Source organism: uncultured Sphaerotilus sp. (genome assembly GCF_963924895.1).
Taxonomy (GTDB): Bacteria; Pseudomonadota; Gammaproteobacteria; order Burkholderiales; family Burkholderiaceae_C; genus Sphaerotilus.
In genome coordinates this window covers 1-55,553 of record NZ_CAWURG010000016.1, presented here as the reverse complement: position 1 = coordinate 55,553, position 55,553 = coordinate 1, and the positions used below count along the sequence as shown (strand labels likewise).

53 protein-coding genes and 2 pseudogenes (1 of these 55 running past the window's edge) are annotated in these 55,553 nt (G+C 68.3%); 28 read left to right on the top strand and 27 right to left on the bottom strand.

The genetic code is table 11. The annotated features are described in order from the left end of the window. The 3 genes in view from AABN02_RS07225 to gltA are tightly spaced (at most 58 nt apart) and all read left to right on the top strand, a layout consistent with a single transcriptional unit that may run on beyond the window. Positions 1-551: the 3' portion of a succinate dehydrogenase iron-sulfur subunit gene (locus tag AABN02_RS07225; protein ID WP_338414247.1), read on the top strand. It extends 154 nt beyond the left edge of the window; only the last 551 of its 705 coding nucleotides appear in the window; the start codon falls outside the window, past its left edge; its stop codon occupies positions 549-551. A gap of 53 nt (positions 552-604) precedes the next feature. Continuing rightward, a complete protein-coding gene (locus AABN02_RS07220; RefSeq protein WP_338414246.1) occupies positions 605-874 on the top strand; it encodes a succinate dehydrogenase assembly factor 2 in 270 nt (89 codons plus the stop codon). Positions 875-932: 58 nt separating this feature from the next. Next, positions 933-2,243, top strand: a complete 1,311-nt coding sequence (gene gltA, locus AABN02_RS07215; protein WP_338414303.1) for a citrate synthase — start codon at positions 933-935, stop codon at positions 2,241-2,243. 95 nt (positions 2,244-2,338) lie between these two features. Here the strand turns inward: gltA and AABN02_RS07210 are convergent, their stop codons facing one another. The 7 genes from AABN02_RS07210 to AABN02_RS07180 form a co-directional block, all read right to left on the bottom strand. Further along, positions 2,339-3,688, bottom strand: coding sequence for a methyl-accepting chemotaxis protein (locus AABN02_RS07210; protein WP_338414245.1), 1,350 nt, complete (start codon positions 3,686-3,688; stop codon positions 2,339-2,341). Positions 3,689-3,714: 26 nt separating this feature from the next. Then, positions 3,715-4,428 carry an RNA polymerase sigma factor FliA gene (locus AABN02_RS07205; RefSeq protein WP_338414244.1) on the bottom strand — a complete coding sequence of 238 codons (714 nt, stop codon included), beginning with the start codon at positions 4,426-4,428 and terminating at the stop codon, positions 3,715-3,717. Between the two features lie 19 nt (positions 4,429-4,447). After that, positions 4,448-5,296, bottom strand: coding sequence for a flagellar biosynthesis protein (locus tag AABN02_RS07200; RefSeq protein ID WP_338414243.1), 849 nt, complete (start codon positions 5,294-5,296; stop codon positions 4,448-4,450). Between the two features lie 26 nt (positions 5,297-5,322). Next, positions 5,323-7,011, bottom strand: coding sequence for a flagellar biosynthesis protein FlhF (gene flhF / locus AABN02_RS07195; RefSeq protein ID WP_338414242.1), 1,689 nt, complete (start codon positions 7,009-7,011; stop codon positions 5,323-5,325). Next, the gene (gene flhA, locus AABN02_RS07190) at positions 7,008-9,113 is read right to left on the bottom strand and encodes a flagellar biosynthesis protein FlhA (protein ID WP_338414241.1); all 2,106 of its coding nucleotides are present in this window, start codon (positions 9,111-9,113) and stop codon (positions 7,008-7,010) included. Before flhA ends, flhF begins: the two co-directional genes overlap by 4 nt. Further along, the gene (flhB, locus tag AABN02_RS07185; RefSeq protein ID WP_338414240.1) at positions 9,110-10,297 is read right to left on the bottom strand and encodes a flagellar biosynthesis protein FlhB; all 1,188 of its coding nucleotides are present in this window, start codon (positions 10,295-10,297) and stop codon (positions 9,110-9,112) included. The genes flhA and flhB overlap by 4 nt, the downstream gene beginning before the upstream one ends. A gap of 216 nt (positions 10,298-10,513) precedes the next feature. Next, on the bottom strand, positions 10,514-12,109 hold the full coding sequence (locus AABN02_RS07180) for an ABC transporter substrate-binding protein (protein ID WP_338414239.1): 1,596 nt from the start codon (positions 12,107-12,109) through the stop codon (positions 10,514-10,516). Positions 12,110-12,240: 131 nt separating this feature from the next. Here AABN02_RS07180 and AABN02_RS07175 point away from each other — a divergent pair, with 131 nt between their 5' ends. Continuing rightward, entirely contained in the window at positions 12,241-14,490 is a 2,250-nt protein-coding gene (locus AABN02_RS07175; protein WP_338414238.1) for a heavy metal translocating P-type ATPase, read from the top strand. 18 nt (positions 14,491-14,508) lie between these two features. Here the strand turns inward: AABN02_RS07175 and AABN02_RS07170 are convergent, their stop codons facing one another. Next, a complete protein-coding gene (locus AABN02_RS07170; RefSeq protein ID WP_338414237.1) occupies positions 14,509-15,171 on the bottom strand; it encodes a c-type cytochrome in 663 nt (220 codons plus the stop codon). Between the two features lie 222 nt (positions 15,172-15,393). On the opposite strand from AABN02_RS07170, the gene AABN02_RS07165 reads away from it, so the two are divergent. The 3 genes from AABN02_RS07165 (at position 15,394) to ubiA (ending at position 19,780) form a co-directional block, all read left to right on the top strand. Next, entirely contained in the window at positions 15,394-16,332 is a 939-nt protein-coding gene (locus tag AABN02_RS07165) for a LysR substrate-binding domain-containing protein (RefSeq protein ID WP_338414236.1), read from the top strand. A gap of 204 nt (positions 16,333-16,536) precedes the next feature. Beyond that, positions 16,537-18,909, top strand: a complete 2,373-nt coding sequence (locus AABN02_RS07160) for an EAL domain-containing protein (RefSeq protein WP_338414235.1) — start codon at positions 16,537-16,539, stop codon at positions 18,907-18,909. A gap of 16 nt (positions 18,910-18,925) precedes the next feature. Further along, positions 18,926-19,780: a 4-hydroxybenzoate octaprenyltransferase gene (ubiA, locus tag AABN02_RS07155; RefSeq protein ID WP_338414234.1), complete on the top strand. Its 855-nt coding sequence runs from the start codon at positions 18,926-18,928 to the stop codon at positions 19,778-19,780. Here the strand turns inward: ubiA and pdxA are convergent. Beyond that, positions 19,765-20,841, bottom strand: coding sequence for a 4-hydroxythreonine-4-phosphate dehydrogenase PdxA (gene pdxA / locus AABN02_RS07150; RefSeq protein ID WP_338414233.1), 1,077 nt, complete (start codon positions 20,839-20,841; stop codon positions 19,765-19,767). The two genes, ubiA and pdxA, sit on opposite strands and share 16 nt — an antisense overlap. Before the next feature lie 57 nt (positions 20,842-20,898). On the opposite strand from pdxA, the gene hisI reads away from it, so the two are divergent. The 6 genes from hisI to tatC all read left to right on the top strand — a co-directional run bounded on the left by hisI (position 20,899) and on the right by tatC (position 23,755). Continuing rightward, entirely contained in the window at positions 20,899-21,309 is a 411-nt protein-coding gene (gene hisI, locus AABN02_RS07145; RefSeq protein WP_338414232.1) for a phosphoribosyl-AMP cyclohydrolase, read from the top strand. Between the two features lie 8 nt (positions 21,310-21,317). Next, a complete protein-coding gene (locus tag AABN02_RS07140) occupies positions 21,318-21,662 on the top strand; it encodes a phosphoribosyl-ATP diphosphatase (RefSeq protein ID WP_338414231.1) in 345 nt (114 codons plus the stop codon). Between the two features lie 114 nt (positions 21,663-21,776). Continuing rightward, the gene (locus tag AABN02_RS07135) at positions 21,777-22,124 is read left to right on the top strand and encodes a histidine triad nucleotide-binding protein (RefSeq protein WP_338414230.1); all 348 of its coding nucleotides are present in this window, start codon (positions 21,777-21,779) and stop codon (positions 22,122-22,124) included. A 90-nt stretch (positions 22,125-22,214) separates the two neighbouring features. Next, positions 22,215-22,463 (top strand): Sec-independent protein translocase subunit TatA, encoded by a 249-nt coding sequence (gene tatA, locus AABN02_RS07130; RefSeq protein ID WP_338414229.1) that lies wholly within the window; start codon positions 22,215-22,217, stop codon positions 22,461-22,463. An 8-nt stretch (positions 22,464-22,471) separates the two neighbouring features. Beyond that, positions 22,472-22,963: a Sec-independent protein translocase protein TatB gene (tatB, locus tag AABN02_RS07125; protein ID WP_338414228.1), complete on the top strand. Its 492-nt coding sequence runs from the start codon at positions 22,472-22,474 to the stop codon at positions 22,961-22,963. 12 nt (positions 22,964-22,975) lie between these two features. Further along, the gene (tatC, locus tag AABN02_RS07120) at positions 22,976-23,755 is read left to right on the top strand and encodes a twin-arginine translocase subunit TatC (RefSeq protein ID WP_338414227.1); all 780 of its coding nucleotides are present in this window, start codon (positions 22,976-22,978) and stop codon (positions 23,753-23,755) included. Between the two features lie 38 nt (positions 23,756-23,793). Here tatC and AABN02_RS07115 read toward each other — a convergent pair whose 3' ends face one another. Beyond that, positions 23,794-24,963 (bottom strand): trypsin-like peptidase domain-containing protein, encoded by a 1,170-nt coding sequence (locus AABN02_RS07115; RefSeq protein ID WP_338414226.1) that lies wholly within the window; start codon positions 24,961-24,963, stop codon positions 23,794-23,796. Positions 24,964-24,974: 11 nt separating this feature from the next. On the opposite strand from AABN02_RS07115, the gene AABN02_RS07110 reads away from it, so the two are divergent. Next, on the top strand, positions 24,975-25,739 hold the full coding sequence (locus tag AABN02_RS07110; protein WP_338414225.1) for a Nif3-like dinuclear metal center hexameric protein: 765 nt from the start codon (positions 24,975-24,977) through the stop codon (positions 25,737-25,739). A 30-nt stretch (positions 25,740-25,769) separates the two neighbouring features. Here the strand turns inward: AABN02_RS07110 and AABN02_RS07105 are convergent, their stop codons facing one another. Beyond that, positions 25,770-26,609 carry a class III extradiol ring-cleavage dioxygenase gene (locus tag AABN02_RS07105; RefSeq protein WP_338414224.1) on the bottom strand — a complete coding sequence of 280 codons (840 nt, stop codon included), beginning with the start codon at positions 26,607-26,609 and terminating at the stop codon, positions 25,770-25,772. Between the two features lie 96 nt (positions 26,610-26,705). Here AABN02_RS07105 and AABN02_RS07100 point away from each other — a divergent pair, with 96 nt between their 5' ends. Further along, on the top strand, positions 26,706-29,291 hold the full coding sequence (locus AABN02_RS07100; protein ID WP_338414223.1) for an FtsX-like permease family protein: 2,586 nt from the start codon (positions 26,706-26,708) through the stop codon (positions 29,289-29,291). A gap of 33 nt (positions 29,292-29,324) precedes the next feature. Here AABN02_RS07100 and AABN02_RS07095 read toward each other — a convergent pair whose 3' ends face one another. Together AABN02_RS07095 and AABN02_RS07090 are read right to left on the bottom strand one after the other, a co-directional pair. Then, complete coding sequence (locus tag AABN02_RS07095; protein ID WP_338414222.1) at positions 29,325-31,367, bottom strand: chemotaxis protein CheW; 2,043 nt, start codon at positions 31,365-31,367, stop codon at positions 29,325-29,327. A 28-nt stretch (positions 31,368-31,395) separates the two neighbouring features. Further along, entirely contained in the window at positions 31,396-31,758 is a 363-nt protein-coding gene (locus AABN02_RS07090) for a response regulator (RefSeq protein ID WP_338414221.1), read from the bottom strand. 138 nt (positions 31,759-31,896) lie between these two features. Between AABN02_RS07090 and AABN02_RS07085 the strand changes: the two genes are divergently transcribed. The 4 genes from AABN02_RS07085 (at position 31,897) to AABN02_RS07070 (ending at position 34,714) form a co-directional block, all read left to right on the top strand. Continuing rightward, complete coding sequence (locus AABN02_RS07085; protein WP_338414220.1) at positions 31,897-33,057, top strand: histidine kinase; 1,161 nt, start codon at positions 31,897-31,899, stop codon at positions 33,055-33,057. Further along, positions 33,054-33,683 (top strand): response regulator transcription factor, encoded by a 630-nt coding sequence (locus AABN02_RS07080; protein ID WP_179634686.1) that lies wholly within the window; start codon positions 33,054-33,056, stop codon positions 33,681-33,683. Before AABN02_RS07085 ends, AABN02_RS07080 begins: the two co-directional genes overlap by 4 nt. A 39-nt stretch (positions 33,684-33,722) precedes the next feature. Continuing rightward, positions 33,723-33,974 carry a hypothetical protein gene (locus AABN02_RS07075; RefSeq protein WP_338414219.1) on the top strand — a complete coding sequence of 84 codons (252 nt, stop codon included), beginning with the start codon at positions 33,723-33,725 and terminating at the stop codon, positions 33,972-33,974. Positions 33,975-34,048: 74 nt separating this feature from the next. Then, positions 34,049-34,714 carry a zeta toxin family protein gene (locus AABN02_RS07070; protein ID WP_338414218.1) on the top strand — a complete coding sequence of 222 codons (666 nt, stop codon included), beginning with the start codon at positions 34,049-34,051 and terminating at the stop codon, positions 34,712-34,714. Between the two features lie 18 nt (positions 34,715-34,732). Here the strand turns inward: AABN02_RS07070 and hisF are convergent, their stop codons facing one another. The 9 genes from hisF to AABN02_RS07025 form a co-directional block, all read right to left on the bottom strand. Further along, positions 34,733-35,512 (bottom strand): imidazole glycerol phosphate synthase subunit HisF, encoded by a 780-nt coding sequence (gene hisF / locus AABN02_RS07065; protein ID WP_338414217.1) that lies wholly within the window; start codon positions 35,510-35,512, stop codon positions 34,733-34,735. 16 nt (positions 35,513-35,528) lie between these two features. Continuing rightward, positions 35,529-36,278 carry a 1-(5-phosphoribosyl)-5-[(5-phosphoribosylamino)methylideneamino]imidazole-4-carboxamide isomerase gene (gene hisA, locus AABN02_RS07060; RefSeq protein WP_338414216.1) on the bottom strand — a complete coding sequence of 250 codons (750 nt, stop codon included), beginning with the start codon at positions 36,276-36,278 and terminating at the stop codon, positions 35,529-35,531. Positions 36,279-36,291: 13 nt separating this feature from the next. Beyond that, a complete protein-coding gene (gene hisH / locus AABN02_RS07055; protein ID WP_338414215.1) occupies positions 36,292-36,951 on the bottom strand; it encodes an imidazole glycerol phosphate synthase subunit HisH in 660 nt (219 codons plus the stop codon). Continuing rightward, positions 36,951-37,571 (bottom strand): imidazoleglycerol-phosphate dehydratase HisB, encoded by a 621-nt coding sequence (gene hisB, locus AABN02_RS07050; protein ID WP_338414214.1) that lies wholly within the window; start codon positions 37,569-37,571, stop codon positions 36,951-36,953. The genes hisH and hisB overlap by 1 nt, the downstream gene beginning before the upstream one ends. A 20-nt stretch (positions 37,572-37,591) precedes the next feature. Then, positions 37,592-38,680 (bottom strand): histidinol-phosphate transaminase, encoded by a 1,089-nt coding sequence (gene hisC / locus AABN02_RS07045; protein WP_338414213.1) that lies wholly within the window; start codon positions 38,678-38,680, stop codon positions 37,592-37,594. A 19-nt stretch (positions 38,681-38,699) separates the two neighbouring features. After that, entirely contained in the window at positions 38,700-40,022 is a 1,323-nt protein-coding gene (gene hisD, locus AABN02_RS07040) for a histidinol dehydrogenase (protein WP_338414212.1), read from the bottom strand. Positions 40,023-40,050: 28 nt separating this feature from the next. Then, positions 40,051-40,713: an ATP phosphoribosyltransferase gene (gene hisG / locus AABN02_RS07035; protein WP_338414211.1), complete on the bottom strand. Its 663-nt coding sequence runs from the start codon at positions 40,711-40,713 to the stop codon at positions 40,051-40,053. Continuing rightward, the gene (murA, locus tag AABN02_RS07030) at positions 40,710-41,981 is read right to left on the bottom strand and encodes a UDP-N-acetylglucosamine 1-carboxyvinyltransferase (protein WP_338414210.1); all 1,272 of its coding nucleotides are present in this window, start codon (positions 41,979-41,981) and stop codon (positions 40,710-40,712) included. The genes hisG and murA overlap by 4 nt, the downstream gene beginning before the upstream one ends. Positions 41,982-42,092: 111 nt before the next feature. After that, positions 42,093-42,371 carry a BolA family protein gene (locus AABN02_RS07025; RefSeq protein WP_338414209.1) on the bottom strand — a complete coding sequence of 93 codons (279 nt, stop codon included), beginning with the start codon at positions 42,369-42,371 and terminating at the stop codon, positions 42,093-42,095. Between the two features lie 70 nt (positions 42,372-42,441). Here AABN02_RS07025 and AABN02_RS07020 point away from each other — a divergent pair, with 70 nt between their 5' ends. Together AABN02_RS07020 and AABN02_RS07015 are read left to right on the top strand one after the other, a co-directional pair. Next, on the top strand, positions 42,442-42,714 hold the full coding sequence (locus AABN02_RS07020) for an AbrB/MazE/SpoVT family DNA-binding domain-containing protein (RefSeq protein ID WP_338414208.1): 273 nt from the start codon (positions 42,442-42,444) through the stop codon (positions 42,712-42,714). Further along, positions 42,701-43,096 carry a type II toxin-antitoxin system VapC family toxin gene (locus tag AABN02_RS07015; protein ID WP_338414207.1) on the top strand — a complete coding sequence of 132 codons (396 nt, stop codon included), beginning with the start codon at positions 42,701-42,703 and terminating at the stop codon, positions 43,094-43,096. Before AABN02_RS07020 ends, AABN02_RS07015 begins: the two co-directional genes overlap by 14 nt. Positions 43,097-43,112: 16 nt before the next feature. On the opposite strand, the pseudogene AABN02_RS07010 reads toward AABN02_RS07015, so the two are convergent. The 5 genes and pseudogenes from AABN02_RS07010 to AABN02_RS06990 all read right to left on the bottom strand — a co-directional run. Next, a pseudogene (locus tag AABN02_RS07010) lies at positions 43,113-43,289 on the bottom strand (ABC transporter substrate-binding protein); the annotation flags it as partial. A 64-nt stretch (positions 43,290-43,353) separates the two neighbouring features. Next, the gene (locus tag AABN02_RS07005; RefSeq protein ID WP_338414206.1) at positions 43,354-44,262 is read right to left on the bottom strand and encodes an alpha/beta hydrolase; all 909 of its coding nucleotides are present in this window, start codon (positions 44,260-44,262) and stop codon (positions 43,354-43,356) included. Between the two features lie 98 nt (positions 44,263-44,360). Then, the gene (locus AABN02_RS07000; protein ID WP_338414205.1) at positions 44,361-45,161 is read right to left on the bottom strand and encodes a hypothetical protein; all 801 of its coding nucleotides are present in this window, start codon (positions 45,159-45,161) and stop codon (positions 44,361-44,363) included. A gap of 18 nt (positions 45,162-45,179) precedes the next feature. Continuing rightward, positions 45,180-46,556: an FAD-binding oxidoreductase gene (locus AABN02_RS06995; protein WP_338414204.1), complete on the bottom strand. Its 1,377-nt coding sequence runs from the start codon at positions 46,554-46,556 to the stop codon at positions 45,180-45,182. Between the two features lie 112 nt (positions 46,557-46,668). Beyond that, positions 46,669-46,938, bottom strand: a complete 270-nt coding sequence (locus tag AABN02_RS06990; RefSeq protein WP_338414203.1) for a DUF4242 domain-containing protein — start codon at positions 46,936-46,938, stop codon at positions 46,669-46,671. 171 nt (positions 46,939-47,109) lie between these two features. Here AABN02_RS06990 and AABN02_RS06985 point away from each other — a divergent pair, with 171 nt between their 5' ends. The 7 genes and pseudogenes from AABN02_RS06985 to AABN02_RS06955 form a co-directional block, all read left to right on the top strand. Then, the gene (locus AABN02_RS06985; RefSeq protein WP_338414202.1) at positions 47,110-50,067 is read left to right on the top strand and encodes an AAA family ATPase; all 2,958 of its coding nucleotides are present in this window, start codon (positions 47,110-47,112) and stop codon (positions 50,065-50,067) included. A 111-nt stretch (positions 50,068-50,178) separates the two neighbouring features. After that, positions 50,179-50,631, top strand: a complete 453-nt coding sequence (locus AABN02_RS06980; protein WP_338414201.1) for a type IV pilin protein — start codon at positions 50,179-50,181, stop codon at positions 50,629-50,631. Further along, positions 50,625-51,230 (top strand): prepilin-type N-terminal cleavage/methylation domain-containing protein, encoded by a 606-nt coding sequence (locus AABN02_RS06975; protein ID WP_338414200.1) that lies wholly within the window; start codon positions 50,625-50,627, stop codon positions 51,228-51,230. The genes AABN02_RS06980 and AABN02_RS06975 overlap by 7 nt, the downstream gene beginning before the upstream one ends. Before the next feature lie 5 nt (positions 51,231-51,235). After that, entirely contained in the window at positions 51,236-51,625 is a 390-nt protein-coding gene (gene pilV / locus AABN02_RS06970) for a type IV pilus modification protein PilV (RefSeq protein WP_338414199.1), read from the top strand. Then, positions 51,622-52,806: a PilW family protein gene (locus AABN02_RS06965; protein ID WP_338414198.1), complete on the top strand. Its 1,185-nt coding sequence runs from the start codon at positions 51,622-51,624 to the stop codon at positions 52,804-52,806. Before pilV ends, AABN02_RS06965 begins: the two co-directional genes overlap by 4 nt. Continuing rightward, entirely contained in the window at positions 52,803-53,402 is a 600-nt protein-coding gene (locus AABN02_RS06960; protein WP_338414197.1) for a hypothetical protein, read from the top strand. Before AABN02_RS06965 ends, AABN02_RS06960 begins: the two co-directional genes overlap by 4 nt. Before the next feature lie 3 nt (positions 53,403-53,405). Further along, positions 53,406-55,553: pseudogene (locus AABN02_RS06955) on the top strand (pilus assembly protein); the annotation flags it as partial.

The window sequence follows — 55,553 nt, the reverse complement described above, 5'->3', positions numbered from 1 at the left end:
GCCGTTCGTGCCGCGAAGGCGTGTGCGGCTCGGACGCGATGAACATCAACGGCAAGAACGGTCTGGCCTGCCTGACCAACATGCGTGACCTGCCGGGCGTCGTCGTCCTGAAGCCGCTGCCAGGGCTGCCCGTCATCCGCGACCTGATCGTGGACATGACGCAGTTCTTCAAGCAGTACAACTCGATCAAGCCCTACCTCGTCAACGACGATCCGCCGCCGGACAAGGAGCGTCTGCAGACGCCCGAAGAGCGCGACGAGCTGAACGGCCTGTACGAGTGCATCCTGTGCGCGAGCTGCTCGACGAGCTGCCCGAGCTTCTGGTGGAACCCGGACAAGTTCGTCGGTCCGGCCGGTCTGCTGCAGGCCTACCGCTTCATCGCCGACAGCCGCGACCAGGACACCAGCGCCCGTCTGGACAACCTGGAAGATCCGTACCGCCTGTTCCGCTGCCACACGATCATGAACTGTGTGGATGTCTGTCCGAAGGGCCTGAATCCGACCAAGGCCATCGGAAAGATCAAGGAATTGATGATCCGCCGGGCCGTCTGAGCCTCGGGTGCGCCATCCCGGTGCACCCTGGTCAGACCACTGAAAGATGCGCAATGGACACTTTGCTTGATGAGCGAGCCCTCAGCAAGCTGCACTGGCGCTGCCGGCGCGGCCTGCTGGAAAACGATCTGTTCATCGAACGGTTCTTCGGGCGCTATGAATCCAGCCTGACCGTCCGACAGGCCCGGGGCCTGGAAGTTTTGATGGATCTTGCCGATAACGACCTGCTGGACCTGCTGCTGCGCCGGCGCGAACCTGAAGGTGATCTGGCTCAGCCAGACGTCATGGTCGTGCTGGACATGCTGCGGCAACAACGGCCGTGAGATTCGGGCGGGATCGAACCGTTTCAGACACTATTGACCTACCGAGGAAACAGCCATGATGACCCCCTCCGACGTGAAGGCCACCCTATCGTTCTCCGATGGCAGTGCCTCGATGGACCTGCCGCTCTACAAGGGAACGATCGGCCCGGACGTCATCGACATCCGCAAGCTCTACGCGCAGACCGGCAAGTTCACCTACGACCCGGGCTTCCTGTCGACGGCGTCGTGCAACTCGACCATCACCTACATCGACGGTGACAAGGGCGAACTGCTGTACCGCGGCTACCCGATCGAGCAGCTCGCCGTCAACTGCGACTTCCTCGACACCTGCCACCTGCTGCTGTACGGGGATCTGCCGAACGCAGACCAGCGCACCGACTTCCATGGCCGCGTGACCAACCACACGATGGTCAACGAGCAGATGCAGTTCTTCCTGCGTGGCTTCCGTCGTGACGCGCACCCGATGGCCATCCTGACCGGCCTGGTCGGCGCGCTGTCGGCCTTCTACCACGACAGCACGGACATCAACAATCCGGAGCACCGTGACATCGCCGCGATCCGCCTGATCGCCAAGATGCCGACGCTGGTGGCGATGGCCTACAAGTACACCGTGGGCCAGCCCTACATGTACCCGCAGAACGACCTCTCGTACGCCGGCAACTTCATGCGCATGATGTTCGCCACGCCGTGCGAGGAGTACAAGGTGAACCCGGTGATCGAGCGCGCGCTCGACCGCATCTTCATCCTGCACGCCGACCACGAGCAGAACGCGTCGACCTCGACCGTGCGCCTGTGCGGCTCGTCGGGCACCAACCCGTTCGCCGCCATCGCCGCGGGCGTGGCCTGCCTGTGGGGCCCGTCGCACGGCGGTGCCAACGAGGCTTGCCTGAACATGCTGGGCGACATCCAGAAGATGGGTGGCGTGGCCAAGGTCGGCGAGTTCATGAACCAGGTGAAGGACAAGAACTCCGGTGTCAAGCTGATGGGCTTCGGTCACCGCGTCTACAAGAACTACGACCCGCGTGCCAAGCTGATGCGCGAGACCTGCCACGAAGTGCTGGGCGAACTCGGCCTGCAGAACGACCCGCTGTTCAAGCTGGCGATGGAACTCGAGAAGATCGCGCTGGAAGACGACTACTTCGTCGCCCGCAAGCTCTACCCGAACGTCGACTTCTACTCCGGCATCGTGCAGCGCGCCATCGGCATCCCGGTGCCGCTGTTCACCGCGATCTTCGCGCTGGCCCGCACGGTCGGCTGGATCGCGCAGCTCAACGAGATGATCGGCGATCCCGAGTACAAGATCGGCCGTCCGCGCCAGCTGTACGTCGGTGCTGCCCGCCGCGACGTGCCGCCGCTGTCGGCACGCTGATCCAGGTCCGGCACCTCCCGGTGCCGCTCCCGCAAGACCCAAGGCCCCTCGTCGGGGCCTTGTTCATTTTCAGCGCCCACCTTGTGCCCGGTGGATCAGAAGCGGTATCCGATGCGCAGCGCTCCCCAGTGGCGCCCCTGGATCAGGATCGGTGCCGCGACTTCCTTGAGCAGCACGAAGTTGCCACCGCCCATGTCACGGCGGTAGGTCTGCACCAGAAACGGCCGGCGGTTGCGGGCCGAGGCCAGTCCGGTGCGGTCGTTGAAGATGCGCCGGAAGCGGCTGTTGGCGGTGTTCCAGACCACGTCGCCCGGGCGTTGCGTCTGGCAATAGATGCGGTTGTGGGTGGCCACATAGCCGTTGCGGTCCACGGCGATGCAGTAGGCGACCTTCTCGCCCGCGGCCAGCACCTGCTCCTGCACCTCGGGAAACAGCCGGTCGGCCAGCGGCACGAACCGGGTCAGGAACTGCGGCGGATCGGACTTCACGATCGGCTGGTACTGCTCGTCGAACAGGGCCGTCAAGTCAATCTGCCCTGCGGCCAGCGCCTTGTCGAGCAACTCGGTGATGCGCTGCGCCGCGGCCTGCGCCGAGCGGATCAGCGGGGTGTCTTCGGTCTCGACGCCGCAGCCGGCCAGTTCGTCGATGAGGCGTTCCGAGACGGTGAGGAAGCGGTCGCTGCAGTGCATCGCGGTATCGAGTCCGCCGATCGCGCCCTGGATTTCCTTGCCCAGCATGTCGGTCTTGTCGATCACTTCCTGCGCGATCGAACGGCTGGCTTCTGCCGCCCCGTCGATGCGGTGCACCGCCGTCTCCACGTCGGCGAAGGCCCGGTGGATCTGGCCTTGCCGATCGGCGCGGGGATCGATGCGGATGTCGCGCGAGAACGCCTCGATGCGGCGGTCCAGATCGTCCAGCGTGCCCATGATGGTGCGCGAGGACGACTCGACGCGGCCGGCCAGATCTTTCACCGCATCGGCCACCACGCCGAAACCACGACCGGCCTCCCCTGCCCGCTTCGCCTCGACCGAGGCGTTGAAGGCCACCAGCCGCGTCTGCAAGGCAATCTGGCCGATGTCTCCGGCCGCGCTGGCGACCTGGTGCAGCACCTCGACGATGCCCGTCACCTCGCGCGCCACCTGCTCGACCTGCTGGCGGGCACGGACCACCGCATCCCGGCTCGCCTGCGTGGCCTCACCGATGGCCTGCTGGGTCTGCTGCACGCGGGACAGGTCGCCGTTCAGGTGGATCATCGCCTCCATCTGGGCGGTGACGATCTTCTGCGTGTCCTCGATCACGCCGCGGGTTTCCGCTGCATCCCGGCCAATGTGCGAAACCTGCCGGGACAGGCGTTGAACCACTTCGGATGGACTGACCAGCGCAGGACCGGCATCGACGGACGGTGTCAGCGCGACAGGCCCTCGCGATCGCAGCAGGTTCAGCATGCAACGTTCCTCAGGAAGAACATGAACTACCAGGTGCGCAGCTTGGCGCGCAGACGGGCGATGGACTGGCTGTGCAGTTGGCAGACCCGGGACTCGGTGACCCCCAGGACGGCCGCGATCTCCTTGAGATTCATGTCCTCTTCGTAATACATGCTCATCACGAACTGCTCGCGTTCCGGCAGGTGCTTGATCGCCTCCACCAGCGCCTCGCGCATGCGCCGGTCGTTCAGACGGGCGAGCGGATCGGCTTCGCTGTCGACGACGTGGCGGTCGAGGTAATCGTTCTCGCCTTCGTCGCCGCTCATGTCCTCGAGGTAGACCAGCTGCGTGCCACGCACCCGGTTCAGCAGGTCCTGGTAATCGGTGAGCGCCAGCCCCATCTCGATGGCGATCTCGCTCTCGTGCGGGGCGCGGCCCAGGCGCTGTTCCAGCCGGTGGACGGCGGCCTCGATGTCACGCTGGTGCTTGCGGTTGCTGCGGCTCATCCAGTCGCCGCCGCGCAGTTCGTCCAGCATCGCGCCGCGGATGCGCTGGGTGGCGAAGGTCTCGAACTGGACTCCCTGCTTCACGTCGAAACGTGTCAGGGCGTCGGTCAATCCGATCATGCCGACCTGGATCAGGTCATCGAGTTCGACGTTGGCCGGCAAGCGGGCAATCATCTGGTGCGCCAGACGCCGAACCAGCGAGCTGTATTGCTCCAGCATCTTGTTGGCTTCGAGTTGGCCCTTGGAGGTGTACATCAGGTGGCTCCGGATCAGTTCAGACCATCGGCTGCAAAAGGGGTGACGAGGTCACCAGCGCCGGGCCACGGCGCCCCATCTCGGGCAGGACAAACGCCGCCGCTGCGCCCATGGAGGCTTCCATGAAGGCCATGAGCGAGGCAGACGCCATCGCAGGCAGCGCCACGGTGCGCGGATCGATGTCGACAGAGTCGTGGCGGACACCGCCGAAGAACAGGGCCGCACACTGGGCCAGCCGGTCCTTGACCAGCCGGATGCCAGCCGAGCCCGCCGCAGCGCTCACCAGCAGATCGTGCGACAGCCAGTCCACGCGCTGCGACAGCACTTTCAGGGCGGCATAGGCATGGGTCATCGAATCGGGTTGTTCGTCGCAGATCACGATGGGACGCGGCCGGCTCAGCTGCAGATCCCCGCGGCCGAACATCCGCGCCAGCTCGTTCGCCGATCCGTGCACGACCACCGCCTGGGACAGCGGCGCCGCATCGATCAGCGCCTGCAGGAAGGCCTGGGTCGAGCCGCCGGCATTGCTCCAGCGGGCCGGCAGTCCGCGGGCGGACAGGCTCGCGGTGCGGTCAGTCAGCACCTGGATGCGCTCGGACAGATCGAGGATCGGCTCGGACGGATCGGTCTTCTGGCGCGTGGCCTCGCGGACACCGGGTCGGGGGTGGTCGCAGACATCGACCACCAGCGTGTAGAGACCGAGCTGGTCCAGCGCTGCACAGATCTGCCGGATCAGCACCCCCTCGTGGGCGACGAAGGGATTCGACACCACGGGAATGAAGCGCACGGTCCGGGTCGAGAACAGACGGCGCAGTCCATCGGCCTGGTCGCCAGGTTGAGCACGACGTGCATCAGAAGGAAATGCCATCATCGACTCCGTCGGCCGGTCCGGGCTCATGCGCCGAGTTCTCGCGACGCGTGACCGCTGCGGCGCAGCGCCGTGCCCGTCGCGGTGCCGGAGCGCGCGAAGGTCATGCTCACGTCGCCGGGGCTCATGCGCCAGGCCTGGGAGGCGCTGCCACGCAGGGCGCGCTGGACCAGCGTCTGGCTGTTCAGGTGGTGCCAGTCCTCCGGCACGCGCTGGCCGGTGGAGACGGCCAGCACCTTCAGCCGGTGGCGGATCATGGCGTCCAGCGCCGGTCCGAGCTTCACCGCCTCGTCGAGCTTGGACAGGATGATGCCCTTGGCCTGGGTCGCCTTGTAGGCGGTGATCACGTCCTCGATCGTCTCGGCCTGCTGCGCGGCGTTCACCACCAGCACGCGGTTGATGCTGCGGTGGGTCAGCATGTCCAGCAGGTCGCGGGTGCGGGCATCGCGCTGGGCCAGGCCTGCGGTGTCGATGAGCACCATCTTCTTGCCGGACAGCAGGTCGAGCAGGTCTTCCATCGCGGCGCGGTCGTGCGCCGTGTGGACCGGCACGCCGAGGATGCGGCCATAGGCCCGCAGCTGCTCGTGGGCGCCGACGCGGTAGGCGTCCAGCGTGATCAGGCCGAGCTGCGAGGGACCGTGGCGGGTGGCGAAAGCGGTGGCGAGCTTGGCGGTCGAGGTGGTCTTGCCGACGCCGGTCGAGCCGATCAGCGCATAGACACCGCCCTCGTCTTCCAGATCGGCCTCGTCCTCGCTGGTGAGCAGGTTGCGCTGCAGCACATCGGTCACGGCGCCCAGTTCGTCGCCCTCTTCCGCCGGCATGCCGTCGACGATCTCGCGCACCAGGGCCGGCGAGAAGCCGCACTCGAGCAGGCGGGTGCTCAGCTGCACCTGGCGCGGGCTTTTCTGCAGCCGGTCCATGAAGGCCATCATGGTGAAGCGTTCCTCGATCAGGCTCTTCATCGAGCGGATCTCGGCCAGCATGTCCGCGTCGGCCGACGGGGACGAGGTGATTTCGGGTTCGTCGTCGAAGCGGTCGTCGGCTGCGGCCGCCGGGGCCATCCGCACGGCCGGGCTGTCCGGCAGGCTGGCACGGCTGGGGACTGGCGGGGCCGCCTTGGTCGGTGCCGCGGGCTTGAGCAGGAACGAACGGGGCGCTGCATCGTCGGCAGGTGCGGCAGCCGGCGCCGACGCTTCGGCGCGGGCACTGTCCGGCGGCAGCGACCAGTCGCCGTAGGCAGGTTCGGCGGCCGAGGCAGAACGTCCCGTCAGCGGCTTGTTCGCATCGGGGCGGGCGGCCGGCGCGCGGGACTCGGGCTCGGGCGCACTGCTGGCGTCACGGCCACCCAGTTCGGCCTTGCGCTTCTTGAGCATGCGCTCGCGGACGTAATCCTGGAAGGACAGCGTGCTCATGGCCAGCGTGCCCACGTCGTCCTGCACCGGGGTGGCGGTGGGTTCCGGCGCGGTCGGCGGCGCTTTCGGGGCAGCAGGCGCGACCATCGAACGCAGTGGCGGCTTGGCTGCCGCCTGGGGAGCGGGCGCCGCAGGCGCGTCGTGCCGGTCCAGTGCGTCAATGCTTTCGGAGGGCATCGCCACGACTTCGACCCCGTCACTGCTCGGTTTGGTCGACAGGATCACCGCATTGTCGCCGAAGGTCTGACGCACTTTCTGCATCGCTTCGCGCGAGTTGCGCCCGAAAAAGCGCTTCACATTCATGAGTGTGCTCCGATGATCGAACCGATGCGGATCGAGTGGGTGTCAGGTATTTCGCTGTGCGCCAGCACCTTCAGGCGTGGCGCTGCACGGCGCAGCAGGCGGGACAGGGACGGACGCAGGGGATCGGGCACCAGCAGGCAGGCGGCCTGCCCGAGGTCTTCCTGGCGGCGTGCCGCGTCGAAGGCACCGCGGCTGAGCTGGTCGGCGACGCTCGGATCGAGCACCGGGCCGTTCACCGCGGTCAGTGCCTGCGTCAGCAGCCGCTCCAGATCGGGCTCCAGCGCGATCACGTCCAGCTCGCGCTGCGTGCCGTAGATCTGCTGCACGATGGCCGGGGCCAGCGCCACACGCAGCCGACGCGTCAGCTCGACCGGGTCGGTGACACCGGCGGCCGACTGCTCGGCCAGCGATTCGACGATCGAGCGCATGTCGCGGATGTGCACGCCTTCTTCCAGCAGGGACTGGAGGATTTTCTGCAGAGGGACGATGCCGATCATCTTGGGGATCACGTCTTCGATGAGTTTGGGTGCCAGCTTGGTCACATGCTCGACCAGCGCCTGGGTTTCGGTGCGGCCCAGCAAACGGGCCGCGTGTTGTTGCATCAAGTGTGAAAGATGGGTCGCCACGACGGTCGAGGAATCAACAACGGTGTACCCAGCCATTTGGGCGGTTTCTCGCTGCCGCTCGTCCACCCACACCGCGGGCAGCCCGAAGGCCGGATCGACGGTGGTCTGGCCCTGCAGCGCCAGTTGGGCGTTGCCGGGATTGATGGCCAGGAACATGCCCGGATAGGCCTCGCCCTCGCCCATGACGGCCCCGCGCAGCGTCAGGCGGTACATGCTGGGCTTGAGTTCGAGGTTGTCGCGGATGTGCACGGAAGGCGGCAGGAAACCCACCTCCTGCGCAAACTTCTTGCGCACACCTTTGATGCGGTTGAGCAGATCGCCGCCGCGCTCCTTGTCCACCAGCGCGATGAGGCGGTAGCCGACCTCCATGCCGAGCGTGTCGACGGGCTGCAAGTCGTCCCAGGTCGCCTCATCGCCAGGGGCCTTGGCGGCTGGCTCATCGGCTCCTGCCAGGCTGGCAGCCTCCGCAGCAGCCAGCAGCGCGCCGCGGCCCCGCATGGTGTAGGCCAGATAACCCAGCACGCCCGCCACCGACAGGAACAACAGGTGCGGCATGCCTGGCACCAGACCCAGCATGCCGATGACGCAGGCCACCATGCCCACCGCCTGCGGCGTGCGGAACATCTGGCCGATGATCTGCGTGCCGACGTCCTGCTCCTTGCCCACGCGGGACACCACCATGGCCGCAGCCACCGAGATCAGCAGGCTGGGGATCTGCGCCACCAGCGCGTCACCCACCGCCAGCAGCACATAGGTGCTCGCCGCGGCCGACGCCGTCAGGTCGTGCTGCGCCACGCCGATGATGAAGCCGCCGATGATGTTGATGACCAGGATCAGGATGCCGGCGATGGCGTCACCGCGGACGAACTTCGAGGCACCGTCCATCGAGCCGAAGAACTCCGCCTCGTTGCCGACCTCGATGCGGCGGCGCTTGGCCTCCTTCTCGTCGATCAGGCCGGCGTTCAGGTCGGCGTCGATCGCCATCTGCTTGCCGGGCATGGCGTCCAGCGTGAAGCGCGCGCCGACTTCCGCGATCCGCTCGGCGCCCTTGGTCACCACGACGAAGTTGATGACCACCAGGATCGCGAAGACGATGAAGCCGACCGCGAAGTTGCCGCCGATCAGGAAGTGCCCGAAGGATTCGATCACCGCACCGGCCGCCCCCGGTCCGGTGTGGCCTTCGAGCAGCACGACCCGGCTCGAGGCCACGTTCAGCGACAGCCGCATCAGCGTCGTCAGCAGCAGCACCGAGGGGAAGGCCGCGAAGTCCAGCGGCCGCACCATGTAGGAGGCCACCACCATCACCATCAGCGCCGTGGCGATGTTGAAGGTGAACAGCAGGTCCAGCAGGAAGGTGGGCAGCGGCAGCACCATCATGGCCAGGACCATGATGATCATCACCGGGGCGGCCATGCCCTGGATCAGGGCCGAGTTGGCGCCGAAGAGGCGCTGCAGGTTCTGGAGCTGGGCGTTCATGGCGTGGGCGTGGAGGCGCCACCGGTGCGGGCGGCATGCCGGTTGTGGCGGGGATCGGCCGGGTCAAGCTCCGGCGGCACGGGGACCAGGTCCAGCGAAGTCGGGTACGGGGCACGGCCGGCCATCGCCTCGCGCAGGCGGAACACATGGGCCAGCACCTGCGCCACGGCGCTGTAGAGCGCCACGGGGATCTCGCGGTCCAGTTCGGTCGTGGCGTAGAGCGCGCGGGCCAGCGGTGGTGCTTCCAGCACCGGCACCCGCGACTCGGTCGCCAGTTCGCGGATCTTCATCGCCACCTGGTCCGTGCCCTTGGCGACGACCTTGGGCGCGCCGCCGCCGTCCTCGCTGTACTTGATGGCCACGGCGTAGTGGGTCGGGTTCATCACGACCAGATCGGCTGTCGGCACCGCGGTCATCATCCGGCGGCGCGAGGCCTCGCGCATGCGCTGGCGCAGGCGGCCCTTGATTTCCGGGTTGCCCTCCTGCTGCTTGTGTTCTTCCTTGATTTCCTGGTGGCTCATCTTGAGCTTCGAGGCGTGCATGAAGCGCTGCAGCGGCAGGTCGATCACCGCGAACAGCGCCAGCACCAGCACCAGCAGCCACAGGCCCGACAGGATCTGGCTGCCCGCCTCGGTGAATGCCGCACTCAGCTCGACCGACTGGCTGCGCACGAAGTCGTCCCGGTGCGCCCACATCCACAGCGCCCCGACCACCGCCAGCAGCAGCGCCAGCACGCAGGACTTGAGCGTGTCGCTCAGCTTGTCCTTGGAGAGGATGTTGACCAGGCCACTGAGCGGGTTGAGCTTGCCGAAGTTCGGCGCCATCACCTTCATCGTGAACACCCAGCCGCCCGAGGCCATCGAAGCGGCCACCGACACGACGCAGACGACGCTGCCCAGGAAGAGGCTCAGCAGCAGCAGATCAGGCACCACCGAAGACAGCCGCTCGGCCATGAAGGCCGGGCTGGCCACCGTCGCCGCATCGAAGCGCAAGGCCGCGGCCAGCAGGTCGCGCAGGCGCTGCGTGACCGAAGGCGCCACCGACGAGATCACGCCCAGGCAAGCCGCCACCACCACGAAATGCCCGAGGTCCCGCGAGCGCACGACCTGGCCTTCGTCACGCGCCTTCTTCAGGCGCTGCTCGGTCGCGGGTAGCTGCTTGTCTTGGGAACTGTCGCCGGACATCGGGAGGAGGACTCTGGAAAGGGGGTGTCGGAGGAAGGGGTTCGCCGCCATTCTTCCGCCCGAGGTCCGGAACTGGAGACCGATAAGCACGCCCTTTCTCGGCGTATTCCCGCCCGGCCACCCCCACCCACATCGCCGCCCGCGTCAAGCAGAAAAAAGGCGGCCAGAGGCCGCCTTGATCCGATCTTGGGCGCGTTCACCGCCCTCGCCGCCGCATCAGCGCGGCGCCACGCTCACCCACTGCCACTCCAGCCAGTTGTCCGCGCGGTGCACCACGGTCACGTTCTGCCGCGCCGCCCAGGGCACGAACTGGCGGTGCAGCGGGATGTGGTGGACCTGCGCGTTGTGCTCGGCGAAGACCTGCTTGATGAGCGCCTGGCGCTTGGTCACATCGGCTTCCCGGCTGGACGCGGCGGCCAGCGCATCCAGCTTGTCGTTCTTCACGTTGCCGAAGTTCCAGTCGCCCACGCCCTTGTCGGCGCGGCTGCGGTAGATCGGGGTGAAGGTGGTTTCCGGGTCGGTGATCGAGCCACCCCAGCCGAGCAGGTACAGGCTCGTGTCCAGCTTCTGCAGCTTGGGGAAGTAGCTCGCGCGCGGCATGGCGTTGACCCGCACCTTGACCTTCAGCTGCGACCACATGCCCGCCAGCGCGACGCAGAGTTCTTCGTCGTTGACGTAGCGGTTGTTGGGGCAATCCATCGTCACCTCGAAGCCGTTGGCGTAGCCCGCGTCCGCCATCCCCTTGCGGGCCGCGGCCAGATCGAACGGCAGGCGCTTTTCAATCTCCGGGTCGTTCAGGCTGCCCAGCGGGCTGGGCACCACCGCGCCAGTCGGGATCGCCTGCCCGTTCATCAGCTTGGTCTTGATCGCCTCGATGTCGATCGCCTGGTAGAGCGCGCGGCGCACGCGCACGTCCTTGAACGGGTTGGTGTCGCCCGGCACCTGGCCATAGAGCAGCTTGTCGCGCGCCTGGTCCATGCCGATGAAGAGCACGCGGTTCTCCACGCCCTCGACCACCTTGATGCCCGGCGTGCTCTTCAGGCGCGCCACGTCACGCGGTGCCGGGTCGAGCACGAAGTCCACCTCGCCCGAGACCAGCGCGGCGAGCCGGGTCGCGTCGCTCTTGATCGGGGTGTAGACGACCTCCTGCAGGTTGCCCTCGAACTTGCCCCACCACGCCGGGTTGCGCTTGTAGGTGGTCTTGATGTCGGGCTGGCGGCTGACGAGGAGGAAGGGGCCGGTGCCGTTGGCGTTCATCGCCGCGAAGCTTTCTTCCTTGTTCTTGAAGTCCTGCGGCTTCACGGCGTGGTTCTTTTCGGACCACGCCTTGCTCATGATGAAGAGCGTGTTCATGTGCTGCAGGAAGACCGGGTTCGGCTCGGCGAGGCGGAATTCCACCGTCAGCGCGTCGATCTTCTTCGGCTCGCCGACCTGGTTGGCGTAGGCGATCAGGTTGGAGCTGGGCTCGCGGGCACGCAGGATGGAGAAGACCACATCGTCCGCGGTGAAGGGCGAGCCGTCGTGGAACTTCACGTTCGGCCGCAGCTTGAAGCGCCAGACGAGCGGCCCGGTCTGCTGCCACTCGGTGGCGAGCTGCGGGACGATGCCGAGCTGCTTGTCGCGCCCGACCAGCGTCTCGTAGACCTGGGCGTTCATCTGGTTGGTCAGCGACTCGTTCTGCGAGTGCGGGTCCATGGTCTGCGGATCGCCCTGGGTCGCCCAGCGCAGCGTCTGGGCCGAGGCGGGCAGGCCCAGCGCGGCGGCCAGCACGGCAGCGGCGACAGTGGGCAACAGCGAACGAACAGTGGACATGGGACAGGCTCCTGCAAACAGCGATGCGGGCAGTGTAGGCGGATCGTCCGTGCAATGTTCCCGCATGTTCCCGCATGGGCGGGCTTGACCAGCATCAAGACGAGGCCCGGGAATCCGGGCACAGTCCCGCCATGGACACCACCGTCAACACCGCCGACCCCGCCGACCCTGCCCTTTGCGAATGGACCCTGCCCATTGATGGCATGACCTGCGCCTCGTGCGTGGCGCGGGTCGAGAAGGCGCTGAAAAAGGTGCCGGGCGTGGTCGAGGCCGAGGTCAATCTGGCGATCGAGCAGGCCCATGTCGTGGCCCGCGCCGACACCGCCACCCGCGAGGCGCTGCAGGCGGCCGTGAAGCGCACGGGCTTCAGCGTGCCGGACGAGGTCGCGGAAGGCGCGCCGCCGCCCGTCGTCATCGAGCCGTGGCTGAGCGAAGGCCGGCGTGTGGCGATCGCGGCGCTGCTGTCGGCACCACTGGTGCTGCCGATGCTCGCCGAGGTGTTCGGTGTGCACTGGATGCTGCCGGGCTGGCTGCAATGGGCGCTCGCCACCCCAGTGCAGTTCTGGCTCGGGGCGCGTTTCTACCGCGCGGGCTGGGCTGCGCTGCGCAGTGGCAGCGGCAACATGGACCTGCTGGTCGCGCTGGGCACGAGCGCGGCCTATGCGCTGTCGGTCTGGCTGCTGCTGAGCGACACCTCGGGGATGCCGCACCTGTACTTCGAGAGCGCCGCCGTGGTCGTCACGCTGGTGATGCTGGGCAAGTGGCTGGAGACCCGCGCCAAGCACCGCACGGTGGACGCCATCCGCGCGCTGCAGGCGCTGACGCCGGAGTCGGCCCACGTGATCGGCCCGGACGGCACCGAAGCCGACCGGCCGCTCGGCCGGCTGCGGGTCGGCGACCGGGTGGTGATTCGCCCTGGCGAGCGCATTCCGGTCGATGGCGAGGTGCTCGAAGGCGCCAGCCACGTCGATGAATCGCTGCTGACCGGCGAGAGCCTGCCGGTGGCCCGCGAGCCCGGGCAGCGCGTGACGGGTGGCGCCGTCAATGGCGAAGGTCGGCTGGTCGTGCGCACGCTGGCCATCGGCGCCGAGACCACGCTGTCGCGCATCGTGCGGATGGTCGAGTCGGCGCAGGCGAAGAAGGCACCGATCCAGCGGCTGGTCGACCAGGTGAGCGCGGTGTTCGTGCCGGCGGTGGTGGTGATCGCCGTCATCACCCTGCTGGGCTGGGGCCTGACGAGCGGCGACTGGACGATGGCCGTGCTGCGGGCGGTGGCGGTGCTGGTGATCGCCTGTCCGTGTGCGCTGGGGCTGGCCACGCCGGCGGCGATCATGGTCGGCACCGGCGCCGCCGCACGCCACGGCATCCTCATCAAGGACGCGCAGGCGCTCGAACTCGCCCACGCCGTGCGCATCGTCGCCTTCGACAAGACCGGCACGCTCACGGCCGGCAAGCCGGCGCTGGTCGGCCATGTCGCGGCACCGGGCCAGTCGGACGAGGAGGTGCTGGGCTGGGCGGCCGCACTGCAATCAGGCAGCGAGCATCCCCTGGCCCGCGCCGTCGTCACGGCCGCCGCAGGCCGGACCCTCCTGCCCGCCGAGCAGATGTCGGCGCAGGCCGGCCGTGGCGTGATGGGCGTGGTGCAGGGCCGCGCGCTGCGGCTGGGCAGCCGGCGCTGGATGGATGAACTGGGCGTGCCGGTTACGGCGCTGCAAGGCAAGGCGGACCAGTGGCAATCGCAAGGTCAGACTCTGGCCTGGCTGGCCGAAGTGCCGGGAGACGGCGGAACCGGTGTGCCCACCCTGCTCGGCCTGCTGGCCTTCGGCGACACGATCAAGCCCGGCGCCCGCGAAGCGATCGACCAACTGCACGCGCTGGGCGTGCGCACCCTGCTGGTCAGCGGCGACAACCGCGATGCGGCGGGCGCCGTGGGCCGGGAACTCGGGATCGACGAAGTGCGGGCCGAGGTGCTGCCCGGCGACAAGGCCGGCGTCATCGCCAACTTGCGGGCCGATGGCACCCGCGTGGCGATGGTGGGCGACGGCCTGAACGATGCGCCGGCGCTGGCAGCGGCCGACGTGGGCATGGCCATCACGCACAGCGACGGCACGGGGACAGACGTGGCGATGCACGCGGCTGGCATCACGCTGATGCGTGGTGACCCGCGTGCAGTGGCGGAGGCGATCGACATCTCGCGCCGGACCACGGCCAAGATCCGCCAGAACCTGTTCTGGGCGTTTGCCTACAACGTGGTGGGCATTCCGCTGGCCGCGTTCGGCCTGTTGAGCCCGATGGTGGCGGGCGCCGCGATGGCCGCCAGCAGTGTCAGCGTGATCAGCAATGCCTTGCTGCTGGCGCGGTGGTCACCGCGTGAGCGGTGAACCTCCGCGTCGGACCGGTCAGCGGAACTTGGCGTTCGGAACGACCTGCAGGTCGCTGGGCAGCGAGCCGATGTAGCTGGCCAGCGACTGCAGTTCGGCATTCGAGAACGGCTTGGCCATGCCACCCATGATCGCGTTGCCACGACCAACGTTGGGGTTGTTCTCGACCTTGTAGGCCTTGAGCGCCACGAACAGGTAGTCCGCGTGCTGACCCGCCAGCTTGGGGTAGGAGCCGTCGATCGGCTTGTTCAGGCCCTCGCCGTGGCAGGACGCACAGTTGCCCTTCTTGAGCAACTCGGCCACGACCGCGCTCGGTGCAGGAGCCACCGCCGTGGAGGCCGGCGCCTGGTGGCTGGCGTAGAACGCCGACACATCGGCCATGTCCTGGTCCGACAGCGAGCCGGCGATGCCACGCATCGTGGGGTGCTTGCGCTCGCCCTTCTTGTAGGCGTTGAGCGCCGACACGATGTATTTGGCACCCTGGCCCGAGATCATCGGGACCTGGTGAATTTCGGGAAAGCTGGCGCGGTAGCCCGGAATACCGTGGCAGCCGATGCACATCGCGGCCTTCTTCTGACCGTTGACCGCATCTCCGGCCGGGTTGTCCTGAGCATGCACGGAAGACACACCGGCTGCGAGTGCAAAAGCGGAAGCGACCGTGGCAAGTATCTGTTTGCTCATATGTAGGTGTTGATGACGATCAAGCAAAAACGCCGCGAATTATAGATTCGCATCACTGACAACAGACCCGTTTTCGGGCCTGCAGAAATCCGGCCGATGCCCGCACGCCACATTCTCCTGCCGAGCGGCGGCGCTGTCATCCGGGCAGGCACCATGACACTGTCCCACGTTTTGAGCACAATCCAGCCATGCGGCGCCGTTGCCGCGCGCCCGGGACCCGCCATGACCCTCACCGAACTGCGTTACATCGTGGCCGTCGCCCGAGAGCGGCACTTCGGCCGGGCGGCGGAAGCCTGTTTCGTGTCCCAGCCCACGCTGTCGGTGGCCATCAAGAAGCTGGAGGAGGAGCTGGAGGTCAAGCTCTTCGAGCGCGGCGGCAGCGAAGTCAGCGTCACGCCGCTGGGCGAGGAGATCATCCGCCAGGCCCAGGCGACGCTGGAAAGCGCGGCGTCCATCAAGGAAATCGCGCGCCGCGGCAAGGATCCGCTGGCCGGTCCGCTGCGGCTGGGCGTGATCTACACCATCGGCCCCTACCTGCTGCCCGATCTGGTGCGCAACGCCATCGAACACGTGCCGCAGATGCCGCTGATGCTGCACGAGAACTTCACCGTGCGCCTGCTGGAAATGCTGCGCACCGGCGAGCTGGACTGCACCATCCTGGCCGAACCCTTCCCCGACACCGGGCTGGCCATCGCACCGCTCTACGACGAGCCCTTCATGGTGGCCGTGCCGCGGCACCACCCGCTGGCAACGCGGACGTCGATCTCCTCGGCCGAACTGAAGCAGCAGACCATGCTCCTGCTCGGCACCGGCCACTGCTTCCGCGACCACGTGCTGGAGGTCTGCCCGGAATTTGCCCGCTTTTCCAGCGACACCGAAGGCATCCGCAAGAGCTTCGAGGGCTCGTCGCTGGAGACGATCAAGCACATGGTGGCCTCGGGCATGGGCATCACCGTGGTGCCACAACTGTCGGTGCCAGTGGACCACGGGACGGCGGACCACCCCTCGCTGCTGCGCTACATCCCGTTCAGCGACCCGGTGCCGACCCGCCGGGTGGTGCTGGCCTGGCGGCGCTCCTTCACGCGCTACGAGGCGATCGCCGCACTGCGCAACGCCGTCTACCAGTGCCCCCTGCCGGGGGTGCACCGCGTGACCGACTGATCCGACTCGGCCTTTTCCGGGCGTTCGAAGCGCATCACCGGCTCAAGCTGACGGCATCGGTGCCGAAACCTGCAATGGGGACATGGTCCGTCATGTCCGGTTGCGAGTTTCCCGATGCCCTCCTCCCCGAAAACGAACCGATCTTCCTCGACGGCGCTCCGGCGGCGCGAGGCAGAGCGCCGTCGAAACGATCGGCGGAGTTCGGTGCAGTCCTCCGAGGCCGCCGTCGATGCCCGGGTCCGGCTGCGCCAGCATGCCGCCGTCCTGCGCACGCTGCCGTGGATGGCCGGCATGTCGCTGATGAACGCGCTGCTGCTGAGCTTCACCGCCTCGAACCAGATCCCGCAGGCGCTCCTGCTGGTGTGGCTGACAGGAATCGTGGCGCTCACGCTGGCGCAGCTGCAATTCTGGTTCAGCCACCGCCGCCAGCGTGTCAGCTCGGTCTCGGTCCGGCGCATCACCAGCTACGACCTTCACGCCGCGCTCACCGGCACGGTCTGGAGTCTGGCCCCGGCTTCGCTGGTCTTCGACGGGCAACCCGCCCACCAGCTCACCATCGGCCTGTCGATGGTCGCGATGCTGAGCGCCGGCGCCCTGACGCTGCTGTCGATGCCGCGGGCCATGTACGCCTTCACCGGCGCCCTGAGCCTGGGCACACTGGCCAGCTATGTCGGCTGGGGCTCCGGCCTCCAGACCTACGGCGTGGTGCAGTGGATCGTTCTGACCGCTCTGGCGATCGGCGCATCGCGGGGCGTGCGCCGCAACCTGCAGGCGCGGGTGAGCGCCGAGGTGAAGGCCGAGCACCAGAACCAGCTCATCGGCCTGCTGCTGCGCGACTTCGAGGAACACGGCAGCGACGTCCTCTGGGAAATCGACTCGGCCGGCCGCCTCAAGCACGTCTCCAAGCAGTTCGCGGGCGCGCTGGGCCTGACGGTGGAAGACCTCAACGACCACTCGCTGCTCGCGCTGCTGGCCGATCTGCAGAAGAAGCTCAGCGAGGCCGACCGCGAATCGGCCAACACGCTGCACGAGCGCCTCACCCAGGGCCACCCGTTCCGGGACGTGATGCTGCCCATGGTGGTCCAGGGCAAGCAGCGCTGGTGGTCGATGACCGCCAAGCCGCTGGTGGACGAGCGCGGCAGCGCCATCGGCTGGCGCGGCGTGGCCCGCGACGTGACGCAGGCCCGCATCGCCGACCGCCGCCTGGCCTGGCTGGCGCACTACGACACCCTCACCGGCCTGACCAACCGGGCGCATTTCCGCGTGCTGCTCGAAGGCGCGCTGCAGAACAGCCGCACGCGCCTCAGCCAGGGGGCCGTGATGTGCCTGGACCTGGACGGCTTCAAGAACGTCAACGACACCCTGGGCCACGCCACCGGCGACGCGCTACTGGTCGAGGTCGCGCGGCGCATCAAGGCGGCGGTCGGGCGCAACAACGTCGTGGCGCGACTCGGCGGCGACGAATTTGCGGTGCTGCTGCGTTCGGTGCGCGAGGAGGCCGAGATCGGCACCACGGCCCAGCGCATCGTCGACGCCATGCGCGCGCCCTGCGAGGTGATGGGCGCGGCTGTGCCAGTGCGCGTGAGCATTGGCATCGCGCGCTTCCCGCAGGACGGCACCACCGTCGACGAGATGATGCAGAACGGCGACCTCGCCCTCTACGACGCCAAGGCGAACGCCACCGGCTCGATGCGCTTCTTCGTCGCCCGCCTGGGCGAGCAGATCCGTCGCCGGCTGGTGCTGGAGCGCGATCTGCGCGAGGCGATGGAGAAGAACCAGCTCTCGCTGCACTACCAGCCCAAGGTCAGCCTGCACGACTGGGAGGTCATCGGCTTCGAGGCCCTGCTGCGCTGGAATCACCCGGAACACGGCGCGATCACCCCCGCCGAGTTCATCCCGGTCGCCGAGGAAAGCGGTCTGATCCTGCCAATGGGCGAGTGGGCGCTGACCGAGGCCTGCTGCCAGGCGGCACGCTGGCCCGATCCCCTGCAGGTGGCGGTCAACATCTCGCCCGTGCAGGTGATGGCGCAGAACCTGCCCGAGGCCGTGCTGCGCGCGCTGAAGACCAGCGGCCTGGCGCCCGGCCGGCTGGAGCTGGAGATCACCGAATCGGTGTTCATCAACGACAACCGCGGCACGGTGGAGCGGCTGCACGCGCTGCGCCGGCTGGGCGTGCAGATCGCGCTGGACGACTTCGGCACCGGCTACTCCTCGCTGGCCTACCTGCGCCGCTTCCCCTTCGACACGCTGAAGATCGACCGCGCCTTCGTGCGTGAACTGCTGATCAGCCGGGACGCGCGCTCCATCGTGCGCAACATCCTGGCACTGGCCAAGTCGCTGCGCATGTCGACCGTGGCAGAAGGGGTGGAAGAGCCGCTGCAGATCAATGTGCTCGAAGCCGAGGGCTGCAACATGGTGCAGGGCTACTTCGCCTCGCGCCCGATGCCGGCGGACCAGGTGCTGGAGTTCGTCCTCAAATGGCGCGAGCGCGACCGGCCGATGCGCCCGCGCGAGCTGCAACTGGAGGACACCCGCACCGCCGATCTGATGCCCTCGCTGCCCGAGACCATGCTCTGACGCGACAATCGCGGGCATGAAGAAGCTCGCTCTCTACCTCGACCTGATCCGCTGGAGCCGGCCCGCCGGTTGGCTGCTGCTGCTGTGGCCCACGCTGACCGCGTTGTGGATCGCGGCGAACGGGTTCCCGGGGCTGCACCTGCTGGCCGTGTTCACGTTCGGCACCATCCTGATGCGCAGCGCCGGCTGCTGCATCAACGACGTGGCCGACCGCGACTTCGACCGCCACGTCAAGCGCACCGCGCAGCGCCCGGTCACCAGCGGCGCGGTGTCCGTCAAGGAGGCCCTGGCGCTGGGGGCTGCCTTGGCGCTGGCGGCCTTCGCGCTGGTGCTGACCACCAATCCGCTGACCATCGCCTGGTCCTTCGGCGCGCTGGCGGTGACGCTGGTCTACCCCTACGCCAAGCGCTTCGTGTCGATGCCGCAGGCGGTGCTGGGCGTGGCCTTCAGCTTCGGCATTCCGATGGCCTTCGCGGCGACCCGCGCCGACGTGCCGCTGCTGGCCTGGGGGCTGCTGGTCGGCAACCTGTTCTGGGTGCTGGCCTACGACACCGAGTACGCCATGGTCGACCGCGACGACGACCTGAAGATCGGCATGAAGACCTCGGCGATCACGCTGGGCCGCTGGGACGTGGCGGCGATCATGGCGTTCTACGCGGTCTATCTGGCGGTCTGGACCTGGCTGGGTCTGCAGGCGGGGCTGGGCGCCCTGTTCCTCGCCGGCATCGCGGTCGCGGCCGCACAAGCGCTGTGGCACTGGACGCTGATCCGCGACCGCTCGCGCGACGGCTGCTTCCGCGCCTTCCGCGAAAACCACTGGGTGGGCGCGGCGGTCTTCGCCGGCGCCCTGCTCGACTACACGCTGCGCTGAGCGGGGGGCGCTTCCCCCGCCAAGCGCCGCGCCATCGCCAGCGCGGCGACCAGGCTCGACGCATCCGCCACGCCGCGCCCGGCCACGTCGAAGGCCGTGCCGTGGTCCGGGCTGGTGCGCACGAAGGGCAGGCCGAGCGTGACATTGACGCCCTGCTCCACCCCCAGGTACTTCACCGGGATCAGCCCCTGGTCGTGGTACATCGCCAGCACCAGGTCGAACTCGCCGGTGCGGGCGCGCATGAACACCGTGTCGGGCGCGTAGGGGCCGCGGGCGTCGATGCCCTCGGCGCGCGCCGCGGCAATGGCCGGCGCGATGACCTCGATCTCCTCGCGGCCGAACAGCCCGCCCTCGCCGGCATGCGGATTCAGCCCGGCCACGGCGATGCGCGGCGTCGGCTGGCCCCAGCGCGCCGCGCTCGCGTGGGCGATGCGCAGCGTGGACAGCACGGCGTCGAAGGTCACCCGCTCGATGGCCTCGCGCAGCGCACAGTGCACCGTTACCAGCACGGTCTTGAGTTCCTCGTTGGCCAGCATCATGCGGACGTCCGCCGGCTGGCCGTGCAGCGCGCTCTCGGCGGCGAGCATCTCGGTGTGGCCTGGATACGGCTCGCCCGCAGCGAACAGCGCTTCCTTGTGGATCGGCGCCGTGACGATGGCCGAGACCTCGCCCCGGCTGGCCAGCGCCACCGCGTCGCGGATGCAGGCCGCCGCGAGCCGGCCGCAGCGGGCGTCCACCGTGCCCCACGGCGCCTGCGCGAGTTCCGGACAGCGCCAGCTCGGCAGCAGCACCGGCAGCGCACCGGGCGGCACCTGCGGCAGATCGGCCACCGCATCGATCACGGCGATGGGCAGCTCCGGCACATCGGCCCGCTGGCGCCACACCGCCGCCGCACGGCGCAGCACCGCGGGCTCGCCGATCACCAGCGTCTGGCCGGCCGGGCCGGTGCGGCCGTCGAGGAAGGCGCGCAGGATGATTTCCGGGCCGATGCCCAGCGCATCGCCGAGCGTGATCACCACCGGGGGCGTGGCGAGGGATTGAACAGGGTCAAGGTGTGCCATGGGGAGATTGTCACGGAACGGGCGGACCTGTCATGCCCGGTTGCTACACTCCCCCGCATGAACTGGCTGGACAAGATCACATGGACTGCGGAGGGCCTCGTGCCCGTGATCGCGCAGGAAGCGGGCACGAACGACGTGCTGATGTTCGCGTGGATGAACCGCGAGGCGCTGGCGCTCACCGCCGAGCGTGGTGAAGCCGTGTACTGGAGCCGCTCACGCAAGCGCCTCTGGCACAAGGGCGAGGAATCCGGCCATGTGCAGCAGGTGCACGAGATCCGCATCGACTGCGACCAGGACGTCGTGCTGCTGAAGGTGACGCAGCACGGCCACGAACCCGGCATCGCCTGCCACACCGGGCGCCATTCCTGCTTCTACGAACGGCTCGTGCCCGACGCGGATGGGCAGCTTGCCTGGCAAGCCGTCGACCCGGTCCTCAAGGATCCCAGCACCATCTACGCCAAGCCCTGAACCAGACCATGACGATGCAGACGCCCCCGACCTCCCAGGACAGCCTGGCCCGCCTCGCCGAGGTCATCGCCTCGCGCCGCGGCGGCGATCCGGACAAGAGCTATGTCGCGCGCCTGTTCCACAAGGGCACCGACACCATCCTGAAGAAGATCGGCGAGGAGGCCACCGAGGTGGTGATCGCCGCCAAGGACGGTGACGCGCAGAAGATCGTCTACGAAGTGGCCGACCTGTGGTTCCACAGCGTTGTCGCGCTGACCCAGTTCGGGCTGACACCGGCCGACGTGATCGCCGAGCTGGAGCGCCGCGAAGGCCTGTCCGGACTGGCCGAGTTCGCCAGCCGTCCCAAGGCATGAGCCGGGCCGGTGCAACCTTCGCCGGTTCTCCGAGTCCTACGCACACGGCCGCAGCCGTGACCAACCAGTCCCCGTCCACCCGCTGACGCCCTGACCTCCAACCACGCCCGTTCCATGAGCCACGATCCGAACTGCCTGTTCTGCCGCATCGCCTCTGGCGAGATCCCCGCTCAGAAGGTCTATGAAGACGACGAGCTGATCGCATTCAAGGACATCCGTCCGGCCGCGCCCGTGCACCTGCTGATCATTCCGCGGCAGCACGTGGCGGGTCTGGGCGACGTGACCGCCGAGCACGAGGCCTTGCTGGGCCGCATGCTGACGCTGGCCCCCCGGCTCGCGGTCGAGCAAGGCGCCACCAACGGATTTCGCACCGTGATCAATACCGGTCCGGACGGCGGGCAGGAGGTCTACCACCTGCACCTGCACGTAATGGGCGGCCCCCGGCCCTGGAAACACGGCTGACCTAGAATTCCCTGCACTGTCGACCGACGTCACAACCTCACGTCACGGTCGACCCCACACACCACCGCACCACTGCACCGGAGCACCGCCATGGGCCTGTCCACCACACACCTGATCATCTTCCTTGTCATCATCGTGCTGGTCTTCGGCACCAAGAAGCTCAAGAGCATCGGCTCGGACCTCGGTTCCGCCGTCAAGGGCTTCAAGGATGGCGTCAAGGACAGCGACAAGACCGACCCCGCAGCCGCGGCCACCACCGCTGCGCCGGCCGCCCAGGTCGTCGCCGAAAAGCGCCTCGACGGCCAAGCCATCGACGTCGAAGTCAAGACCAAGCAGTGACCTGATCCATGTTCGACATCGGCATTGCCAAGATCATGCTCGTGGCCGGGATCGCGCTGGTCGTGATCGGCCCGGAGCGGCTGCCCAAGGTGGCCCGCATGGCCGGCACGCTGATCGGCCGGGCGCAGCGCTACGTCGCCGACGTCAAGTCCGAGGTCAACCGCTCGATCGAGCTGGAGGAGCTGAACAAGGTCCGCGAGCAGTTCGAGACGGCGGCCCGTGACGTGAGCCAGTCGGTGTCCAGCGGACTGAACGACGCCACCCGCGACGTCAATGCGGCCCTGGGCCAGCATGTCGACAGCGACACGCCGACCTACGAGCCCTACAACTGGGACAGCACGCCAGCCCCGGCCTACAAGGCCCCGAAGAAGAACTGGCGCATCAAGCGTTCTGCGGTGCCCCAGTGGTACAAGAAGAGCGAAAACGTGCGCCGCCATGTGCAGTCCGGCGCCGCCCGGGTGGCACGATTCCGCCCTGTGCGCTCGACGCGATCGTTCTGATCCCCTGGTTCCATGCCCACACCCACCGATGAGCTGCAAGGCACCGAAGCGCCCTTCGTCAGCCACCTGATCGAGCTGCGCGACCGCCTGCTCAAGACCGTCTACGGCGTCGGTGCGATCTTCGCGCTGCTCTGCCTCTTTCCTGGCCCGTCACGCATGTACGACCTGTTGGCGCTGCCGCTGGTCAAGGCACTGCCGGCCGGCTCGAAGATGATCGCCGTCGGCGTCGTCTCGCCCTTCCTCATCCCGATCAAGGTGACGCTGCTGGTCGCTTTCGGCGCGGCCCTGCCATGGGTGCTGTACCAGATCTGGGCCTTCGTGGCGCCGGGTCTGTACAAGCACGAGCGCCGGCTGGTGTTGCCGCTGGTGACTAGCAGCACGGTGCTGTTCTACACGGGTGTGTCGTTCTGCTATTTCTTCGTGTTCGGTCAGGCATTTCCGGCCATCCAGTCGATGGCGCCAGCCTCGGTGGCGGTGAGCCCCGACATCGAAGCCTATCTGGACTTCGTCATCACGATGTTCATCGCCTTCGGTGTGGCCTTCGAGGTGCCGGTGGCCGTGGTGGTGCTGGCTCGCCTGGGCATCATCACCGTCGAACAGCTGCGCGAGTTCCGCCGCTACTTCTGGGTGGCTGCGGCCGCCGCTGCCGGACTGGTCACACCGCCGGACGCGGTGTCGATGGTCGCGCTGCTGGTGCCAATGGGCCTGCTCTACGAAGTGGGCATCCTCGCTTCGCAGTTTGTTCTGAAGCACACGCAGGCCCCGGAAGCGGAACCGGGGGCAGCGGACTGATCGCGGACTGACTGGGTAGCCAGCCGGGCCCGGCTGGCTCACTCGGCCGGTTTGCGGCTGGCGATCTTGGCTTTCGGCCGTTGCGCCACCTTCACGGTCAGGTTGACCGTCTGCTCGCCACGCTGCACCGTGATCACCGCGGCCGACAACGGCTTGAGCGCCGCCACCGCATTGAGCAGCTGCGCCGTGTTGGCCACATTGGCCGTGCCGACCTTCAGCACCACATCACCCGGCTGCATGCCAGCGGCACTGGCCGGACCATCCTGCAGCACGCCGGTGATCAGCACGCCGTGGTCCACCTTGAGCTTGAAGGACTCGGCCATGTCGGCGGTCAGGTCGCTCGGCTGCACGCCGATCCAGCCACGGGTCACCACGCCTTCGGTGATCAGGCCTTCCATCACCTGCCGCGCCGTGGACACGGGGATCGCGAAGCCGATGCCCATGCTGCCACCCGAGCGCGAGTAGATCGCCGTGTTGATGCCGAGCAGCTGCCCCGTGGCATCGACCAGCGCACCGCCCGAATTGCCCGGGTTGATGGCGGCGTCGGTCTGGATGAAGTTCTCGAAGGTGTTCAGCCCCAGCCCGGTGCGGCCGATGGCGCTGACGATGCCCGAAGTCACCGTCTGCCCCACATTGAACGGGTTGCCGATGGCCAGCACGACGTCACCGACCTGCAGGCTGTCGGCGTCACCGAAGGTGATGGCGGGCAGGTCCTTGAGCGCCACCTTCAGCACCGCGAGGTCGCTGTCCGGATCGGTGCCGATCACCTTGGCCGCGACGCGCCGGCCGTCTGCCAGACCGATCTCGATCTGGCCGGCGTTCTCGACCACGTGGTTGTTGGTCAGCAGGTAGCCGTCCGGCGACACGATCACCGCTGATCCAGTGCCGCCGGTCGGGCCTTCCTGGTCGCCGAAGTAGCGGTGGAACCAGGGATCGGCCGGATTGCCGCCCTTGCGCTTGGGGTCGGCGGCCACGCTGGTGACCACGCTCACGACCGATGGCGACGCCCGCCGCGCCGCCGGTGCGAAACTGCCCGGGCTGGAAGAGGCCCCGGAAGACACGGCGGCGGGCCCCTGGGAAATGTTCAGCTGCACCGGCGCACCGCCCGCGGGGGAACCGATCCACTGCGGTTTCAGCGTGGCCAGCACGAAGACCACGGCCAGGGCCACCGTGACCGCTTGAGAGAATACGAGCCAGAGCCTGCGCATGGAGATCGAAAATGACTGAGAACGTGGCACACAGAACCGGTCTGGCCGACCATCTGGAGCAGTGTCTGGAGGTGGCCCGGTTCGCCGATTATGGTCCCAACGGGTTACAGGTGGAGGGCCGCGCCGAGGTGCGGCGCCTCGTCAGCGGGGTGACCGCCAGCCTGGCCCTGATCGAGGCCGCAGCCGCCAGCGGCGCGGACGCCATCCTCGTCCACCACGGCCTGTTCTGGCGCGGGCAGGACGGCCGCGTCACCGGCTGGATGAAGCAGCGCCTGGCCACCCTGCTCCGCCACGACATCAACCTCTACGCCTACCACCTGCCGCTGGACGCCCACCCCACGCTCGGCAACAACGCGCGGCTCGGCGCCCACCTGGGGCTGGTCACCGAGGGCACGTTTGGCGACAAGGCGCTCGGCGTGATCGGCCGGCCGGTCGATGGCGGCTGCACGCTGGAGGCCCTGGCCGCCCGGGTCGGCACGCGCCTTGGCCGCACGCCAGTGGTGGCACCTGGAGATGGCCGCACGGTGCAGCGCGTCGCCTGGTGCACTGGCGGCGCGCAGAGCTGGTTCGAATCGGCGATCGCGGCCGGGGCCGACGTCTACCTGACCGGCGAGATTTCCGAGCCGCAGGCGCACATCGCCCGCGAGACCGGCGTGGCCTTCATGGCCTGCGGGCACCACGCCACCGAGCGCTACGGCGTGCAGGCCCTCGGCGCGCATCTGGCCGCGCAGTTCGGCATCGCGCACCAGTTCATCGACATCGACAACCCGGGCTGAGCCACGCCACACGGGTCGGCGCGGCGGTCCTCAGGCCAGCGCCGCCGCCAGCGCGCCAGCGTGCGGGCCGAAGGCGAAGCTGTCCATGGCCAGCACGCCGGCATCGACGCTGCGGTGGATGGCCACGGCCGGCGACGCTTCGCCGCCCGCCCCCGCGGCGATGTAGAACGGCAGCCAGTGTTCGTCCGTCGGGTGCTGCAGCGCGGCGCCGGGGGCCTGCTGGCGGTAGTCGAGCAGCGCGGGCCAGTCGCGCGCCGTGCCGCGGGCGTGCACCCAGTCCTGGAAGGCGACCACGTCCGGCTCGATCCGCCCGTCCGGCACCGAGCGCGGGCCGAAGAAGCGCCGCAGGTTGTGCGTCATCGCGCCGCTGCCGATGACGAGCACGCCGTCCTCGGCCAGCGCCGACAGCGCACGGCCCGCCGCCCAGAGCTGTGCCGGGGTCCAGGTCGGCACCAGCGTCAGCGGCACGACCGGCACCTCGGCCCCCGGCCAGGCGCGCTTCATCACCGTCCAGATGCCATGGTCGAGACCGCTGGCGTCCACCGCCTGCGCCGGAATGCCCGCCTCGCCCAGCCGGCGCGACACCTCGTGGGCCAGCAGTGTGTCGCCACGGGCGTCGTAGCGCTGGGCATACAGCTCCGCCGGAAAGCCGCCGAAGTCGTGGATCGCCTCGTGGCGGGCACCTGCCAGCACCATCGGCTGGCGCGTCGACGAGTGCGGCGACACCACCACCGCCGCGCGCGGCCGGCCGAAGGTGCGGTCGATGGCCGGGCCGAGGCGGTCGAGGAACTGCGCAGCCGGCGACGTCTCGATGGCGATCATCGGCGAGCCGTGCGACAGGTAGAGCGGGGGCAAGGCGTGTGTGTGCATGGTGACCTCATTGAAGCGCAGCGTCCGGCCTCCGCCATTCTGTGCCTTTGCACACAGCGTTCGGCCGGGACGGGCGCGGTGGTGTACCTTGGCGGCATGAACACCCACGCTGCCGCCGTCGCCTCCCCCGCCCCGAACAAGCCCCCTTCGGTGCTGCAACTGGCCTGGCGGCAACTGCTGCGCGACTTCCGGGCCGGCGAGCTGCGGCTGATGCTGGTGGCGGTGGCGCTGGCGGTGGCGGCGATCTGCGCCGTCGGTTTCTTCGCCGACCGCCTGCAGGCCGGGCTGGCGCGGGATGCGCTGACGCTGCTGGGCGGCGACGCCGTGGTCGCCAGCGACCAGCCGCTGCCCGCCAGCTTCGAGGCCACCGCCCGCGAGATGGGCCTGAAGACCGCCCGCAACGTGCGCTTCCCCAGCATGGCCCGCGCGCCAGACGACCGCGGCGGCGCCTCGAAACTGGTGTCCGTGAAAGCGGTGTCGGCTGGCTACCCGCTGCGCGGCACGCTGGGCGTCAGCGACAGCGCCACCGGCCCGGTGCGCACGCAGACCACTGGACCTGCCGCCGGCACCGTCTGGGTCGATGCGTCGGTGCTGGACGCGCTGGCCGTGCAGGTGGGCGACCCGCTGCTGCTCGGCGACGCCACGCTGCGCATTGCCCAAGTGCTGCGGGTCGAGCCGGACCGGGACGCCGGCTTCATGAGCTTCGCGCCCCGCGTGCTGCTGGCCGAGGCCGATCTGGCCGCCACCGGCCTCATCCAGCCCGCGAGCCGGGTGAACTGGCGCCTGGCCGTGGTCGCCACCGATGCGAGCCGGCGGGCAGCCGCGCAGGCCGCCGTGCGCGGCTACGTCGCCTGGGTGGACGCCACGGTCGAGCGCGAGCGCCTGCGCGGCACGCGGGTCGAGTCGATGGACAACGCCCGCCCCGAGATGCGCCAGACGCTGGACCGCGCGGGGCAGTTCCTGCAACTGGTGGCCGTGCTGGCGGCGCTGCTGGCGGCGGTGGCGGTGGCGATCGCGGCGCGCGGCTTTGCGGCGCGGCATCTGGACGCCTGCGCGATGCTGCGTGTGCTCGGGCTGCCGCAGCGGCGGATCGCGGCGATCTACGGGCTGGAACTGGCACTGGTCGGCGTGGCGGCGAGTCTGCTGGGCGTGCTGATCGGGCTGGCGGTGCACCAGGTGTTCGTCGTGCTGCTGGCGGGTCTGGTTGAGGCGAACCTGCCGGCGCCGAGTGTGTGGCCCGGCGTGTTCGGGCTGGCTGTGGGCATGGTGCTGGTGGCGGCGTTCGGGCTGCCGCCGGTGCTGCAGCTCGCGCAGGTGCCACCGCTGCGGGTGATCCGGCGTGATCTGGGCGATCTGCGGGCCGCCTCACTGGTCGTGCTGCTGGCCGGTCTGGCGGGCTACGCCGCACTGCTGATGGTCGTAGCGCAGGACCCGAAGCTCGGCGCCATCGCCGTCGGGGGTTTCGCGGCGGCGTGGGCGGTGTTCGCGGGCGCGGCGTGGCTGGCGGTGCAGGCGCTGCGGTGGGCCGTGCCGGAGGTGGGCGCGCCGCGCTGGCTCACGTTGGCCACGCGCAGCCTGAGCGCGCGGCCGGCGCTGGCCGTGCTGCAGGTCAGCGCGCTGGCGCTGGGGCTGATGGCGCTGATGCTGCTGGTGCTGCTGCGCACCGACCTGATCTCCAGCTGGCGCGCCGCCACGCCGACCGATGCGCCGAACCGCTTCGTCATCAACATCCTGCCCGAGCAGGGGCAGGCCTTCCGGCAGTCGCTGGCCACGGCGGGGGTGGCCAGCTACGACTGGTACCCGATGATCCGCGGCCGGCTGGTGGCGGTGAACGGCCGCGAGGTCGGCCCGTCGAGCTACCCGGATGCACGCGCGCAGCGGCTGGTCGAGCGCGAGTTCAACCTCAGCCACAGCGCGGCGCTGCCCAGCCACAACGAGGTGGTCGCCGGCCAGTGGAAGGCAGATGAAGCCGATGGTCTGAGCGTCGAGGAGGGCCTGGCGAAGACGCTGGGGCTCAAGCTCGGCGACCAGCTGCGCTTCGACATCGCCGGCACGCCGATCGACGGCCGCATCAGCAGCCTGCGCAAGGTGGACTGGGGCTCGATGCGGGTGAACTTCTTCGTGATGTTCCCGCGCAGCGCCATGCCGGACCTGCCCGCGACCTACATCGCCGCCCTGCGGGCGCCAGCCAAGCCAGGCTTCGACGCCGCGCTGGCGCACGACTACCCGAACATCACCAACGTCGATGTCTCGGCCCAGATCGGTCAGGTGCAGCGGGTGCTGGACCAGGTGATCCAGGCGGTGGAGTTCCTGTTCGGCTTCACGCTGTGCGCGGGCCTGCTGGTGCTGTTCGCCGCCGTGAGTGCCACCCGTGAAGCGCGCGCCCGCGAGTTCGCGCTGCTGCGGGCAATGGGCGCCAGCAGCGTGCTGCTGCGGCAGGTGCAGCGGGCGGAACTGCTGGGCGTGGGGGCGCTGGCGGGCTTGCTGGCCTCGGCGGCTGCGCTCGCCGTGGGCTGGGCGCTGGCACGAGAGGTGTTCAATTTCCAGTGGAACCCGCCGCTGTGGGTGCCGCTGTTCGGCTCGGTGGCGGGCGCCCTGCTGGCGCTGGGTGCGGGCTGGTGGAGCCTGCGCGAGGTGCTGCGCCGCCCGGTGAGCGAAACGCTGCGGCAGGCCACCAGCTGAGACCGGGAGAGCGCATCCCCCGGCCAATGGGCGTCAGCGCCGGCTGACCAGCGAACCCACGTCGAGGATCAGCGCCACCTTGCCATTGCCGAGGATGGTGGCGCCCGAGACATCGGGAATGCGCCGGAAGTGGGTTTCCAGGTTCTTCACCACCACCTGCTGCTGCCCGACCAGCTCGTCGACCAGCAGCGCCGCCCGCATCCCCTCCGATTCGACGATGACCATGATGCCCGGTGCCGCCTGGCCTTCGGTCGCTGGCGAGCCGAGCAGCTCGGCCAGATCGACCACCGGCAGATAGTCCTCGCGCACCTTGGCGACGCGGCTGCCCGCGCCCAGGGAGCGGATGGTGTCGGGGCCGATCAGGTCGCTCTCGACCACCGAGCCCATCGGCAGGATGTAGACCTCGTCGCGCACGGACACGCTCATGCCGTCCATGATGGCCAGCGTGAGCGGCAGGCGCACCTTGACGCTCATGCCGCAGCCCGGCGCCGAGTCGATCTCGACCCGCCCGCCCAGGCCGGTGATGTTCTTCTTCACCACGTCCATGCCGACCCCACGGCCGGAAACGTCGGTGACGACATCCGCCGTCGAGAAGCCCGGCTCGAAGATCAGGTTCCAGACCTGCGTGTCGGTCAGTGAATCCGGCGCCGACAGGCCGCGCTCGCGGGCCTTGGACAGCAGCTTCTCGCGCGACAGCCCCTTGCCGTCGTCACGCACCTCGATCACGACCGAGCCGCCCTGGTGCCACGCCGACAGCGTGATCGTGCCGTGCGCGGTCTTGCCGCTCTGGGTGCGGACCTGGGGCAGCTCGATGCCGTGGTCGCAGGAGTTGCGCACCAGGTGGGTCAGCGGGTCGGTGATCTTTTCGACCAGGCCCTTGTCCAGCTCGGTGGCTTCGCCGATGGTGACCAGCTCGACCTGCTTGCCCAGCTTGCCCGACAGGTCGCGCAACATGCGCGGGAAACGGCTGAAGACAGCCGACATCGGGATCATGCGGATCGACATCACGGCGTCCTGCAGATCCCGCGAATTGCGCTCCACCAGACTGATCGACGCCAGCAGGGCCTGGTGGGCCACCGGGTCCAGCGCGCGGCTGCTCTGGATCAGCATGGCCTGCGTGATCACCAGCTCGCCCACCAGATTGATGAGCTGGTCGACCTTGTCCACCGACACACGCAGCGTCGTCGCATCCACCGAGGCACCGGCCCCACCACCGGCGGCCCGCGGAGCAGCCGCAGTTGCCGCCACAGCCGCCACAGCCGTCGAGGCGGCTGCCGCTGGTGTCTCGGTCGCCGCCTTGCGATCGTCCTGCGTCGGCGCACCCGGGTTGCCTTCATGGAACCCGTAGCCCAGGCCGAGCGCACTCAGGTGCACCAGCTGGCGCTCGACATGGAAACTGAACAGGTCCAGCAACTCCGAGTCGGTGCAGCTGGTCGTCACGCAGAAGCGGCGCATGCCGTCGACCGCTTCGCCGAAGTCCAGCGGGCGCATCTCGCCCAGACCTGGAATCTCGTCGAACAGTTCGTGCAGGTTGTTGACCGAACTGGCGTGCTCCAGCGGACCGATGCGCACCTCCAGCTCGCGCTGCCCTGGCTCCAGCCTGCGGGCCTGCGTCACCGGTGCGGACGGTGCCGCGCCCTGCTGGCTGCTCAGGCGGGCGAGTTGGCGGATGTCGGCCACCAGGGTGTCGATGGCGGGGGTTTCGGGCGTCTGGCCCTGGCGAAACGACAGCTGTGCCCACAGCGCGTCACCGCCACGCAGCAGGACGTCGACCATCGGTGGCGACGGTGCGAGTTCATGGCGCCGCAGCCGGTCGAGCAGCGTTTCCATCTCGTGCGACAGCTCGGCCACTTCGGTGAACCCGAAGGTGGCGGCGCCGCCCTTGATCGAGTGGGCGACGCGGAAGATCGCGTTCAGCGTCTCGTCGTCCACTGCGGCCGGGTCGAGCGCGAGCAGCAACTGCTCCATGCGCTGCAGATTTTCGGCCGCCTCTTCGAAGAAGGTCTGGTGGAACTGTTGGAGATCGAGGCCGCCGTCGCCGGAGGCGTCTCGGTGATCCTTGGTAGGGTCGGTCATGGAGTGCGCCTGGGGGTGAACGCCGTGCTCAGCGTATGACCATTCGAATGACTTCGAGCAGCTTGATGGCGTCAAAGGGCTTGACCAGCCAGCCGGTCGCACCGGCGTCGCGGCCGGCCTGCTTCATCTCGTCACTGGACTCGGTGGTCAGGATGAGAATCGGCGCCGCCTGGTATTGCGAGGTGTCGCGCAATTTGCGGGTCAGCGAGATCCCGTCCAGGCGGGGCATGTTCTGGTCGGTCAGGATGAGATCGAACACCTGACGCCCCGCCTTGTCCCAGGCATCGGCCCCATCGACGGCCTCTACCACCTGGTACCCGGCGTTTTTCAGCGTGAAGGAGACCATCTGCCGCATGGAGGCGGAGTCGTCGACAGCGAGGATCAAAGGCATGAATCACTACTCCGGCAGAGACCAGACGCGCCCCAATGCCAGGGTGTGCGTCAACTGCCTCAATTTTTCTCACTCCAGGCCTGCTTCGGTAGCAGGATCACGCCGCAAAATCCAGCCCAGTTTCCAGGAGACGACCCCATGTTCCGCCCGCCTCCACCGCGCCGCCTGCGCATCCTGCACCTCGAAGACTCGGAAATGGACCACCAGCTGGTCCTCGTCCACCTGCGCCGAGGGGGCATCGAGGCCACGATGCACCGCGTCGACACCGAAAACGCCTTCCTGGCGGCACTCGGCCAGACCTGGGACGCCGTGCTGTCCGACTACAACCTGCCCGGCTTCTCCGGGCTGATCGCGCTGGAGCTGCTGCGCGACCGAGACACGCTGCTGCCCTTCATCCTCGTCTCGGGCGAGATCGGCGAGGACACGGCGGTCGAGGCCATGCGCAACGGCGCCTCCGACTACCTGCTCAAGAGCAACCTGAACCGGCTGGTGCCGGCGCTGCTGCACGCGGTGGACGTCTGCGAAGGTCAGCGCGCCCGCCAGCGCACCGACGAGGAGCTGGCGCGCTCGCGCAAGCGGCTGTCGGAGCTGGCGCAGCACCTGCAGACCAGCATCGAGATGGAGCGCGCCGCCATCGCCCGCGAGATCCACGACGACGTCGGCGGCTCGCTGACCGCGGTGAAGTTCGATCTGGCCTGGATCGCCCGCCACGCCTCCGATGGTCCGATGGCCGAGCGTGCGCAGCAGGCGCTGGAGTCGGTCAACCACGCCATCGAGGCCAGCCAGCGGATCATGCACAACCTGCGTCCCGCCATCCTGGAGCAGGGCCTGGTGGCCGCGCTGCAGTGGATGACGCAGCGCTTCGAGCGCCGCACCGGGATGCGCACCACCTTCCGCACCAGCAACGACCACCTCACCCTGTCGCCGGGCGTGCCGCTGGTCGCCTACCGCACGGCCCAGGAAGCGATGACCAACATCTCCAAGCACGCCAAGGCGACCCGGGTCCAGGTGGACCTGACGGTGGCGGCCGGTGTGCTGTCGCTGGAGATCAGCGACAACGGCCGCGGGCTGGCCAATGGCGATCTGGGCAAGGACCACTCGTTCGGAATCCGCGGCTTGCATGAACGCGCGGACACCGTCGGGGGCTGGATCGACCTGAGCAGTTCGCCGACCGGCACGACCCTGATACTCTCGGTGCCTCTCGACCTGAGCGATGTGGCATCCCGTCCCGGCGACGCCGAGATCGACCTGCCGCTGACCAGCAGCCCGCATGATCCTTCTACCTGGGGCGCCCTATGACCCGCGTGATTCTCTGTGACGACCATGCCCTGATCCGCCGGGGCATCCGCGATACGCTGGCCGAGCAGCCTGACATGCAGATCGTCGGCGAAGCCGGTGAATACGGCGAACTCCGCAACCTGCTGCGCACCACCACCTGCGACGTGCTGGTGCTCGACATCAACATGCCCGGCCGCAGCGGGCTGGACGTGCTGCACGCCCTCAAGGACGAAGGCTCGCCGATCCGCGTGCTGATCGTCTCGATGTACCCCGAGGACCAGTACGCCCTGCGTGCCCTGCGTGGCGGCGCCTACGGCTACGTCAACAAGGGAGGCGACACGGCGCAGATCGTCACCGCCGTGCGCATGGTCGCGCAGGGCCGCAAGTACATCACCGCCGAGATGGCGCAGATGCTGGTCGAAAGCCTGACCACCCCCGCCCCGGAAGCCGCGCACGACAAGCTCTCCGACCGCGAACTGCAGACGCTGACGATGATCGCCTCCGGCAAGCGCCTGTCGGACATCGCCGAGCAGCTCTCGCTGAGCCCCAAGACGGTGAGCGTCTACCGGGCGCGGGTGCTGGAGAAACTCGGGCTGACGAACAACTCGGAGCTGACGGTCTACGCGATCCGCAACGAGTTGGTGTGACAATGCCGCATGCGAACGAAGTGACACGAGGTAGCTGCCATGAACTCCCTGATCGCCCTGGATCTCGACGAAGCCGCCATGCAATCCGCCGAGGCACGCATTCCTGAACTGGCCGCACAAGCAGTGCGACAGGCGCGCCAGCAGGCACTGAAGACCTCCGGCAAGGTGGTGGAGACGTTCAACGGCCAACTGGTCGAGACCTATGCCGACGGCCATCGCCGCGTGCTGCGCGATCTGCCCCCGTCCATCCGCATCCAGCCCGGCACCATCCTCAAGCGCCGCTCGGTGTAATGGCTCCTGCGGTTCCCAGGCTCCGGGTATTTGGAGGCCCGAACGGATCGGGCAAGAGCACGATCAAGGAAGCCTTGAAGCCGGAATGGCTCGGCGTCTACGTCAACGCCGACGACCTGGAGAAGGACATCCGGCGGTCAGGACATGCCGATCTGGCCGAGTTCGGTTTGTCCGGCGCCGATCTGGCAGGCATCCACACCTTCCTGTCGAACTCGACGCTGCTGGCCCGAGAACCCGAACTGCTGACCGAAATGGCGAGATTGACTGTCGAAGACACGCGCGTGGACTTCGGCACGGTCAAGGTCAATTCCTACCACGCATCGGTGCTGTGCGACTTCATCCGCCATCGCCTGCTGGCACAGGGCATCTCGTTCACATTCGAGACGGTGATGTCCTCGCCAGACAAGGTGGACTTCATGGCGCAGGCCCGCGCACACGGATTTCGGACCTATCTGTACTTCGTCGCCACCGACGATCCGGAAATCAACGTCGAGCGGGTCAACAACCGGGTGCGCAGTGGCGGCCATCCCGTGCCGCCCGAGAAGATCCGCGAGCGCTACTACCGCTCGCTGCACCTCCTGCCGCAAGCCATCGACCAGAGCAGCCGCGCCTACGTCTTCGACAATTCGGGGGACGATCGCCTGCTGCTGGCCGAGATCAGCGACTACGGTGAATCCCTGCGGCTGGAAGAAGCGGCCATCCGACCTTGGTTCGAGCCGGTCTTGCAACGCTACCTCTGACCGCAGGCCCGTTGGCCGTCAGATCCGCACCGGAATCCCGCGCGCCGCCATCAACTGCTTGGCCTCGCCGACCGTGTGCTCGCCATAGTGGAAGATGCTGGCGGCCAGCACCGCGTCCGCCCCGCCCTGCTGCACACCGTCCGCCAGATGGTCGAGGTTGCCGACACCGCCCGAGGCGATCACCGGCACCGGCACCGCGTCCGCCACCGCGCGCGTGAGCGCCAGGTCGAAGCCGATCTTGGTGCCGTCGCGGTCCATGCTGGTCAGCAGGATCTCGCCCGCGCCCATCTCGGCCATCTGGCGCGCCCAGGCCACCGCGTCGAGGTGCATGTTCTTGCGCCCGCCGTGCGTGTAGACGTCCCAGCCCGGCCCCTTGGTCGCCAGATCCTCGCCGACCCGCCGCTTGGCGTCGATGGCCACGACGATGCACTGCGCGCCGTACTTGTCCGAGGCGTCACGGATGATCTGCGGGTTGGCGACCGCCGCCGAGTTGAAGCTGACCTTGTCCGCACCCGCATTGAGCAGCCGGCGCACATCGGCCACCGTGCGCACGCCGCCGCCCACCGTCAGCGGAATGAAGACCTGCGACGCCACCGCCTCGATGATGTGCAGGATCAGGTCGCGGCCGTCGCTGGTGGCGGTGATGTCGAGAAAGGTCAGCTCGTCGGCGCCCTGGTCGTTGTAGCGGGCGGCGATGTCCACCGGGTCGCCCGCGTCGCGCAGGCCGACGAAGTTGACGCCCTTGACGACCCGGCCGCCGGTCACGTCGAGGCAGGGGATGATGCGTTTGGCGAGCATGGCGTTCCGTTCCGGCTCAGGCCGTGGTGCCGTTGCGTTCGTCGGCCAGGCGCTGGCCAGCGGCGAAATCGAGGTCGCCGGTGTAGATCGACCGCCCGCAGATCACGCCCTGCACGCCCTCCTTCTCCACCGCGCACAGCGCCTCGATGTCGGCGATGTTCGACAGGCCGCCCGAGGCGATCACGGGGATCGTCAGCGCCTGCGCGAGCTTCACGGTGGCGTCGATGTTGATGCCGGTGAGCATGCCGTCGCGGCCGATGTCGGTGTAGATGATGCTTTCCACCCCGTAGCCCTCGAACTTCTTGGCCAGATCGACCACCTCGTGGCCGCTGAGCTTGCTCCAGCCGTCGGTGGCCACCAGTCCGTCCTTGGCGTCGAGGCCGACGATGATGTGGCCGGGGAAGGCGGTGCAGGCGTCGCGCAGGAAGCCGGGGTTCTTCACCGCGGCCGTGCCGATGATCACGTAGGTGATGCCGGCGTCGAGGTAGCGCTCGATGGTGTCGAGGTCACGGATGCCGCCGCCGAGCTGCACGGGGATCTTGCCGTCCACCTCGGCCAGGATCGACTGGATCGCCCTGGCGTTGACCGGCTTGCCGGCGAAGGCGCCGTTCAGGTCCACCAGGTGCAGGCGTCGGCCGCCGGCATCGAGCCAGCGGCGGGCGACCACCGAGGGGTCCGTGCCGAAGGTGGTGGAGTCGTTCATGTCGCCTTGCTTGAGGCGCACGCATTGACCGTCTTTGAGATCGATCGCCGGGATCAGCAGCATGGTGTCAGGGCTTTCAGGGCTTCCAGCCAAGGAAATTGCGGTACAGCGCCAGACCGTGGTCGGCGCTCTTTTCGGGGTGAAACTGGGTGGCGAAAATGTTGTCGCAGGCCACCGCACAGGTGAACGGCGCGCCGTAATCGGTCTCGCCGGCGGTGTGGCGCGGATCGTCGGGCGTCGTGAAGTAGCTGTGGACGAAGTAGAACCACGCCCCGTCCGGCACCCCGGCCCAGACCGGATGCACAGCCCCGTCATGCGCGATCTGGCGCACGCGGTTCCAGCCCATCTGCGGCACCTTGTAGCGGCTGCCGTCGGGCTGCAGGCGGCCTTCGAGCTGGAAACGCTTCACGCGGCCGGGGATCAGACCGAGGCCGGGCGTGTCCTGCTCCTCCGAGTGGTCGAGCAGCATCTGCATCCCGACACACACGCCCATCAGCGGCTTGTTCGCGGCGGCTTCGAGCACGGCCTCCTTCAGCCCGGAGTCGTGCAGCTCGCGCATGCAGTCGCGCATCGCGCCCTGCCCCGGCAGCACGACACGCTCCGCGGCGCGCACCTCGTCGGGCTGCGAGGTCACGACAACCTCCAGCCCCGAACCTTGCGCGACGTGCAGCACCGCCTGCGACACCGAGCGCAGGTTGCCCATGCCGTAGTCGACGACAGCGACAGTCCGCGACATCACAGGCACCCCTTGGTGGACGGGATCACACCCGCCGAACGCGGATCAGGCGTGATTGCCATCCGCACCGCGCGGCCGAACGCCTTGAACATCGTCTCGCACTGGTGGTGGGCGTTGTGGCCCTTGAGGTTGTCGATGTGCAGGCTGACCAGCGCGTGGTTGACGAAGCCCTGAAAGAATTCGTAGACGAGCTGCGTGTCGAGCGCGCCGATCATGCCCGAGGTGAACTTCACGTCCATCTCCAGCCCCGGACGGCCCGAAAAGTCGATGACGACACGCGACAGCGCTTCATCCAGCGGCACGTAGCTGTGCCCGTAGCGCGTCAGGCCCTTCTTGTCGCCGACCGCCTTGGCCACCGCCATGCCCAGCGTGATGCCGACGTCTTCGACCGTGTGGTGGCCGTCGATGTGCAGGTCGCCGTCGGCCTCGATCTCCAGGTCGATCAGGCCGTGGCGGGCGATCTGGTCGAGCATGTGGTCGAAGAAGCCGATGCCGGTGGCGAGCTTCGAGACGCCCGTGCCGTCGAGGTTGACCCGGACGCGGATCTTGGTCTCGTTGGTGTTGCGCTGGATCTCGGCGATCCGGGGAGTGAGGTCAGTGCTGGCGCTTGGAGTGCTCATGCTGTTCAGGGTGCTCATCTTCAGACCGACGCCCGCAGCGCGTCGACCATGCGGGTATTTTCTTCCGGCGTGCCCACCGTCAGGCGCAGGCAGTTGGCCAGCAGCGGGTGCAGCGCCGCGACATGCTTGATGAGCACGCCGCGCTGCTTCATCCCCTCGAACGTCGCCTTCGAGTCGGCCACGCGCACGAGGACCATGTTCGCCTCGCTCGGCCACGCCTGCACGCCCGGAATGTCGCTCAGCGCAGCCTGCAGCCGCTCGCGCTCGCTGCGCAGCACCGCAGCCTGTCGAGCGTACTCGTCGGCATGCTCCAGGGCGAACAGCGCGGCCTCGGCGTTCAGCACGCTGACGTTGTACGGCGGGCGCACCTTGTCGATCTCGGCGATCAGCGCGGCCGGCCCGACCATGTAGCCCAGGCGGATGCCGGCCAGACCGAACTTGCTCAGCGTGCGCATCACCAGCACGTGGTCGTGCGCGCCGGCCCGCGGCAGCCAGGTGCGCGAGGAGAACGGCTGGTAGGCCTCGTCGAACACGACCAGCCCGTGCTGCGCGCCGACCGCCGCGACGATCTTCTCGATCACGGCGTCGTCGAACAGGTTGGCGGTCGGGTTGTTCGGGTAGGCGATGTAGGTGATCGCGGGGCGGTGTGCCTCGATCGCGGCCAGCATCGCAGCCTCGTCCAGCTCGAAATCGGCGGTCAACGGCACGCCGACGAAGTTCAGGCCCTGCAACTGCGCCGACATCGCGTACATCACGAAGCCCGGCACCGGCGCGAGGATCGTCGCCCCCGGCACGTCGCAGGCCAGCGCCAGCAGCGAGATCAGCTCGTCCGAGCCATTGCCCAGCATCAGCGCGCAGCCCTCGGGCATGGCGATGTGCTCGGCCAGCGCGGTCTTCAGCTCGTCAATGCGGCCACCGGGATAGCGGTTGATCGCCACCGCGCCGAGGCGTTGCCCCAGTTCGGCCTGCAGCGCGGGCGGCAGCGTGAAAGGGTTTTCCATCGCGTCCAGCTTGATGAAGCCGGCGCTGGGCTGGACGGCGTAGGCGTGCATGCCCTGGACATCGGCGCGCAGGGTCTGGGAAAGGCGGTTGCGAATGGGATCACTCATGGGGTCGCTCCTGCGCGGGTCAGTCGGCACGTTTCAGGCGGAACTCGGCGGCCTGCGCATGCGCCTGCAGCCCTTCGCCGTAAGCCAGTTCGGCGGCGATCACACCCAGCGTCTGCGCGCCCTGCTCGCTCACCTCGATCAGGCTGGAGCGCTTCTGGAAGTCATAGACCCCCAGCGGCGACGAGAAGCGCGCGGTGCCCGACGTCGGCAGCACGTGGTTCGGCCCAGCGCAGTAGTCGCCCAGGCTCTCGCTCGTGTACGCCCCCAGGAATATCGCCCCGGCGTGGCGCAGCAGCGGCTCCCAGCGGTGCGGGTCGGACGAGCTGACTTCGAGGTGCTCCGGCGCGATGCGGTTGCTGATCGCGCAGGCTTCATCCATGTCCCGCGTCAGGATCAGCGCGCCGCGGCCTTCCAGCGAGGCGCGGATCACGTCGCGGCGCGGCATCCCGTCGATCAGGCGGTCGATCTCGGCCTGCACCTTGGCGATGTAGTCCGCGTCCGGGCTCAGCAGGATCGACTGCGCGAGTTCGTCGTGTTCGGCTTGGCTGAACAGGTCCATCGCGACCCAGTCGGGCGGCGTTGTGCCGTCGGCCAGCACGAGGATCTCGCTCGGGCCGGCGATCATGTCGATGCCGACCTGGCCGAAAACACGCCGTTTGGCACTCGCCACGTAGGCGTTGCCGGGGCCGGTGACCTTGTCGACGCGGGGCACGGTCGCCGTCCCGTAGGCCAGCGCACCCACCGCCTGCGCGCCGCCGATCGTGAACGCACGGCTGACACCGGCGACATAGGCGGCGGCCAGCACCAGCGCGTTCTTCTCGCCCTTGGGCGTCGGCACGACCATGATGATTTCGCCGACCCCTGCGACATGCGCCGGGATCGCGTTCATCAGCACCGACGACGGGTACGCCGCCTTGCCGCCCGGGACATAGATGCCCACGCGGTCGAGCGGCGTGACCTTCTGGCCGAGCAGCGTGCCGTCTTCGTCGCGGTAGCTCCAGCTCAGGCCACACGCTTGCAACTGGCGCTCGTGGTAGCTGCGCACACGCTGGGCTGCGGCTTCGAGGGCGCTGCGCTGCGCGGGCGTGATCGCCTCGAACGCGGCCTTCAGCTCCTCGCGGGTCAGCTCCAGCGCGGTCATCGACTCGGCCTGCATGCCGTCGAAGCGGTTGGTGTACTCGATCACCGCCGCGTCGCCGCGCTGCTGCACGTCCTGCAGGATGCCCGCGACCCGTTCCTCGATCGCATGGTCCGTCTCCGCCGACCAGTGCAGCACGCGCTGGAACTCGGCTTCGAAGTCCGGAGCGGCGGTGTTCAGGTGGCGGATGGCGACGGAGGACATGGCGGGGCTTTCTTGAGCTTCGGGAAGGTCAGTCTTTGGGAATGGCGGAGGCAAAGGCGTCGATCAGCGGGCGGAGCTGGTCGCGCTTGAGCTTGAGGGCGGCCTGGTTGACCACCAGCCGCGACGAGATCTGCATGAACGGCTCGACCTCGACGAGGTGGTTCGCCACCAGCGTCTTGCCGGTGGAGACCAGATCGACGATGGCGTCGGCGAGACCCGTCAGCGGCGCGAGTTCCATCGAGCCGTAGAGCTTGATCAGGTCGACGTGCACGCCCTTGTCGGCGAAGTGCTGGCGGGCGATTGCCGTGTACTTGGTCGCCACGCGGATGCGCGAGCCCTGCTTCACGGCCGCCGCATAGTCGAAGCCTTCGCGCACCGCCACGCTCATGCGGCACTTGGCGATGTTCAGGTCGAGCGGCTGGTAGAGGCCCTGGCCGCCGTGCTCGATGAGGATGTCCTTGCCGGCCACGCCGAGGTCGGCGCCGCCGTACTGCACATAGGTCGGCACGTCGGTGGCGCGCACCAGCACGACCTGCACATCCGGCCGGTTCGTCGGCAGGATCAGCTTGCGGGACTTCTCGGGGTCTTCCAGCACCTCGATACCGGCGGCGGCCAGCAGCGGCAGCGTCTCCTCGAAGATGCGGCCCTTGGACAGCGCCAGCGTGATCATCCCGTTGGATGGCGTGCTCATGCGGGAACCCTTTCGATGTCGGCCCCGATGCCGCGCAGCTTGACTTCCATGGCGTCGTAGCCGCGGTCGAGGTGGTAGATGCGGTCGACCGTGGTGGTGCCGTCGGCGACGAGCCCGGCGATCACCAGCGAGGCCGAGGCGCGCAGGTCGGTGGCCATCACGGTGGCGCCCGACAGGCGCGGGATGCCTTCGACGATGGCGGTATGGCCGTCCACGGCGATGTGCGCGCCCAGGCGCACCAGCTCGTTGACGTGCATGAAGCGGTTCTCGAAGATGGTCTCGGTCACGCGCGCCACGCCTTCGGCGATGCAGTTCACGGTCATGAACTGCGCCTGCATGTCGGTCGGGAACAGCGGGTGCTCGCTGGTGCGGAAGCTCACCGCCTTCGGACGGTCGCTCATCTGCACGCGGATCCAGTCGTCGCCGGACTCGACCGTGACACCGGCCTCGCGCAGCTTGCTGATCACGGCGTCCAGATGGCTGGCGTCAGCGCGGCGCAGCGTCACGTCGCCACCGGCGGCGGCCACGGCACACAGGAAGGTGCCGGCCTCGATGCGGTCCGGGATGATCTGGTGCGGCACCTTGGGTGCGTGCAGGCGCTCGACGCCGGTGATGCGCAGGCGGCTGGTGCCGCGGCCGTCGATCTGGGCACCCATGGAGATGAGCAGGTCGACGAGGTCGGTGATTTCGGGCTCTTGTGCGGCGTTTTCCAACACCGTTTCGCCGTCGGCCAGCGTCGCGGCCATCAGCAGGTTCTCGGTGCCGGTGACGGTGACCATGTCGGTGGTGATGCGTGCACCCTTCAGGCGCGGCGACGCGGTGGCGTGGATGTAGCCATGTTCGACGCGGATCTCCGCGCCCATCGCCAGCAGGCCCTTGATGTGCTGGTCCACCGGCCGCGAGCCGATCGCGCAGCCGCCGGGCAGCGACACGCGCGCCACGCCGAAGCGCGCCAGCAGCGGGCCGAGCACGAGGATGGACGCGCGCATCGTCTTCACCAGCTCGTAGGTCGCCTCGGTGGAGGTGATGTTCGAGGCGTCGACGGTGACGATGCCGGGCGTGGCCGGATCGCGCGTGGAAGTCGCGCCGAGCTGGGCGAGCACCTTCAGCGTGGTCGAGACGTCCTTCAGGCCCGGCACATTGGCCAGGGTGACCGGCTCGGCCGTCAGCAGCGCCGCGCACAGCTCGGGCAGGGCGGCGTTCTTGGCGCCGGAGATCGTGACCTCACCCTGGAGGGTGCGGCCGCCGCGAATCAGAAGCTTGTCCATGGAGGTGTGCGTGTGCTTGCGAGGGGCTCATGCCGCGTTGCGGGCTGGCCTGTCGCACACCGGGGTCGGCATGCACACGCCCGCGCCGCAGCCTGGGGCCGCGCGCGGTGGTCAATGGTGGTGGGTGACGGGGCTGGTCGGTGCAGTACCGGCCTTGGCCCATTCGGCGGGAGTGAGCGTCTTCATCGACAGCGCGTGGATCTCTTCGCGCATGCGCTCGCCCAGCGCAGCGTAGACCAGCTGGTGGCGGGCCACGCGCAGCTTGCCTTCGAACTGGCTGGACACGATGGTCGCGAAGAAATGGCGGCCGTCACCGTCGACTTCCAGGTGCTCGCAGGACAGGCCGGCGGCAATGAAATCGCGGACTTGGGTGGGGGTGGGATCGGCCATGGTGCGTGAGATTGTAGCGGCATCGGCATCGGCTTATGATCTTACTTTCGTCTTACTCTGGAGGTGTCCAATGGAAGCCATCCCAACGACACGCCTGTCCAGCAAGGGGCAAATCATCATCCCCAAGCCCTTGCGCACCCTGTACCACTGGACACCCGGCACCGAGTTGGAAGTCATCGATGTGGGCGATGGCCTGCTGCTGCGCCCGCGTGTCACGTTTCCCGTCACCCAGCTGGACGACGTGGCCGGCTGCTTGCCCCACAGCAGCCCGGCACTGACCGACGACGACATTGCTGCGGCGCTGGCAGCGGGTGTCAAGGAGCAGTGGCTTGATCGCGATTGACACCAACGTCGTCGTGCGCTTTCTCGTCGCCGATGATCCGGCGCAGCATGCCGCCAGCACCCGTCTGCTGCGCGAGCACGACGTGTTCGTGCCGGACACGGTGGTGATCGAGACCGAGTGGGTGCTGCGCTTCGCCTACCGGTTCGAGCCGGTGCAGGTGGTGCGCGGCCTGCGCGGACTGTTCGGCTTGCCGAACGTGCATCTGGCGCAGGCCGCCCCGATCGCGCAGGCGCTGCGGTGGCATGAAGCGGACGGGCTGGATTTCGCTGACGCGCTCCATCTGGCGCAGAGTCAGCACCTCGCCGCGCTGAAGACCTTCGACCGGAAGTTCATCCGGCGGGCGGCGGCGCTGGGCACCTGCCGCGTCGAAGCGCCGGATTGAACCAGCCTCGGCACGGTCAGAGCTTCTGGGCCTGCATGAAGTCGTCGAAGCCGGCTTCGGCGAAGCGGAACCACAGGTTCTGGTCGGCGCGGAACTTGGCGTAGTCGGCGTAGACCTTCTTCCAGTTCGGGTTCTTGTCGCCGATCTCGGCGTACAGCGCCATCGATTCCTTGAGCGCCATCTCCATCACGTCGTCAGCGGATGAGTAGAAAGGCGACACCCTGATGTACTCGGGAATCATCATCCTTTTGCTTTGACTATCTGAGCCTCTTGAGAAACGACTCAAGCATGGCGTTGAACTTGTCAGGAAACTCCCAGAACATGAGGTGCTGACCAAGTTCTTCTACCTCGGAGTGAGGTGTGTTCTTTGCTAGCCAAGCCTTTCCAAGTGGAGTCCATCCGTCGAACCAGCCGGGATTGGCCAGAATATTCAAGACAGGAATTTTTCCGTCAATCGCCTTCGCTTCCGCACTGTAATCCGCCATGCTACCGTCGTAGTCGAGTTGCAAGGTGACGGAGGTTGGTGTTTGCAACATCTGCTTGATGAACCATTTTTTTTCGCCATCAGTCAATGGACGGGTAACCATCGACTGCAAGAAGTCGCCCGATGTCTTCACTCGGTCATAGCTGATGCCATCGTGGAAGCCTTTGAGATCAACGGCACTCTTCAGGGTGCCCCAATCACCTTCTGCCTCGACAATCGCCTTCGGATTGGAGTCGATGCAAACAAAGGCTTTTACATTCTGGGTGCCATGGACTCTGAAGTAAGCGTAGACATCATGACAGCCCCAAGAGTGGGCAACAAGAACGACATCCTTCAGTCGCAATGCTGTCATGAAGTCGTTGAGATCAACGCCGTGCTGTGTGTAATGATTGTTTTCTGCTGTCTTGGTTGAACGTCCCTGACTCCGTGGGTCATAACTGATCGTTCGATAGGACTTCGAGAAGTAGTCAACTTGTTTTTGCAGCATTTCCGAAGTACCAGTCCAGCCAGGGATAAAAACAATCGGTGTTCCTCGTCCTTTGTCAACGTAATACAGTTGCAATTCCGGACTGACGCGAATTAACTGACCTGCAAATGCGTTGCCGCACAACGTCAGAATGGCACCGAAAAGAATGCTCAACCATCGATTTAACCGGTTGACTGATTGACGATTCATTTTCATATCTCCTATTGTCATGAGGTGTGCCAGTGGGGCTAGAGATATTGGCGACGTCCGGACCCCACATGCCGAAAGGCGTAGACTGCGAGGAGGTAGAAACCTCATTTCACCTTCAGCGTGAACGTCCCCTCCGTCATGCCCAGAATCCCGCTGACAGAGCGCAACTGCAGGATGTGGTCACCCCGAGGCAGCGGCTCGATGGTGACGAAGAACCCATCGGACAGACCCACCTGAGGCGAGCCGGTCAAACACCCATCAACGGCCTTGAGATCAGCGGCGGCCGTGAAGCCGAACGTCCGGGTCGTGATGCGGCGCGGCTTCAGGCTGCGACCATTCAGGCGCGCCTCGACGACGGAGTAGCTCTCGATCAGCGGGATCAGTCCGCCGCCCAGGAAGTCCGCGAACGTCTGGCCCGGTGCTGGCTCGAAAGCCGGCGGGCTCGGACAGGGGTAGTCGCTCAGGAAGACGGCCACAGGGGCCAGGATCGCCTTGCCGACCGGGACCGTGCAGGTCCGGCTGAACGAACCACCCAGCGGCCCCACCAGAAACCAGACCGGCCCCTCCTGGTTGACCTCGCAATCGCCCCCCGCGATGGCCGGATTGGCATTGAACGGGATCGACAACGTCCAGCGCCAGAACGACTGCGCCCACTCGGCATGGCTGCGACCACGCCACGCGCCCTGTGACCCCTCGGACCGGGCTGCGGCATCGGATTGGCCGGCATGGGTGGGGCTGTGGTGGGCGCTCGGAATGCGAGCGCCGCGTGCACCATCCATGCCAGCCTGCGTGGGCAGCGCCAGCACCAGAGCACTGACCAGCACGGCCACGGCCGTCAGCGGGAATGTCACGGGGAACTTCATGATGACTCCTTGCAGTTGCATCGGAACGAGGGCGGAAGCCAACACACCAGTGACCGCGGATCACGCGGGCACGATGTTCTGGTTGACCCGGAACAGGTTGCCCGGGTCGTAGCGGCGCTTGAGGGCGAACAGGCGGTCCAGGTTGCCGCGGTAGGCGGCCTGCACCCGGGCATCACCCTCTTCCATCAGGAAGTTGATGTAGGAGCCGCCCGCCGAGAGGTCGTGCAGCGCCGCGCCGTAGTCCTTGCACCAGCGGGTGATCGCGTCCCGGTCGGCGGGATCGTGGCTGACCCCGGCGACGACCTGCGCGAACTGCGACCGCCGGTAGCTGAAGGCTGTTTCGTTCGGTCCGACCGCGTGGACCTGCCCGAGCACCGGGTAGAGGTGCATCAGCGAATGCAGCGTCGGCACCCGGGCGGCAAACTCGACATGCCGCGCGATGGCCTCGTCGCTGAGCGTGTCGAAGAAGTCGCCCCGCCAGTACCACTGCAGCCCCGCCGGGTACAGCGCGTCGAACATGCCCTGCAGCATGGGCATCGGCATGGGCTGGACCGCGTCGATCATCGGTGGCCCGAAGGCCCGGATAGGCGCGAACACCTGTCCGGCCTGTTCAGGCGGGCCGGTGTAGCACCACACCACCGCGCAGACCGTCCGCCCGTGCAGCGCCGCCGGGAAGGGATCGACCGGGGGAATCTTGCCGAGGTGGACAAAGCCGTTCAGGTCCGGCGGCGCCGACACGATGAACTCGCGGTACCAGCGCAGCAGGTCGGTCATGCGCTCGATCGGCCAGATCGTCATGCCGCCCACCACGTCGCGCACTGGCTCCAGCCGGAACTCGAACGTGGTCACGACCCCGAAATTGCCCCCACCACCCCGCAGTGCCCAGAACAGGTCCGGATGTTCGTTCGCCGAGGCCGTGACCGCCTCGCCGCTGGCCAGCACCACATCGGCCGACAACAGGTGATCGACCGTCAGACCGTACTGGCGACTCAGGTAGCCGATGCCACCGCCGAGCGTCAGCCCGGCGATGCCGGTTGTGCCGTTGATGCCCATGGGCAGCGCCAAGCCGTGGGCATGGGTGGCGGCGTCGATCTCGCGGAGGAGGCATCCGGCCCCCACCCGCGCCGTCCGGGCCGCCGGATCGATCTCGATGGCCTTGAACAGCGACATGTCCAGCACGACGCCGTCGTCGCACACGCCCAGCCCGCCGCCGTTGTGCCCGCCGCCGCGCAGCGCCAGCAACTGCTGGTGGTCACTGGCCAGGCGCACGGTGTGCTGCACATCGGCCACGTCGCGGGCATAGACGATGAGCCGAGGGCGCCGGTCGATCATGCCGTTGTAGACCTGGCGGGCGGCGTCGTAGCCGGTGTCCCCAGGCTGGACTAGGTGTCCGTGCAGCACGGTGGAAAACGCCGAGAGGGCAGAGACGGACAACATGGCAGAACCTCCTGTCGGTCCGCAGCCGCGAACCGTGCCACTGTTGTAGGCCTGCCGGCGTCACCGACCAATAGTCAGGATTGACTATCCAGCGTCCACCGTCCACCAACCACTAGCCCGCGGGAGGCCTGACCGCTTCGGGACGGACCTGGGAGACTTCGACAATGACATCGGCGGGCAGGCCGGCGCGGCGCGCTGCTTCCAGGATCTTGTCGGGGCTACCTGCTTCGTAGAGGCAGTAGGTCTTGCGCTGGTCGGCGCTCAGGAACGAGTACAGCCAGTGCACGCCGACCTCGGCATTGATCTGCTGGAGACCTGCCATGCCATCGGCATCCATGTCGAGGCGTTCGGCGAATTGGCGTTCGATGAGGAAGAGTGGCATCACAGCCTCCCGTGGTTGGGTCCGTCAGATGTGCGCGCCTGCAGCGTAAGCCGCTCGCCACCCATTGACAAGCAGGCACTTTCACCCCCTGGTGCGCTTGCCTCACCCACCGGGGCGCGACATACTCCACCGGTTGGTACGCATTCGTAGCAGCGTGGGCAGGGAGGCGCGATGCGAACGGTACTTGACCCGGAGTTCGGGCATCTGGTGGGGCGTCGTGACGAATCTGCCCAGCTGGAGGCCGCACTGCAACTGGCCCGCGGGGGGCGGCGTCAACTGGTGCTGCTGTCCGGACCGGCCGGTGCGGGCAAGTCGCGGCTGGCCAGCGAACTGGAACGCACGGCGACACGGGCCGGCGATCTGGTGGTCTGGGGCCGTTGCCCGGAGTCACCGGGTACGCCCCCATTCTGGCCATGGACCCAGGCACTGCGCAGCCTGAGCCGCCAGATTCCGGGCGATCCCGCCGGCGACGGCCCCGGCATTGGCCTGGACGACCTGCTCGACCAGATGGCACCGGCTGAGACGTCGCCGTCCTCCGGCCAGACCGTCAGTGACGCCGAACAGGCACGTTTTCGCCTCCTCGACGGCGTGACCCGCGCGCTGCAGCGGGCACCCGATGGCCGGATGCTCGTGCTGATCCTGGACGATGTGCACTGGGCCGACCCCTCGTCGCTCCGCTTGCTGGCCTTCGTGGCCGATGGACTGGACCAGGCGCGGGTGGCGCTGGTCGTCACCTACCGCGAGGACGCGCTCGCGGTCGAACCCGCCCTGCGCGACACCGTGGCCGAACTGCTGCGCCTGCAGCGGGTGCGGCAGATCCGGCTGCCTCCGTTCACGCAGGACGAGGTGCGCGAGTACCTGCGCCGCTACCTCGACCAGCGGGCAGTGACCGAGGAGCTGGTGCGCCTCGTCCACGAGCGCACGGAGGGCCTGCCCTTCTTCGTGGTGGAGACGGCACGCTTCCTGCAGGAGCATGACGTCGGCCACCTCGCCGACATCCCGCCAGGCATCCGCACCATGATCGGCAAGCGGGCCGGGACCCTGTCCCACGGCGCCCGACAGGTGCTGACGACCGCGGCCTGCATGGGCCGCCGCTTCTCGCCGGCCTTGCTGATCCGACTCAGCCCGGACCGCTCCGACGATGAGGTCCTGCAGTCGCTGGAGGAAGCCCGGGCGGCCGGTCTGATCGAAACCGGGCCGGACACCGAATGGCTGCACTTCGGCCATGCGCTGATCCGCGAGACGCTGTATGCCGAGATGCTGCCGCTGCGGCGTGCCCGGCTGCACCTGCGCATCGCCGAGTTGCTGGACGCCGACGCGCCTGCGCAGCCGCCCGCCAGCCTGTGGCCGGCACTGGCCTACCACTACGCCGAGGCCGCAAGCGTGGGCGGCGCAGCGCGCGCACTGGACTGTGCCAGCCGGGCTGGCGACACCGCCGCCCAGGCCCACGCGCACGAGGAAGCCGCGCGCTGTTTCCGCGCCGCGCTGGCCATGGCCGACCGGGCCGAGCAGACCGATCCGCTGGTGCGCTGCACCCTGCTGCTGCGCCTGGGACGCGCGCTCACCGAGCACGGCGCCGGCGAGTCCGGTGCCGAGGTCTGGCAGGACGCCGCGGCGCTGGCGGACCAGCTCGACCAGCCCGCCCTGCTGGCCCGCGCCGCGCTCGGCTTGGCGATCTCCATGAAGCTGCAGGGACTGGCCAGCACGCAGGTGATCCGGTGGCTGGACCGCGCGCTGGCCAGCGACGCCCTGGACGATGACCTGCGGGTCGAGTTGCTCTGCCAGCTTTGCCGCGCCCGCATCTACCTCGACCAGCGGGTCGCCGCCGACGAGGCCCACCACCAAGCACTCGCACTGGCGCCCGAGCGCGGGCCGGCGCGCCGCCGCTACTTTGCGCGGATGTGCCTGTGCACGGCGGTGTACTGGCCCGAGGACCTCGAGCGGCGCCTATCCCTCGGCGCACAGGCGCAGGCGCTCGCCCTGGCAAACGACGAGATTCCGCGGACGGCGCTGGTGGAATTGCTGTGCTACCGGGTGATCGACCTGATGCGCTGCGGTGCCCGAGAGGCGCTCGCCGACGCGCAGCAGCTCGGACTTGCGCTGGCCCGCCAGGGCCGCCTGGTGCTCTACGAGGGCCTGCTGACAGGCAACAGGGCCATCACCGCCCTCAACGACGGCCGCCTGCAGGATGCGGAGGCCTGGGCGGCCCAGGCCATGGGAATCAGCCGCAAGGCCTCCGACACCCAGGCCACCACCGCCTATGGCATGCACATGTTCTGCATCCGCCGGGAGCAGGGTCGACTGCACGAGGCGCTGCCCCTGCTGCGCCTCCTGGTCGGCCCGGACGGCGCAGCGCCATCGACGCAGGCCGCGCTCTGGCGGCCGGGCCTGATGCTGCTCTATGCCGAGCTGGGCATGACGGAGGCTTGCCGCACCGAGTACGAGCGGCTGCTGCCACTGGCCTGCGCACCGACAGCCGGAGACGCCAGCGCGCTGTGCCGGCTGCTGTTCACGGCGGAAGCCTGCGTGGCGCTCGACGACGCCCCGGGCGCCGCCCTGCTGCGCGAGCGTCTGCAGCCCCATGCCGGCAGCGCCCTCGTGGTCGATGCAGGGGGCGGGCCGTGTGCCGGGTCGGCCGACCGCTTGCGCGGCATGCTCGCCACGGTGTGCGGCGATTTCGGCCAGGCGCAGCACTGTTTCGACGCGGCCCTGGCCTTCGAGACCGCCTGCGGCTGGCGCACCTGGCAAGCCCATACCCGCTTCCGCCTGGCCTGGATGTGGCAACAGCGTGCCACGCAAGGCGATGCCGATGCGGCCCGCCAGCTCGCCGGTCGCGTCCGGACCGAGGCCACCGCGCTCGGCCTGGAGGCGCTGGCAGCACGCTGCCAGACCCTGCTGACCCGGCTGGACGCCACCCGCCCCCGCCACCCCTGCGGCCTCACCGACCGCGAGGTCGAGGTGCTGCGACTCATCGCCATCGGCCGCAACAACCGCGAGGTGGCACAGGTGCTGTCGATCAGCCCCAACACCGTCGCCAACCACATGCGCAGCATCCTGGAAAAGACCTACTGCGCCAACCGGACGGAGGCCGCGGCGTTCGCGGCCCGCGAAGGTCTGCTGAAGGGCTGAACCGTCAGGGCGGGCGGCCTCGCCTGCGGAATGCCGCGCGAACCCGGCGCTTATCACCGGCTTGCCCGGCCCCGGCGCCCGGCACAGTCCGGCGACAAGCCCCGCACACTCATGTCCAGCACCCTGCCACTGTCCCCTCGCCGACTGCCCCGCGGCTTCACGCTGATCGAGATGGTCATCGCGGTCGCGATGGTCGCCATCCTGGCCGCCCTGGCCTTGCCGAACTACCGGGAACACGTCGTGCGCAGCCAGATCACCGAGGCCACGCAGGCCCTGGCCGACGCGCGGGCCGCCATGGAGCAGTACTACCTGAACCAGCGCAGCTACACCGGCGGCCCCTGTGCCACCGCGGCCACGATCGGCACGTTTACCATCGCCTGCACCACCGTGCCCACGGCCGAGGCCTACGAGATCACCGCCACCGGCAGCCAGGCGAGTGCGGGCTTCACCTTCGCGGTCGACCACCACGGTACCCAGCGGACCTACGCCCTGCCGGCCGGCTGGGGCAACGTGCCGAGCGGCGGATATCCGTGCTGGATCGGCAGCAAGGGCCAGACATGCTGAACGGGAATGTCCGCCTGCCGCGGCGGCAGGGCTTCACCCTGATCGAACTGCTGGTCACGCTGACGCTCGTGGGGGTCCTGCTGTCGATCGCCACCCCGATGATGGCCACGTGGACGGCCAATGTGCGGGTGCGGGCCGTGGCCGAGCAGCTCGGCAACGACCTGCGTCTGACCCAGTCCGAGGCGCTGCGCCGCAACCGGCAGACCGTGCTCGCCCTGACGAATGCGACGCCGGCCCTGAACGCCACCGCAGCGGCCAATGGCAACCGCTGGTTCGCCCAGGCCCTGCCGATGCTGGCCGGCGAGACATTGACCGACCGCCACTTCGTCCTGGCTTCCTCCAGCGCCCGGCAGAACAAGGTGAGCATCAGCGGCCCGGCCGTCACCTGCTTCAACGCGATCGGACGGCCGGTGAGCAGCACGGCCACCGGGCTCGGCCAGAACTGCACGGCCCCCACCAGCGCGACCACGCCCGCCCAGTACGTCGTCAGCGCCACCAGCAGCAACCGGCCGCTGCGGGTGTCGGTCTTCATGGGCGGCCAGGTTCGCCTGTGCGACCCGGCCCGCTCGCTGGCCGCAGGCGCGGCCGACGGATGCTGAACAACATGCCCACCCGCGCCCGCGGCTTCACGCTGCTCGAAACCCTGGTGGCCCTGCTGGTGCTGTCCTTCGGCGTCATGGGGCTGATCGCCCTGCAGGGACGGGCGCTGCAATACGCCGTCGACGCGGAGGACCGCAACCGCGCCGCCCTCCTCGCGGACGAGCTGGTCAGCCTGATGTGGCTGTCGCGCACCGTCACGCTGCCCAGCGCGACCGTGGCGAGCTGGACAGCGCAGGTCCAGAACGCCGCCGCCTCCGGGCTGCCGCAGGCGAGTGCCACCGTGAGCGACCCGGACGCGCTGGGCGTCGTCACCATCACGATCCGCTGGCGCCCGCCCTCGCGCAAGGCCGCCAGCGGGGACCTGGTCTACTCGACGAAGGTGGTGGTGCCATGACGCCCGGGGTGCGCATGCGCGGCGTCACGCTGATCGAGGTCATGGTCTCGCTGGCGGTCAGCGCCTTCATCTCCGTCATCGTGGTCAGCGTGATGTCGCTGGCCGAGACCAGCAAGCGCCGCACGATCGCCGGCAGCGACCTCAGCCAGGTGTCGGCCTACGTGCAGTCGACGCTGGACCGCTCGCTGCGCAGCGCCGGCTCCGGCTTCACGCAGGCGGCCGCCTACGCCTTCGGCTGCCAGCTCCACGCCGCCAAGACGGGGCAGCAGGTCCTGCCGCGGCTCAGCGGCAGTCCGCTGCCCGCCCCTTTTGCGTCCGTCAGCACCGGAACCACCGGCGTGTTCCGCCTGGCGCCGGTGGTCATCGCGCGCGGCCAGACCACGCCGGGTGTCAGCGGCCAGAGTTCGGACGTGCTGGTCATCATGGCGGGCCAGTCCGGCCAGTCGGAGACCGCCGCCGGCTTCGCGGCGGATGCCCAGACCGGCACCCTGCTGCTGAGCAACGCCGTGGGCCTGAATCCGCAGGACCTGCTGCTCGTCACCGACCGCCAGCCCATCGCCAGCGGCACCGCACCCTGCTTGGTCGAGCAGGTGGCTTCGACCTTCAACGCGGCCACCGCGGGCGGCACCGTCCCGCTCGCCGGCACCTACGCCACCGCCAACGTCGGCACCACCGCCGTGCTGACGAACTACTCGATCGTCAGCCAGGTGCTCGCCCTGGGCAATGTCGCCAACGGCAACCCGCCGACGCTGCAGCTGGTCGGTGTCGGCGACAGCAACACCCTCTACACCTACGACCTGCTCCAGACCACCGGGTCGCCGCTGCAGCCGGTGGCCGATGGCGTGTTCGAGCTGCATGCGCTCTACGGCATCGACACCGATGGCGACCAGCGCATCAACCAATGGGTCACGCCGACCGGCACCTACGCCATCGCCAGCCTGATGGACGGCAGCACCACGGCCAGCGCCCGGCTGCGCACCATCGTGGCGCTGCGGCTCGGGCTGCTGCTGCGCTCGACGCTGCGGGAAGGCTCGGCCGTGGCGCCCACCAGCCTGAAGCTCTTCGCCGATCTGGGCAGCAGCCTCACCTTCACGCGCACCCTGAGCACCGCCGAGCAGCGCTACCGCTACCGCACGCTGGAGTCGACGATCCCGCTGCGCAACCTGCTGAATCCGCCATGACGCGCAACAGGACGCGCCCCGTGCGCCGCACCCAGTCCGGCTTCATCCTGCTGTTCACGCTCGTGGCGCTGGTGGCGGTGCTGGTGGCCGGCCTGTCGCTGATCCGGGCCATGGACGTGGGCCTGCTGCAGGCCGGCAACCTCGCCTTCCGGCGGGACCTGGTCAACCAGGCGGAGCGCGGGATCGCGCAGGCCGTCGCCCGGTTCAGCGGCACCGGCGCGCTGACCAGCGAAGCCCTGCGCAACGCCAACGCCCCGGCGATCAACTACTCGGCCGTCCGCCTGGCCACCAATGCCCAGGGCGTCCCCACGCTGCTGCTCGACGACGCTGCCTTCACCGCAGCCGGCATGACCGGCACCGACCTGACGGACAGCAGCAGCGGCGTGACGGTGCGGGTCGTCATCGACCGCCAGTGCACCGCGGCCGGCGACATCGCCGGCAACGCCTGCGCGCTGGCCACCTCCGACGGCGACCGCGCCGCCGACGACCGTTACCGCCAGGTGCGGGGCGAGGCCCAGCCCATCTACCGCATCAGTGTGCGGGCCACCGGCCCGCGCAACACGCAGGCCTATTTCCAGTCCACCGTGGCGCGCTGAACCATGACCCACTCGCTCGATCTCCTCAGCCGTCTCAGCCACCGCTGCGCCAATGTCCTGCTCGGACTGGTGGGTCTGCTGAGCCTGTGCACCGGCCCGGCCCGGGCGCTCGACCTGTCGGATACGCCGCTGTTCGCCTCGGCCAGCGTGCCGGGCAACCTGCTGCTGGCCCTCTCCGTCGAATGGCCGACCGCCACCACCCCGGCGTATCCGAACACCGTCGCCTACGCGCCTGCCACCGCCTACGTGGGCTACTTCGACCCCGAGAAGTGCTACCGCTACAACGCCGACGCGGTCACCCCCGCCAACAGCTACTTCGTGCCACACAGCGCCGCGGCGAACCACACCTGCACGTCCACGGCCACCCTGTCGCTGTGGAGCGGCAACTGGCTGAACTGGACCTCCACCCAGACCATCGACGCCTTCCGCTGGACGCTGACCGGCGGCACCCGCATGGCCGGCTTCGACACCCCGACCCTGACGGTGCTGCAGAAGACCTACCACAACGGGATGGGCGACCGGTCCAGCATCTATCCGGACAAGCTGAGCGTCGGCGCGGCCACGGTCAGCGGCGCCACGCCCTTTGGCTGGACCAGCGCCGTCGCCCGCATCCATGGCATGGGCCACGCGATGATCGTCAGCGCCGGGCTCGACCTGCGCTGCAACTTCTCGCTGAGCGGCAACAGCGCGACCCACACCTGCGATGGCTTTGCCGGTGCGCAGCAGAGCTGCACCACCGCCAACCCCAACGCCACCTGCACGCAGACCGTCAGCAACCCGGCCTACACCGTGACCTGCGGCTACTCCGTCAACAGCGGCAACTACACCTACATCTGCACCGGCACGCCAGTAGGCGGCAACGCCAGCGTCTGCACGGTGACGGTCGGCAACACGGGCGCTACCAGCTGCAATGCCGCCGACCCGACCTTCACGAACTACACCAGCCAGTCCTCGGCCGCGGGCACGGGCAGCAGCAGCGCGTTCTACCGCCTCTACATCCAGCTCCAGGCCTGCAACGCCACGGTCGGCCTGGAGAGCAACTGCGTCCCCTACGCCAGCAGCAGCAAGCCCGAGGGGCTGATGCAGAAGTACGCGAACAAGCTGCGCTACTCCGCCTTCGGCTACCTCAACGACAACGACACCTTTCGTGACGGCGGCGTGATGCGCTCGCGCATGAAGTACATCGGCCCGACCAAGCCGGTGCCGGGCTCGGCCGCGCTGTCCAACGCGGCGGCGGAATGGAACAGCAGCACGGGCGTCATGCTGACCAGTCCGGATGCCACGGACGCCACCGCCACCGCGGCCACCGCCCTGAGCCAGACCGGGCTGACCGTCTCGGTCGCCAACAGCGGCGCGATGAACTACGTCAACAAGTTCGGCCTGACCTCACAGGCCCTCAAGAGCTTCGACCCGGTCGGTGAGCTGTACTACGCCGGCCTGCGCTACTTCCGCAAGCTGGGACCGGTGGCCAGCTACAGCAGCTTCTCCGGGGTCACCAACGCCGGCACGCTGTCGGCCATGATCGACGACTTCCCGGTCATCACCACCTGGGACGACCCGGTCCTCTACGCCTGCCAGAAGAACTTCATCCTCGGCATCGGCGACATCAACACCTGGAACGACGCCAACCTGCAGGGCAGCACGATCCGCACGACCAGCGAGCCGACCCTCCCGCCCGAAGTCACCGCCGACACCGACCTCAACGTCAAGACCTCCACCGACATGGTCGGGCAGCTCGAAGGGCTGTCCAACCTGGGCGGCTACTCGTCCGGCCGCAACAACAGCTTCTTCATCGCCGGCATGGCCTACGACGCCCACACCCGGGACCAGCGCAGCGACCTCACCGGCGACCAGACCGTCAGCACCTACTGGGTCGACGTGCTCGAAGGCCAAAGCTATTCCCACCGGAACCAGTACTGGCTGGCGGCCAAGTACGGCGGCTTCACGGTACCCGCCGGCTTCAACCCCTACGCCGCCACCAACACCACCACCACCCTGCCCCTGGCGGCCTGGTACACCAACACCGACACCCTGCCCAATGGCGGCACGACCCAGCTGCGCCCGGACAACTACTACACCGGCGGCCAGGCTGCCACGATGGTGTCCGGCCTGAACGCGGCATTCGCCAGAATCGCGGCCGATGCATCGGCC

What these genes read in the sequence shown, in the direction of transcription:
- AABN02_RS07220 (WP_338414246.1), top strand. Translation starts at nt 605, where the DNA reads ATGGACACTTTGCTTGATGAGCGAGCCCTCAGCAAGCTGCACTGGCGC.
- gltA (WP_338414303.1), top strand. Translation starts at nt 933, where the DNA reads ATGACCCCCTCCGACGTGAAGGCCACCCTATCGTTCTCCGATGGCAGT.
- AABN02_RS07210 (WP_338414245.1), bottom strand. Translation starts at nt 3,688, where the DNA reads ATGCTGAACCTGCTGCGATCGCGAGGGCCTGTCGCGCTGACACCGTCC.
- AABN02_RS07205 (WP_338414244.1), bottom strand. Translation starts at nt 4,428, where the DNA reads ATGTACACCTCCAAGGGCCAACTCGAAGCCAACAAGATGCTGGAGCAA.
- AABN02_RS07200 (WP_338414243.1), bottom strand. Translation starts at nt 5,296, where the DNA reads ATGGCATTTCCTTCTGATGCACGTCGTGCTCAACCTGGCGACCAGGCC.
- flhF (WP_338414242.1), bottom strand. Translation starts at nt 7,011, where the DNA reads ATGAATGTGAAGCGCTTTTTCGGGCGCAACTCGCGCGAAGCGATGCAG.
- flhA (WP_338414241.1), bottom strand. Translation starts at nt 9,113, where the DNA reads ATGAACGCCCAGCTCCAGAACCTGCAGCGCCTCTTCGGCGCCAACTCG.
- flhB (WP_338414240.1), bottom strand. Translation starts at nt 10,297, where the DNA reads ATGTCCGGCGACAGTTCCCAAGACAAGCAGCTACCCGCGACCGAGCAG.
- AABN02_RS07180 (WP_338414239.1), bottom strand. Translation starts at nt 12,109, where the DNA reads ATGTCCACTGTTCGTTCGCTGTTGCCCACTGTCGCCGCTGCCGTGCTG.
- AABN02_RS07175 (WP_338414238.1), top strand. Translation starts at nt 12,241, where the DNA reads ATGGACACCACCGTCAACACCGCCGACCCCGCCGACCCTGCCCTTTGC.
- AABN02_RS07170 (WP_338414237.1), bottom strand. Translation starts at nt 15,171, where the DNA reads ATGAGCAAACAGATACTTGCCACGGTCGCTTCCGCTTTTGCACTCGCA.
- AABN02_RS07165 (WP_338414236.1), top strand. Translation starts at nt 15,394, where the DNA reads ATGACCCTCACCGAACTGCGTTACATCGTGGCCGTCGCCCGAGAGCGG.
- ubiA (WP_338414234.1), top strand. Translation starts at nt 18,926, where the DNA reads ATGAAGAAGCTCGCTCTCTACCTCGACCTGATCCGCTGGAGCCGGCCC.
- pdxA (WP_338414233.1), bottom strand. Translation starts at nt 20,841, where the DNA reads ATGGCACACCTTGACCCTGTTCAATCCCTCGCCACGCCCCCGGTGGTG.
- hisI (WP_338414232.1), top strand. Translation starts at nt 20,899, where the DNA reads ATGAACTGGCTGGACAAGATCACATGGACTGCGGAGGGCCTCGTGCCC.
- AABN02_RS07140 (WP_338414231.1), top strand. Translation starts at nt 21,318, where the DNA reads ATGACGATGCAGACGCCCCCGACCTCCCAGGACAGCCTGGCCCGCCTC.
- AABN02_RS07135 (WP_338414230.1), top strand. Translation starts at nt 21,777, where the DNA reads ATGAGCCACGATCCGAACTGCCTGTTCTGCCGCATCGCCTCTGGCGAG.
- tatA (WP_338414229.1), top strand. Translation starts at nt 22,215, where the DNA reads ATGGGCCTGTCCACCACACACCTGATCATCTTCCTTGTCATCATCGTG.
- tatB (WP_338414228.1), top strand. Translation starts at nt 22,472, where the DNA reads ATGTTCGACATCGGCATTGCCAAGATCATGCTCGTGGCCGGGATCGCG.
- tatC (WP_338414227.1), top strand. Translation starts at nt 22,976, where the DNA reads ATGCCCACACCCACCGATGAGCTGCAAGGCACCGAAGCGCCCTTCGTC.
- AABN02_RS07115 (WP_338414226.1), bottom strand. Translation starts at nt 24,963, where the DNA reads ATGCGCAGGCTCTGGCTCGTATTCTCTCAAGCGGTCACGGTGGCCCTG.
- AABN02_RS07110 (WP_338414225.1), top strand. Translation starts at nt 24,975, where the DNA reads ATGACTGAGAACGTGGCACACAGAACCGGTCTGGCCGACCATCTGGAG.
- AABN02_RS07105 (WP_338414224.1), bottom strand. Translation starts at nt 26,609, where the DNA reads ATGCACACACACGCCTTGCCCCCGCTCTACCTGTCGCACGGCTCGCCG.
- AABN02_RS07100 (WP_338414223.1), top strand. Translation starts at nt 26,706, where the DNA reads ATGAACACCCACGCTGCCGCCGTCGCCTCCCCCGCCCCGAACAAGCCC.
- AABN02_RS07095 (WP_338414222.1), bottom strand. Translation starts at nt 31,367, where the DNA reads ATGACCGACCCTACCAAGGATCACCGAGACGCCTCCGGCGACGGCGGC.
- AABN02_RS07090 (WP_338414221.1), bottom strand. Translation starts at nt 31,758, where the DNA reads ATGCCTTTGATCCTCGCTGTCGACGACTCCGCCTCCATGCGGCAGATG.
- AABN02_RS07085 (WP_338414220.1), top strand. Translation starts at nt 31,897, where the DNA reads ATGTTCCGCCCGCCTCCACCGCGCCGCCTGCGCATCCTGCACCTCGAA.
- AABN02_RS07080 (WP_179634686.1), top strand. Translation starts at nt 33,054, where the DNA reads ATGACCCGCGTGATTCTCTGTGACGACCATGCCCTGATCCGCCGGGGC.
- AABN02_RS07075 (WP_338414219.1), top strand. Translation starts at nt 33,723, where the DNA reads ATGAACTCCCTGATCGCCCTGGATCTCGACGAAGCCGCCATGCAATCC.
- hisF (WP_338414217.1), bottom strand. Translation starts at nt 35,512, where the DNA reads ATGCTCGCCAAACGCATCATCCCCTGCCTCGACGTGACCGGCGGCCGG.
- hisA (WP_338414216.1), bottom strand. Translation starts at nt 36,278, where the DNA reads ATGCTGCTGATCCCGGCGATCGATCTCAAAGACGGTCAATGCGTGCGC.
- hisH (WP_338414215.1), bottom strand. Translation starts at nt 36,951, where the DNA reads ATGTCGCGGACTGTCGCTGTCGTCGACTACGGCATGGGCAACCTGCGC.
- hisB (WP_338414214.1), bottom strand. Translation starts at nt 37,571, where the DNA reads ATGAGCACTCCAAGCGCCAGCACTGACCTCACTCCCCGGATCGCCGAG.
- hisC (WP_338414213.1), bottom strand. Translation starts at nt 38,680, where the DNA reads ATGAGTGATCCCATTCGCAACCGCCTTTCCCAGACCCTGCGCGCCGAT.
- hisD (WP_338414212.1), bottom strand. Translation starts at nt 40,022, where the DNA reads ATGTCCTCCGTCGCCATCCGCCACCTGAACACCGCCGCTCCGGACTTC.
- hisG (WP_338414211.1), bottom strand. Translation starts at nt 40,713, where the DNA reads ATGAGCACGCCATCCAACGGGATGATCACGCTGGCGCTGTCCAAGGGC.
- murA (WP_338414210.1), bottom strand. Translation starts at nt 41,981, where the DNA reads ATGGACAAGCTTCTGATTCGCGGCGGCCGCACCCTCCAGGGTGAGGTC.
- AABN02_RS07025 (WP_338414209.1), bottom strand. Translation starts at nt 42,371, where the DNA reads ATGGCCGATCCCACCCCCACCCAAGTCCGCGATTTCATTGCCGCCGGC.
- AABN02_RS07020 (WP_338414208.1), top strand. Translation starts at nt 42,442, where the DNA reads ATGGAAGCCATCCCAACGACACGCCTGTCCAGCAAGGGGCAAATCATC.
- AABN02_RS07005 (WP_338414206.1), bottom strand. Translation starts at nt 44,262, where the DNA reads ATGAAAATGAATCGTCAATCAGTCAACCGGTTAAATCGATGGTTGAGC.
- AABN02_RS06995 (WP_338414204.1), bottom strand. Translation starts at nt 46,556, where the DNA reads ATGTTGTCCGTCTCTGCCCTCTCGGCGTTTTCCACCGTGCTGCACGGA.
- AABN02_RS06990 (WP_338414203.1), bottom strand. Translation starts at nt 46,938, where the DNA reads ATGCCACTCTTCCTCATCGAACGCCAATTCGCCGAACGCCTCGACATG.
- AABN02_RS06985 (WP_338414202.1), top strand. Translation starts at nt 47,110, where the DNA reads ATGCGAACGGTACTTGACCCGGAGTTCGGGCATCTGGTGGGGCGTCGT.
- AABN02_RS06980 (WP_338414201.1), top strand. Translation starts at nt 50,179, where the DNA reads ATGTCCAGCACCCTGCCACTGTCCCCTCGCCGACTGCCCCGCGGCTTC.
- AABN02_RS06975 (WP_338414200.1), top strand. Translation starts at nt 50,625, where the DNA reads ATGCTGAACGGGAATGTCCGCCTGCCGCGGCGGCAGGGCTTCACCCTG.
- pilV (WP_338414199.1), top strand. Translation starts at nt 51,236, where the DNA reads ATGCCCACCCGCGCCCGCGGCTTCACGCTGCTCGAAACCCTGGTGGCC.
- AABN02_RS06965 (WP_338414198.1), top strand. Translation starts at nt 51,622, where the DNA reads ATGACGCCCGGGGTGCGCATGCGCGGCGTCACGCTGATCGAGGTCATG.
- AABN02_RS06960 (WP_338414197.1), top strand. Translation starts at nt 52,803, where the DNA reads ATGACGCGCAACAGGACGCGCCCCGTGCGCCGCACCCAGTCCGGCTTC.